Origin of the sequence: Cyanobium sp. T1G-Tous (assembly GCF_024345455.1) — a bacterium.
In the GTDB taxonomy this organism is placed as follows: Bacteria; Cyanobacteriota; Cyanobacteriia; order PCC-6307; family Cyanobiaceae; genus Cyanobium_A.
The window spans coordinates 1-52080 of the sequence record NZ_JAGQBD010000014.1 but is presented as its reverse complement, the minus strand read 5'-3'; the positions used below and the strand labels follow the sequence as shown (position 1 = coordinate 52080).

Genomic DNA, 52080 nt, shown 5'->3' with positions numbered 1-52080 from the left:
GAACCTGCAGCAGGAAACTCAGGGCGTCCATGGAATTTTGTTAGTGGGCCAACTCTAGGCAGCTTGCTTCCAGAGGTCAGCCTCAGCCTTGATGGCAAAGGTGCGGTGGAACTTCTCGCTGAGGGTGAGCCAGTATGAGCGGCCCTCGCTTTGGCGCTTGCGCTCGATGAAATTTTGGGCCAGTAGCTCCTTGATGTGGTCGTAGGCGCCGGAGCCGCGCAACTCGACTAGATCCGATTGCAAGATCCGCTTTTTGAGGGCAATCGTGGCCAGGGTGCGCAGGGCGGCAGTGGATAGGTCCACAGGCAGGAGGTTTTGAACCAAGTCGCCCAGCCCATCGCGCAGCTGCAGGCTGTATCGGTTGCCCTCCTGGCGCACTTCAAGGGCCGTATCCCGGTGGGCGTAGTCGGTGATCAAGGTGATCAAGCCAAGCTCCGCTTCCTCTCGGCTAACCGCAGCGATCTCAGCAAGCTCTGCCAGGCTGAGGGGCCGACCTTTCAAGTAGAGGATCGCCTCCATCCGGGCGGGCAGGGATAGGCCCTGAATCAGCCCCTTGCTTTGCATGGCTGCAGGTTACCGCAGCTTTTTGGGCTCATGCCAGGGCTGGCAGGGGCGCGGAGCTGGGCCCCAAAAACAGCTTGTAGGCGGGGTTGGCCGATTCGTCCCAGTGCTGATAGCCCAGGCCATCGAGGAACTCCTGCCAGGCGGGTCTGTCAGCGCGAGGCACCTGCACCCCCACCACGATCCGCCCCACATCGGCGCCGTGGTTGCGGTAGTGAAAGATGCTGATGTTCCAATTGGCGTGTAGGGCGTCTACGAACGCCATCAGGGCGCCTGGTTTTTCGGGGAACTCGAAGCGATAGAGCAGCTCTTCGCCCTGCTCAAGCGCCGGGCCAGCGCTGGCGGGCAGGCGGCCGCCCACCATGTGGCGCAGGTGCAGCTTGGCCAGCTCGTTGTTGGAGAGGTCGAGGCAGGGGAAGCCTGCGTTTTGCACGTCGTTGATCAGTTGCTGCTCGTCGGCCGTGCCACTGGTCTGCACCCCCACAAAAATGTGAGCAACCCTGGGATCGGCCAGCCGGTAGCTGAACTCGCTGAGGCTGCGCTGGCCCAGCACGCCACAGAAGCGCCGCAGGCTGCCGGTCTGCTCGGGGATCTCCACCGCCAGCATCGCTTCGCGGTCTTCGCCGATCTCAGTGCGCTCGGCCACGAAGCGCAGCCGGTCAAAGTTCATGTTGGCGCCGCAGGCAACCGCTACCAAGGTTTGGCCGTGTAAGCCCTGTTGCACCACATCGCGCTTCATGCCTGCTATTGCCAAGGCTCCGGCTGGCTCCAGGATCGAGCGGGTGTCTTCGAACACGTCCTTGATGGCTGCGCAGATGGCGTCGGTGTCGACTGTCACCATGCGATCCACCGTTTGTTTCGCCAATTCAAAAGTGAGCTCACCGACGCGGCGCACCGCCACGCCATCGGCGAAAAGGCCCACCTGCTCAAGCTGCACCCGCTCCCCGGCGGCTAGGGAGCGGGTCATGGCATCAGCGTCCACCGGCTCAACGCCAACGATCTGAACTTGGGGCCAGAGGGTTTTGACGTAGGCGCCGATGCCGGCGATTAAGCCGCCACCGCCTACGGCCACATAAATGACGTCAGGCGGAGAGGAGCACTGGCGCAGGATCTCCAATCCGATCGTGCCTTGACCGGCGATCACATCGGGATCGTCAAAGGGATGGATGAAGCTGAGCCCCCGCTCAAGGCCTAGCCGCGTGGCTTCCGTGCAGGCGGCGTCGTAGTTGTCGCCGTGCAGCACCACCTCAGCGCCCCGGGCTGCCACCGCTTTCACCTTCATCTCCGGTGTGGTGACAGGCATCACAATCACGGCCCTGCAGCCCAACTTCTGGGCGGCTAGCGCCACTCCCTGGGCATGGTTGCCGGCGCTGGCGGCGATCACGCCCCGCTCCAGCTCGGCAGGCGAGAGGCCAGCCATTTTGTTGTAGGCGCCGCGCAGCTTGAAGCTGAACACGGGTTGCAGATCCTCGCGCTTCAGCAGCACTCGGTTGTGTAGGCGCGCCGAGAGATTCGGCGCTGGATCCAGTGGCGACTCAATGGCCACGTCGTAGACCCGCGCCCGCAGGATCCGTTGCAGATAGCTCTCAGGGGCCTCGCTCATCGCACCAGTGTCGCAATTCGGACCCCTGGGCGGAAGCTAAGGCCTAGATTGCACCTCACCTCCAGGGTTGTGCATGCATCTCAGCGAGCTGAGTCACCCGAATCAGCTGCACGGCCTCAGCACGGCAGAGCTTGAAGCCATTGCCCGCCAGATTCGTGAGCGCCATCTGGAGGTGGTGAGCACCAGCGGCGGGCACCTGGGTCCAGGGCTGGGAGTGGTGGAGCTCACCCTCGCCCTTTATCAAACCCTCGATCTCGACCACGACAAAGTGGTGTGGGACGTGGGTCACCAGGCCTACCCCCACAAGTTGATAACTGGCCGCTACAAGGATTTCGACAGCCTGCGCCAGAAGAACGGGGTAGCTGGCTACCTCAAGCGCAGCGAGAGCCGCTTTGACCATTTCGGTGCCGGCCATGCCAGCACCTCGATCTCGGCGGCCCTAGGCATGGCCCTGGCCCGCGATCGCCGCGGTGAAGAATTCAAATGTGTAGCGGTGATCGGCGATGGCGCCCTCACCGGTGGCATGGCGCTAGAGGCGATCAACCACGCCGGCCACCTGCCGAAAACCAATCTGGTCGTGGTGCTGAACGACAACGACATGTCGATCAGCCCGCCGGTGGGGGCCCTTTCCACCTACCTCAACCGCATGCGGCTGAGCCCACCCCTGCAGTTTCTGCAGGGCAATGCCGAGGAGGCGATCAAGCACCTGCCCTTCCTGCACGGCGAGCTGCCCAACGAGCTCAAGACGCTCAAAGAGAGCATGAAGCGTTTGGCGGTGCCCAAGGTGGGTGCGGTGTTTGAGGAGCTGGGCTTCACTTACATCGGCCCAATCGATGGCCACGACATCGCCGGCATGGTGCGCACCTTTGAGCAGGCCCACCGCACCGAGGGGCCTGTGCTGGTGCATGTGGCCACCACCAAGGGCAAGGGCTACGCCTACGCCGAAGCCGATCAGGTGGGCTACCACGCCCAGAGCGCCTTTGATCTGGCCACTGGCAAGGCCTATCCCTCCAGTAAGCCGAAGCCACCCAGCTACAGCAAGGTGTTTGGCCAGACGCTGGTGAAGCTCTGCGAACAGGACCCCACCGTGGTGGGTATTACCGCTGCCATGGCCACCGGCACCGGCCTGGATCTGCTGGAGAAGGCTTTCCCGGCCCAGTATTTCGATGTGGGCATCGCCGAGCAGCACGCCGTCACCATGGCGGCTGGTATGGCCTGCGAGGGCCTCAAGCCCGTGGTGGCTGTTTACAGCACCTTCCTGCAGCGCGCCTACGACCAGTTGATTCATGACGTCGGCATTCAGAACCTGCCCGTCACCTTCGTGCTCGACCGGGCCGGCATCGTTGGCGCCGATGGCCCTACCCATCAGGGGCAATACGACATCAGCTACTTCCGCGCTGTCCCCAATTTCACGGTGATGGCGCCCAAGGATGAAGCTGAGCTGCAGCGCATGCTGGTGACCTCAATTCACCACAGTGGTCCCTGCGCCCTGCGCATTCCCCGCGGCGAAGGCGAGGGGGTTCCTTTGGCTGAAGAAGGTTTTGAACCCTTAGAGATCGGCCGGGGCGAGCTGCTCACCGACGGCGACGACCTGCTGATCGTGGCCTACGGCGCCATGGTGGCCCCGGCGATGGCTACGGCCGGACTGCTGCAGGAAAAGGGCATCCGCGCTGCGGTGATTAATGCCCGCTTCCTGCGGCCCCTGGATGAGGCCCTGATCCTTCCGCTGGCAAAGCGCATCGGCAAGGTGGTGACCATGGAAGAAGGCTCCTTGGCGGGTGGCTTCGGTGCCGCCGTGGTGGAAACCCTCAGCGACCACGACGTCCTGGTGCCCGTGTTGCGCATCGGCATCCCCGACGTGCTCGTGGACCATGCCAGCCCGGAGCAGAGCAAGCAGAGCCTGGGCCTCACCCCGCCCCAGATGGCGGAGCGGATCATCACCCGTTTTGGTGCTCCTCTTCAGAGCAGTATCCCTGCTCCGGCTGCGCCCGTTGCTGTCTGAACCGGAGCCCTACGACTGTGATGTGCTTGTGGTGGGTGCTGGCCCTTCGGGTGCTGAGCTAGCCCGCCTACTTGCCCAGGCTGGAGTTGATGTGCTGCTGGTTGATCGGCTTAAGCATTTGGGTCAAGCGGCTTTCAGTAGTGCGGCCCTGCCGCTTGAGACCCTCGATCGCTTTGGCATACCCGCTCACGTTGTGGCGGCGCGCTGGAGTGGCTGGCAGCTGGTGGGACCAGGCGAGCAGCGGCGGCTGTGGAGCGCAGAGCAACCCCTCGGCGCCGTGCTCGAGTTTGGCGCTCTGCGCCAGTGGCTAGCTGACCAGGCCCAGGCCTGGGGCGCCCGCCTGCAGCTCGGCGTCACGGCCATTGGCTGGCATCAAGATGGCCCTGGCGTGTGCACCGTGGTGCGCGATGGCGCTGCTGGTCGCCGCCTGCTGCGCAGCCGCTGGCTGGTGGATGCCAGCGGCGAGGGCCGCGCCCTGATTGGCGAGCAGGCAACGCTGGCCGATCCGTTGGTGGCCGGCCTGGGGGTGGAGTGGTTGCTGCAGGTGGATCCCGAGCAGCAGCGGCCCTGGGCAGACCGGCTCAGCTTCTTCCTTGGCAGCGACTGGGTGCGGCAGGGTTACGGCTGGGTATTTCCGATGGCACCGGGCCAGCTCAAGGTGGGGGTGTGTCGCTTGGCCGATCCCAGCCGTGCCCAGCCAGCGCTGGCTCTAGAGCTGGGCGCCCTGGTGCAGCGCTGCGGCCTAGGCCAAGCCGAGGTGCTCGATCGCCATGGGGGACGCATTCGCAGCACGTTGCGGCGCCATGAACCACACCGGCTGGGCAGGCTGATCGGCCTAGGTGACGCGGTGAGCACGGCCAACCTGCTGGGTGGTGAGGGCATCCGCCACGCCCTAGCCAGTGCCCGCGTGCTGGCACCGCTGCTGCTGAAGGCCCTGGCCAAGCCAGCAGGCTCTGCCGGCCTAGATCAATACCCGAGCCTGTTAAGGCGGGAGCTGGGCTGGCGCTGGAGCCTGAGTGGCCGCCTAGCTAGGCGCACCTGGCTAGGACTGGCTGATGCCAGGGCCGATGCTCGCCTGGAGCGCCTGCTGGCTGGCTTGCAAACCCGGCGGGCGGAGGATCTCTCCGCCCTGTTGTTTGACTACCGCTTTGAGCGTTACGGGCTTAAAGCGCTGCCCTACTTACTGGGTTGGCGTTGAGCCCTGAGGGTGGCGCTCAGCCCTGAGGGTGGGTCTCAGCCCTGAGGTTGAAAGCCAGGTTTTCACACCACGCCGCGGGAGGCCAGGCCAAGGATGGCGCCCATGCCGAGGATGTGGCCGAGGCTCAAGGTGCCGAGCATGGCGCCGTGGCTGAAGCCGCCAAATAGGCCGGCGCTGGGCAGCTTCAGACCAACGTTTTGATGTTGGATCGTGGCCTTGCCTAGGGCGATGGCAATCACGTTGCAGACAATCATCACCAACGCCACCTTGGGTGACCAGGTGATGGTGGCGGGGGCAAGGGCCAGGAGGGGAGCAATCATGGAGCAGGTGCCAACGCCCCATCTTCCGGGCAGCACCGCCCATGGATGATCCGGCTTAAGACTTGTTCATTGCCTGCTGCCGCAGCCGGGTGACTACGCCGTCGCGCTTGAGCCTGCCAAGCGCTTCATTGATCCGGGTTTCCAGGTCTTCGCTGATGCCTGGTGAGAGGGCGAATGCCTGGGATTGGGGGTTGAGGTTGCGCAGTGTCAGCCCGTAGCGCTTGTGGGGCAGTTGCTGCAGCAAAAAGTCGAGCTGGATGTCGTCGGCGAGCACCGCATCCACGGCATCAGCCACCAGCAGGCTGTCGGCGCGGATCACTTGATCCAGCTCTCGCAGCTGAATCGGCGGCTGCAGGCCAGAGTCGTTGAGTCTTTGCAGTAGGTCGTCGCTGACGGTGCCACGCCGCACGGCAACCCGCTGGCCAGCGAGATCGTTGAGGTTGCGGATGTGGCGGCTCGCCAATTCCTGGTTGCCCCGCACGACGTTCAAGGTGACGTAGCTGACCAGCAGCGAGGCAGTGATGATCCGCACCAAGTAGGCAAGGAAGACCAAGGTGTGGCCCCTTGAACTAACTACCACGGTGTTTGTGCCAGGTCCGGTGGCTAGCACCTGAAAGATCAGGGCGAAGGCGCGTCGCGGCCCGATCTCCCAGCTGCTGGGCTTACTGCCGTTGCGCTCCACCTGCCAGACAGCCACGCTCAACAGGCTTATCAGCAGCACGTAGGCCAGCAGCAGCCTGATCAGATCAGGAGCCAGCAGGGCGCGCAGAAGGGAACTGCCGAGCTCCAGCTGGTTGCGTTTGACCATCACCCCCAAGCCCGATTCCTGAAAGGGCAGGCTGAAGCGGTTCTGGCGGATGCGTTCTGGTGAGATGGTGATGCAGCCGATCGCGACGTCTACTTCGTTGCGCTTGGTGGCCGCCAGCAGCTCGGTTGTGTTGTCAGCTGGCACCAGTACATAGGGAATCTGCTCCTGGTCGGCGACCTGTTGCCAAAGTTCCACGGCCATGCCACTCCAGCTGCCCCGCTGGCGGTAGGAGCAGGGCTGGGAGCCATCCGCTACACCGACCCTTAATACGGGTGCAGCCTGGCTGGGCCCAGCAGCCAGGCTGAAGGCGATCGCCAGGAGCCAGAGCATCAGGATCGGGGCGGTTGGGCCGTGATCACGGCGCCGATCCCGCTGAAGCCAAGCACCACCAGCAGGTTGGAGATCGTGAGCAGCGATTCAGCTCCCCCATGCAGGGGATCCACATTGGCCAGCAGCTCGCCGTAGCGCAGCTGGGCCACGATGGCGGCGGCAATCGTGACAGCCACAAAAACCAGGGTGAATTGAAAACCCCGCAGGGCCAGCTTGGGGAACCCCTCAATCCGCCCTGCCCACCAAAGGAAGGCCAGATAGGGGAGTAGCGACAGCACGAACAAAGGCGTGGGGTCGATGCCGGCAAGCCAGCCGAGGGGACCGCTCATGGCGCCGCCTGCCGCTGCTGACGCAGCAGGTTCCAGGCTGCTAGGGCCAGGGCGGCGTTGCCAATGGTGGTGAGGCCCGCTTGAAACACCACCAGGCCCTGCAGGTTTGGGCTGTTGTCAAACAGATGCCAGGTGCAGGCAGCCATGGCGCTCACCAAGGCGGGCAACATTGCCAGGCTCAACCAACGCCAACCGCCCTCCCGGCGCACCACACCGAGGCGCTGCACGGCCACCATCGCTACCACCCACTCGAGCACCGAGGTGACGTGAATCCACCAGGTGGGTAGGGAGAGGGCATGCATGGGGTCAGAGCAGGGGCGTGAGCTTCTCCTCGGAGCGTGACACGTCCTGGATGCGGCGGCGCAGGGTGTCGACCAGTTCGGCAATGGCCGGTGCGTTTCGGTTGTCGTGCAGCACCACCAGGCTCTCTACGTAATGGGAGGGCACGGCAACATCTAGCTCAACCACCGGCAGGGTGGATCGCAAGCTTTTAAGCATCAGGCTGTTGGCGAAGTACACGGCCTCTTTCTGACTTTGTCCAGCGAATGCGTAAGCCTGGTCTGGCTGGAAGTGATGTTGGAAGAATTTGTGAATGAACAGCTTCTGGGCGCGGGGATTAAACGGGAAGGTAGAGATCTGGCAGCACGATCCGATCTCCAGTCGGGTTGGGCTGGAGATATCAACCACACGAGAGTCCGCCAGGGTCACCAGATGGATTGGCGAGCGGTATAGGTCGAAGCAGGTGAAGCGATGGTCGTCGCTGGACGGTCGTTCGGGCAGGGTTGCCAGGCAGGCGTCGACCACCCGCTCCTTCAGCAGGTCCAGACAGTGATGGGGCGACCCCGGCCTATCGCTGGGGTTGATGACCCAGCCGTGCGGCAGCGGCCTCAGCAGGTGGTCGTGACTCCATGCCGGAGCCTGCAGTCGCAGGGGGCGGTTGCGATGGATTCGATTGACTTGGTGTACCTCTCTCTCCATACGCAACAGCAGGGAATTTCCCCTCAGGTGCCACTGGGCGCCTCTGCGTTGCAGCTTGAGGCCGAGGTTGGACTCGGCCTGACGGACCCGCCTGGACACCGTGCTCTGATTGCAGCGAGCCCGATCTCCGGCTAGGGCACCACTCCCAAGCCAGATCAACAGATCCAGAGCTTCCAGTGTCTCAACGGTGACCATCGCGCCTAGCCATCCACCGTGGGCAGTTGTTGATCGCAGCTTCGATGGAGCCAGCGGTGGCATTCGGGGCTAAGGGCACTGCGGCTGACCCGTTCGTAGGCCTCCAGCTGCTCCGGCCGCAGCACCCCCCGCCAACGCCCGTTGGTACCCCGATAGAGGAAAGATTCGGCGCCCCCCTGCCAGAGACGCCCGCCGCAGGGCACATAGGTGGCGCTTTGCCGCCGCATGGCTTTGAAGTCGACGGCGGCACACACCATCTCTAAGCGCTCCGGGTCGGGGTCGAGGCCGAGGAAGCTGGTGATCCGCTGCACCTGAGCCAGGAGATCGGCCTTGAGGTCGTTGTAGTGGAGTAAGAGAATGTTGGGTTGTTGGTGGTGATCCCACCAAGACTGCACGTTGTGAAAGAAGGACCAGTAGGGCCACCCGTCCTGCTCCCAGCTCAGCCAGCCGCGCTGCAGCCAGTCATCAAAGAAGGTGTGCACATCGGCGGGGGGGAGCGGAAAGGTATCTCCCCGTTCGTTGGGCACTTGGTTGACTAGCTGGTGGGCTTCATCACTCCAGTTAAAGTAGTGATTCCAGAGCGACATCGCCACATCCCGTCCATCGCGGGCGATGTATAAAAACGAGCGCTGGTGGTCCCAGGGGAGGGCATCTAGGGGCAGATGGCTCTTGATGAAGCGGCGGTGGCGTTGCTGCTCCAGGGTTTGCTGCAGGGCCTCAAGATCGTGATAATTCGCCTCCAGCCAGGGGGAGAGCTCTGCCAGCGAGGCGGGCAATTCGCCCTCAAACAGCAGATGGGCCACGATCGACTGCAGCCAAGTGGTGCCGCTCTTGTACGGACTGGCGATGATGATGTCGTCCCCGCGCGGCTTGAGCCCATTCCAGCGCTGGCTATCGAAGTGGTGATTGCGGATGCGGCGCGTGCATTGAGGATCAGGGCTCACTAAACCGTAACAGTGCAAAAACTTAGAGCAAGTTAGGTAGGCTGAAAGACTATTTGGGTGCTTTCGAGCGGTCTGTGGTCGCAACCCGCCAGAAGATCTCGGTACCGCCGCGGCGGCTCTTGCTCTGCGGTTACTACGGCGAGCACAACCTCGGGGATGATGCCCTGCTGGAGGTGCTGCTGGGCCAGTTGCCTGCGGGTTGCCAGGCCACGGTCACAGCCCATGACGGTGCCCTGGTGCGGGAGCGCTTTGGGGTTGATACGGTGGCGCGCCGCAGCCTGCCCCTGGTGCTCAAGGCGCTGCGGCACTCTGACGCCTTGGTGCTTGGCGGCGGCAGCCTGCTGCAGGATTCCACCAGTTTCAAGAGCCTGCTTTATTACGCAGCTCTGATTGGGGCCTCCCGCTTGCAGGGCAAGCCTGTGCTGCTTTGGGGCCAGGGGCTGGGACCCCTGCAGCGGCGGCGCAGCCGCTTGCTGGTGGGCCGCCTGCTGCGCTTGGCAACGGCTGTGAGCTGGCGGGATCCGGAGTCGGCGGCTCTGGCCAGGAGCCTGGGGCGCGAGGGACCGGTGGGCAGCGATCCCGTCTGGGCCCTAGAGCCCCAGCCATGGCGAGGTAGGGGCGGCCCCCTAGTGCTTTGCTTTCGCCCCACCCGCCAGTTGCAGGGCTCAGCGTGGAAGCCCTATTTGGCAGCTCTAGATCAGTTGGCCGCCAGCCACGATCGGGAGGTGATCTGGCTGCCTTTTCACGCCAATCAGGACCGGGGCCTACTGGAGCAGCTGCGCAGCGAGCAGCTGCTGCCGCCAGGGCTGGCAGCCCGCAGTCGGGAGGTGCTGGCTGAGCGGCCCCAGGAGGCGATGGCCATATGCAGCGGCGCTGGCTTGGTGGTGGCGATGCGGCTGCACGGCCTGATCCTTGCGGCCCTCTCCGGTGCTCCCTGCGCCGCCCTCAGCTACGACCCCAAGGTGGCTGCCGCCGCCGCCAACCTGGGCTGCCCCTGTCAGAGCCTGGACGCGGCGCCATCGCCAGCAATGCTGGCCAGCTGGGATGGGGCGCTCGACACCCCGCCGCCCGCTTCCCGGTTGCTGGAGCTGCGTCGGCAGAGCGAAGTACACCAGCAAGTATTTGCATGTCTGGACCCACGGGCTGGTTTATGACCTATCGGCTGCTTTAGGGCCCGATCAGCTGGCCTGAAACTGCTGCAAGGCGCTGAGCACTTCGGCGCTGTGGCCGCTGGGACGGACCGCCACCCATGTGGAGCGCAATATGCCTGAGGGGTCGATCAGGAAGGTGTGGCGCTGGGAGAAAGGTGCGATCCAGCTGCCGTAGGCGCGGCTCACAGTGCCAGCTGGATCTGACAGCAAGGGAAAGGCCAGCCCTTCGCTGCTGCAGAAATCGGCGTGGGATTCGGCGTCATCGGCGCTCACCCCCACCACGGCCGCATTGGCGACAGTGAAACTGGCCAGGTCTTTTTGAAAACCGCGGGCTTCGATCGTGCAGCCGCCGGTGAAATCACGGGGATAGAAGTAGAGCACCAACCATTTGCCCTGGAAGTCGGCCAAATTCAACCGGGTAGGCACGGCTTCACCACCGGCTGCTGGCGCAATGCCGGCTAGGTCGAAATCAGGGGCGGATTGGTTGAGAGCGGGCAGGGTGCCTCCCAAAGCAAAAGCCTGTCGGCTAAATGCCAACAGGCTTGCAGCACCCGCTGTTGCGGGCATAAGAGCAGCTAGGCCCTGCAGAACTGCCCGACGCCGCATCGGAGGCTCAGATTTTTGCCAGGTTGACGCCCAGTTCTTTGGCGTAAGCGCCCAAACCCTTCTTCTGAATGGTTTTCAGAGCGCGGGTGGAGACGCGCAACTTGATAAAGCGGTTGCCTTCGGCCCACCAAAGACGGCGCTCCTGCAGATTTACCTGCTGGAGCTTCTTGGTGCGCACGTGGGAGTGCGAGACGGCCATGCCGTTGTTGGCGCGCTTGCCGGTGAGCTGGCAGACCCGGGACATGACCGATTTCCGAAACGACTTGCAGGGACTAAACCCAGATGAACATCCTATCAAAGTGCAGATCCAGCCTGGGCTGGCCCTGCCGCTAGCTACCTGAGGGAGTCAGAGCCCCCTCTGCATCAACTGCCCCATCAGGGTGGAGCTGCGCTGCTGGAAGCCGGCCAGCTCGTTGGGCTCAAGACCGCCCACCGCCAGGCGGGCCAATTCATACACATGGCGGCCAAGATCATCGGCCAGCTGCTGGCTGGGGGAGCTGCCGCCACTGCCACCGGTTGTGATCACCGAACCGGCCGAGAGCTTGAGCAGGCCCTCCACCAGGGGGTGCTTGCGGTTCACCAGCAGCACGTGGTGATCGGGCAGGCCCGGCAGGCGCTGCTCCATCAGGGCGCCCATGTCGTTGATGCGGCGCATCTGCTCCGGCAGCAGGATCAGGGCGGCGGGGGCGTTGTCACCCTTGAGGGCCTGCACCTGGATGGTCACCTTGTCGTTGGCCAGAGCTGCTTTGAATAAATCGCGCAGCTTTTCGGAATTGTCATTGCCGTCTGCGTCGCTGATCTCGCTTTCTTTCTCCTGCAGCGATTCATCCAGCTCGCTGTCCACCCGCTGGAACTTGAGCTCCTCGTGACGGTATTCCAGCCAGGGGATGAACTGCGTGTCGATGAAGGTGTCGGCCAGCAGCACTTCGGCCCCCTGGCTCTTCCATAAAGCAAGGGCCCCAGCCTGGCCGGCCTCATCGGTGCAGTAGAGGATGCGCTTGTCGTTGGCGGCATCCAGGCGGGTGCGGTAGCCAGCCAGGGTGGTGTAGGCCTTGCCGCCTTCGCCGGGGATGGGGTCAATGCTCTCGCCTTCGCCAGGCTCCTGCTCCGTGGGCGACGCACTAGTGCCAAATAGCACCAGATCGGCCACCTGGTCGGCGAACTTTTCATCCTCCATGGCGCCGATCTTGATGAAGGGGGCCAGCGACTCCCAGCTTTCGGCGTAGCGCTTGGGGTCGTCGCGATGTAGCTCCTTGAGCCGGTCGCCCACCTTCTTGGCCACGAAGCCGCCGATCGAGCGCACTCGCCGGTCGGTTTGCAGAGCGGAGCGGCTCACGTTCAGGGGGATGTCGGGCGAATCGATCACGCCGCGCAGGGGCAGCAGGTAGCGGGGCACTACCTCCTTGATTGAATCGCTAACGAACACGTTGTTGCAGTAGAGCTTGATTTCGCCTTTCTCCCAGTCGGCCCGGCCAGTGGATTTGGGGAAAAACAGGATGCCCTGCAGGTTGTAGGGGTAGTCGGTGTTTAGGTGCACCCACAGCAGGGGATCGCCCTGGAAGGGGTAGAGGTAGCGGTAGAGCTCGATGTAGTCGTTGTCGCTGAGATCCCTAGGGCTCTTGCGCCAAGGGGCTTCGCGCTTATTAACGGTTTCGCCTTCCAGCTGCACTTCCACCGGCAGGAAGTCGCAGTAGGTGGTTATTAAGGTGCGGATGCGGGCCGGCTCGATGTATTCGAGCTCTTCCTCCATCAGGTGCAGGATCACGTCGGTGCCGGGCTCGCTGCGCTCGGCCTGCTCCAGGCTGAAGTTGGGGGAGCCATCACAGCTCCAGCGCACCGCCTCAGCGCCAGCGCTGGCCGAGAGGCTCACCAGCTCCACCTGCTTAGCCACCATGAAGCTGGAATAGAAGCCCAGGCCGAAGTGGCCGATGATCGCGTCGTTTTCTTGCTTGTATTTCTCGAGGAAGTCTTCGGCGCTGGAAAAGGCCACCTGGTTGATGTAGCGCTTCACCTCATCGACATTCATGCCGATGCCGTTGTCGGAGATGGTGAGGGTTTTGGCCTCGCGGTCGATACGGATCGAAATCTTGGCTTCAGGCCCTTCGCTGCAGTCGCCAGCCATAGCCGCCATGCGCCGCTTGCTAATGGCATCCACGCCATTGCTCACCAGCTCCCTCAGAAACACCTCATGGCCGCTGTAGACGGCCTTTTTGATGATTGGAAAGATGTTTTCGGTGTGGATCTGAATCTGGCCCTGTTCCAGCACCGTCATGGCAGGCGTTTCGTCGTTGGGCAATCCTTACGGAGCTTGGGCCTTTCGGCTCAATGGCTCTGAGGGAGGGGTCTCCGAACTTCTGGCTTGGCTAAGCCAAGACTTAGCTAAGCCTTGAGTTGACTAAGCGGCGGAGCGCACAACCTGCCTCCTATGGCGCTCAGCCCGCCTGCTGCAGCTCGGGCTTTTCTTCGGGAAGGATGGCCCCCTGCACGGGACACACCTGCAGGCAGATGCCGCAATCGATGCAGGTGTCGAAGTCGATCCAATAAAAGTTTGTGCCCTTGCTGTTGGCGCCTTGGCCGGGGTTGATGCAAGCCACGGGGCAGGCATCGACGCAATCGGCTACGCCCTCGCAGACGTTGGTGACGATCGTGTGAGCCATCTTCGAATTTTAGGAATCGATCCAGAGGGTACGGCCGCAGCCGCGAGCCTGGCTGAGGGTTTCAGCTTCCGCCTGGTTGGCGCAGGCGCCGCTGAGCAGTTCAGCGCAGGTGCCCATCTGGTGCAGGGCCTCCAGCTGATCGAGGGCTGCGGCCAGGTGTTGGGGGTTGCCGTAGGCCACCAGTACCGGCGCAGGGCTCTCTATGGCCGGTGCCACCAGCTCCCGCACCGCTCCCACATCGAAGCCAAAGCCCACTCCCGCAGCCTTGCTTGGCTCTGGGCAAAAGCGACCCACCAGGGCGTCGTAACGACCGCCGCTGGCGATCTCCACCGGCACCTCCTGTCCCTGGCAGACCAGCTTCAGCACAAGGCCGTCATAGAGGGCGAAGTGGGGCTGGAAGCTCGGGTCGAGCTGTAGTTGCACCCCCAGGCGCTCGGCGGCCGGGGCCACCGCTGCCAGGGTCTCGCCCAGCTCCGTTAGCAGGGGTATGGGGCCGAGCCATTGCTCCAGTTCATACAGCACCTTGGCTGGCTCGCCGCGCAGGCGCATCAGGTTGCCCAGTCGCTGCCGATCAGAATCGGGGAGGGCCAGTTGGGCCAGCGCTAGGGGATCGAAGTTGGTGAGGGCGGCGCGGGCCGCTCCCTGCTGCTGCTCGGGCAGCTGGCGCAGCAGGGCGCTGAGCACCCCGTGGTGCCCCACCAGCAGCCGCGGCTGGTGATGGGCCTGCAGTCCAAGAGCTCCGGCGGCGGCAAGCAGCAGCCGCATCAGCTCCACATCGGCGGCGGCTGTTTGGGCCCCGAGCAGCTCCACGCCGCTCTGCAACTGTTCGTGCAGCCGCTGGGAGCCGCCGTCAGCCGTGGAGCTGCGGAAGGTGCTGCCCATGGCCCAGAGCCGCAGGGGGCGGGGCCGCTCGGCCAGGCGGGTGCTGGCGGCGCGGGCGATTGAGGCGGTCAGTTCCGGCCGCAACCCCAGGGGCTCATCACTTGCCAGCCGCACCAGCTCACGGCCGTCGATGCCACCACCAGCCTCCAGGGTGTCGAGCCGCTCAAAGCTGGGCGGCGCCACCTCCTGATAGCCCCAGAGCCGATACACAGCTGCTAGTTGATCGGCGATGCGCCGGTTGCCCTCAACTTCACGGGGGTTGAGATCCCGAACGCCAGCGGCAGGTTGCAGGGCCATTGCGGCGTTGAAGGTGGGATGGGGTGGGCTGATCCTATGGATCGAATCAGGGAGAGTCGAGTTCGGGGGCGCCATAGCTGGCGCCGGCCAGGGGGCGGCAGGAGGCCAGGCCCTCTATCAGGGCTGGTTGCAGGGTCGCTCCAGAGGCCAGGATCCGCCCCGAATCGATCGCAAATGCCGAGCCGTCGTAGGCGCTCACCACTCCGCCGGCTTGCTCCACAAGCACCACTCCGGCGGCCAGATCCCAGGGCGATAGGCCCCGCTCCCAAATGCCATCGAGCTTGCCGGCGGCCACGAAGGCGAGATCCAGGGCCACCGAGCCGCCGCGGCGCACGCCCTGGCTGCGGTGGGTAAACCAGGCGAATTCGGCGTAGTTGTTGTCGAGTCGGCTGCAGCGGTCGTAGGCAAAGCCGGTCACCAGCAGGGCCTGCCCGAGGCTGGGGCAATTACTAACCGCCAACCTGCTGCCATTGCACCAAGAGCCCAGGCCGGGGGCGGCCCAGTAGAGCTGCTCCAGGCCCGGAGCAGCTAGGGCGCCGAGTAGGGGCTGGCCGCGCCAGCACAAGCCCACCGAGGTGCCAAACAGCGGGTAGCTGTGGGCGTAGTTGGTGGTGCCATCGAGGGGATCGACGCACCACTCCAGATCGCCGGGCCTGGGGCGGCGTCCGCTTTCCTCGGCCAGAACGCCAATCTGCGGTGTTTCGGCCTCGAGCAGCGCCAGCACCGCGGCTTCAGCGGCATGGTCTGCCTCGGTGACCAGATCGCCGGAGCGCCCCTTTTCACGGACCTGCTGCAGGCGGCCAAAGTGCTGGCGCAGTTGCTCGCCTCCGGCTTCCGCCGCCCGGCGCGCCACCGCCGTTAGCTGTTCGAGCTCGCCGCTGCTCAGGCCAGACTGTTCGTAGGCTGCGGTGCTGGTTGCTTTCATTCCTCTTCCAAGGGCAGGGCGCTGCGCACCTTGCCGCGGCCAAAGTGCCGGCCAAACTGCAGTTCGTAGACCTCGTCCTCTTCCTGGGTCTCCACCTCCAAGGGGCCGGTGGCCCGGGCCACGCAAAGCAGTCCGTAGCCACGCCCGCGCAGCTCCCGCGAGAGCCCCAGGGACTCGCGCTGGTCGATTTCACCGCTGATCACGCGCACGGCGCAGGCGGTGCAGCAGCCGTTGCGGCAACTAAAAGGCAGGGGATCTCCTTGCTGCTCAAAGCTGCGCAGGATGTATTCCCCTTCGGGAACCTCGTGGCGAATCACCTGGCCGGTTTGGAGCCAGTGAACCGTGATCGGATGGGTGCGAGTCATGCTGCTACATTGCCATCTGGTTGCCCCATTTTGCCCCTGGAGAGGTGGCCGAGTGGTCGAAGGCGCAGCACTGGAAATGCTGTATAGGGGCAACTCTATCGAGGGTTCGAATCCCTCCCTCTCCGTTATAAAGCCGGCCTTGCGGCCGGCTTTTTCATGGCCTCCAGAGATTGAGTGAATCAATCCCTGATCTGCTAAGTTTATTCATTAACAAGAAGCTGTTTTTGATCTAAATATCTAATTCAAGCCTTTATCGTTGCTTGTTAGCCGAATCGGCCGCTCACATAGTCCTGGGTGGCCTGCTGGCCGGGGGCATTGAAGATCCGTTCGGTGTCGTTGAACTCCACCAGGTAACCCACCTTGCCGGTGCCACCTTCCACGGCTTCGGCATTAAAGAAGGCCGTTTGATCAGCCACGCGCACGGCTTGCTGCATGTTGTGGGTCACGATGATGATCGTGTAGCTGCGCTTCAGCTCATGCATAGTTTCTTCGATCTTCAGTGTGGAGATCGGATCAAGTGCTGAGCAGGGCTCGTCCATCAAGATCACCTCCGGTTCGGTGGCGATGGCTCGGGCGATGCAGAGGCGTTGCTGCTGGCCGCCAGACAGGGCAAAACCGCTCTCCCGCAGTTTGTCCTTGCATTCATCCCACACCGCAGCCTTCCGCAGGGAGCGCTCCACCAGCTCATCCATATCGCCCTTGAAGCCGTTGATCCGGGCGCCGAAGGCGATGTTTTCGTAAATTGTTTTGGGGAAGGGATTGGGCTTCTGGAACACCATGCCAATGCGCCTGCGCACCTCCACTGGATCCACCTTGGGGTCGTAGAGATCGTGGCCGTCAAACACAACCCTGCCTTTGAGCTTGCAGCCTGGTATCAGATCGTTCATCCGATTGAGGCCGCGCAACACGGTCGACTTGCCGCACCCAGAAGGGCCAATAAAGGCTGTCACTCGGCCGCGAGGGATGTCCATGAAGACATTTTTCACCGCCTCAAACTTGCCGTAGGAGATGGTGACGTTCTGCAGGGACATGCAGGCATCACCTTTGCTAGAGGCGGCGGATTGGCTGGAGTGGAGGCTGCTGGTCATGGCTCTGAAAGGAATGGGAAAAGGGAAGGACTGGAGGTTTTGGCTTCAGACTTTGGCCATTCGGCTGATCCAGCGGGCCAGCAGGTTGGCGGCCAGGATCATCATCACCAGCACAAATGAAGCGGCCCAGGCAAGTTCGTTTTGGGCCTCATAGGGCATGATCGCGAAATTGAAGATCAGCACCGACATGGTGGCGATCGGATTAAACACCCCCTCAGGCCAGAAGGGTGAGAAAAGTGCCGTGAATATCAAGGGAGCCGTTTCGCCGGCGGCTCGGGCGATCGAAAGCACGATGCCAGTTGCTATCGGGGTGAAGGCCGATGGCAAGGTGATCCGCATTACGGTCACAAACTTCGAAGCACCAACTCCGTAGGCACCCCAGCGCAGCTCCTGGGGCACCAGCTTGAGACCCTCATCGGTGGTCTTAATCACTGTGGGCAGCATCAATACCGAAAGAGCGATGCCGCCAGCCATGGCGCTGTAGCTCTGGTCGAAAAATATCCGGGTGGCTACGACGATTCCGTAAACGAAAACGCCGCTGATGATCGATGGCACACCGGCTAAAACATCGGTGCCGAAGCTGACGAACTGGGCAAACCAGCCCCGACTGGAGTATTCGCTGAGGTAAATGCCCCCCCCCACTCCCACGGGGATGGCGATCAAGGAGGCAATCAGGGTCACCAAGATTGTGCCGAGGATGGCGTTGCCAATGCCGCCTCCCTCCAGGCCGGGAGGTGGTGGCAGTTGGGTAAACAAGCTGACGCTGATCAGTCGACCGCCTTGCATCAACACGTGGAATAGGACCAGCACCAGCGGCAGCACCGCTATGGCAGCAAATATGCCAGCAATGCTGGTAAACAGCAGATTGAGTCGATTGCGGCGCAAGCCTGGGTCGAAGTGCAACGGCCGCCGGTCAAACAGGGCGGTGTTGTCGTAGGTGATCGGAGAAGGGTTAGCCATGGTGGTGATCAGTAACGCAGGCTGAGACGACGGACGAGCCATTGGGCCGCCACATTCACCGCAAATGTGAGCAGCATCAGGATTAATGCGGCATACATCAGCGCCGATACCTGGATGCCATCGGCTTCGCCGAATTGGTTGGCGAGCATCGAGGCGATCGTGTTGCCTGGAGCAAGTAATGAAAGATCGAAGTTGAGGGCGTTGCCAATAATCATCGTGACCGCCATTGTTTCCCCCATCGCCCTACCCAGGGCGAGCATCACGCCGCCAATTATTGCCGAAACTGCAGCCGGCAAAATCACGCTGAAGATGGCCCCCCAGCGGGTTGTACCCACCCCGTAAGCCCCCTGGCGCAGCTCCAGCGGCACCTGGTTGAGGGCATCTCTTGAGATGGCGGTGATGATCGGCAGCACCATCACCACCAGGATCAAGATGGCTGGGGCCATGCCTGGTCCCTGGGGCACGGTGTTGAAGAAAGGAGTCCAACCCAAAAGGCTGTGGAGCAGGTTGAGGGCTGGGCGGATAGCCGGCTCCATCACAAAGATGGCCCAAAGCCCGAGCACCACCGAAGGGATGGCCGCAAGTAGTTCCACCATCAAGCCAATCGCCTCCCGCAGGGAGCTGGGGATCAGGTCTTCGGTGATGAAGATCGCCGTGCCCACACCCAAGGGAATGGCGATTGCTAGCGACAGGATCGAGGTCACCAACGTGCCGTAGATGGCAATGAAGGCCCCGTATTGCTCGTTGACGGGATCCCAGCTGGAGGTGGTGAGGAAGCTGAGCCCAAAGCTTGAAATCGCCTCCCGGGCCCCTTGAAACACCGTGAGGAAGATGCCCAGCAGCACAATTGCTACGGCTGAGGCAAGCACCAGTGTTAGCTGCCGAAAGCCGAGGTCGACCAGCTTTTCCGAGGGTGGGCGGCGACGCAGCGTGAAGGCGTCAGCATCCAGATTGCGATTGGGATTCACTGGGCCTGTGCCCGCTTGGCTGGAGTCCGTCAGCATGGGTAGGGATGGCTTTGCATCGGTCAGCGCTGAGCGGCCGATCCGATAGAAATCTACGAAGCGCTGCCCTTGCCGCCGTTTAAGCAGTGATTAACGTCTGGGAGCCCGTTAGTTTTGGGCTTCCACAGCGCGGGGCTGAGCCGCCGTTTTCATGGGTCGACGGGGTTCTAGGCGCATGCATCTAAGTAAAGGGGTGCCATGTCCCGGATAGTTGGCATCGACCTTGGCACCACAAATTCTGTGGTGGCGGTACTGGAGGGCGGCCGTCCCCAGGTGATCGCCAGCGCTGAGGGCGGCCGCACGACCCCTTCGGTGGTGGGCTTCAGCCGCGACCAAGAGTTGCTCGTCGGCCAGCTGGCCCGGCGTCAGCTCGTGCTCAATCCACGCAATACCTTCGCCAACCTCAAGCGTTTCGTTGGCCGTCAGTGGGACGAGCTCGAGGAAAGCAGTCTGTCGGTGCCCTACAGCGTGCGGGCCAACGACCAGGGCAATGTGCGGGTGGTGTGCCCAGCCACTGAACGCGAATACGCCCCTGAAGAGCTCGTTGCCAGCGTGCTGCGCAAGCTCTGTGATGACGCCGCCACCTACCTGGGCGAGCCCGTGGAAGCGGCGGTGATCACCGTGCCGGCCTACTTCAACGACGCCCAGCGCCAGGCCACCCGCGATGCCGGCCGCCTGGCCGGGATCAGCGTTGAGCGGATCCTCAATGAGCCCACCTCGGCAGCCCTGGCCTACGGCTTCGATCGCAGCACTGTCAAGCGGGTGCTGGTGTTTGACCTGGGCGGCGGCACCTTTGATGTATCCGTGCTGCGCATCGCCCAAGGGGTGTTCGATGTGAAGGCCACCAGCGGCGACACCCAGCTGGGCGGCAACGACTGGGACCGGCGCATTGTTGATTGGTTGGCCGATGCCTTCCTGGCGGAGCACAGCATTGATCTGCGCCGTGACCGCCAGGCCCTGCAGCGGCTCACCGAAGCAGCGGAGAAAGCCAAGATCGAGCTCAGCGGGGTGCAGAGCACGCCGATTTCTTTGCCTTTTATTGCCACTGGCCCCGACGGGCCGCTGCATATCGAAACCACCCTGGAGCGGCGGGTGTTTGAGGGCCTCTGCCCCGATCTGCTGGATCGGTTGCTGCGCCCCGTGCAGCGGGCCCTGCGGGATTCGGCCTTCGCGGCCGAAGACATCGACGACGTCGTGCTGGTGGGCGGCTGCACCCGCATGCCGATGGTTCAGCAGATGGTGCGCACCCTTATTCCGCTGGAGCCCTGCCAGTCGGTGAACCCCGATGAGGTGGTGGCGATTGGTGCTGCGGTGCAGGCCGGGATCCTCACCGGTGAGCTGCGCGATCTGATGCTCAACGACGTCACGCCCCTATCGCTTGGCCTGGAAACCATTGGCGGCGTGATGAAGGTGCTGATTCCTCGCAACACCTCGATCCCGGTGCGCAAGAGCGACTTGTTCAGCACTTCCGAGGCCAACCAAAGCTCGGTGGAGATCCACGTGCTGCAGGGGGAGCGGCAGATGGCCGCCGACAACAAGAGCCTGGGGCGTTTTCGTCTCTCTGGCATACCGCCGGCGCCTCGGGGCGTGCCCCAGGTGCAGGTCTCCTTCGACATCGATGCCAACGGCCTGCTGCAGGTGTCGGCGACCGACCGCACCACCGGGCGCCAGCAGAGCGTCAGCATCCAGGGGGGCTCCAACCTCAGCGAGGAGGAGATCACCAAGTTGATTGAGGAGGCCGATCTCAAGGCCAGCGAGGATCGACGCAAGCGAGCCGAGATTGATCGCCGCAACCGCGCCCAAACCCTGGTGGCCCAGGCGGAGCGCCGGTTGCGCGACGCATCCCTTGAACTGGGCCCCTACGGCGCCGAGCGCCAGCAGCGCTCCGTGGAGATGGCCCTGCGCGATGTGCAAGATCTGCTGGCTGCCGACGACCTGGTGGAGCTGGAGCTGGCCGTGAGCCAGCTGCAGGAAGCTCTGTTTGGTCTCAACCGCCGCCTGCTGAGTGAACGCAAAGCAGAGCAGGGGCCGCTGCAGGGGCTCAAGAACACCCTGGGCTCACTCAAAGATGAGTTGTTTGCCGATGACGACTGGGATGACTGGAATCGCCCTGGCAGCGATCCCTGGGCTGCCCCCCCCAGTCGCTACGACCGGGATCCCTATCGCGAGCCCTACAGGGATCCCTATAAAGAGCCCTACCGGGAGCCCTATCGCGAACCGGAACCGGTAGCCCGCGAGCGCCGGCCCCGCAGCGACTCAGATCCCTGGGGAGATGGTTCCTACCGGTGACCTCTAGCCCCGCCGCCCCGGCCGACTACTGGTCGGTACTGGGCCTCGAGCCTGGCGCCGATGCCAGCAATCTCAAGCGGGCTTTCCGGGCCCAGGCCCGCCGCTGGCACCCCGATCTCAACGGCAACGACCCGCTGGCGGAGGAGCGCTTCAAGCTGGTCAACGAGGCCTATGCGGTGCTCTCAGATCCGCGCCGCCGCCAGGCCTGGGAGGCCGGTGTACCCGCTGACGGCCAGGGCCGGGAGTCCCAGGATCCCTTTGCTTCCGGTTTCCCGGACTTCGAGGCATACCTCGAGGTGCTTTTCGGTGAGCGCCGCCGACCCCGCCGGGCTGCCGAACCCGAGTGGCAGGAACCCGAGCCCGAGCCTCCCGCGGAAACCCCCCGGCAGGCTTCTGGATCGGTAACTGCTGCACCGCCGCCGCCGCCACCGGTGCGGGCCTCCAGCGACCAGGAGAGCCTGGTGGACCTCACGCCGGAGCAGGCGTTGCAGGGGGAGCGGCTGGAGCTGGAGCTGGCTGACGGCACGGCGGTTGAGGTGTGGACCCCTCCTTTTGCCGGCGATGGCTGGCGACTGCGGCTGGCGGGGGTGACCCCTGGCGGCGGAGACCACTTCCTGCAGTTGCGGGTGCGCACCGAGGAAGGCCTGCGCATCGACGGTCTGCGTGTGCTCTACCCGCTCGAACTGACCCCAGCGGAGGCGGCCCTGGGCTGCCAGGTGGTGGTGCCCACCCTGCGCGGGCCTGTGAAGCTGCGGGTGCCGGCCGGCTCCTCCAGCGGCCGCCTGCTGCGCCTGCGGGGGCGGGGCCAGGAGTGGGCTGAGCAGCGCGGCGACCAGCTGGTGGAGGTGCGGATCCTGGTGCCGGAGCAGCTGGGTGAGGCGGAGGCAGCCCTCTACAAACGGCTGCAGGAGCTCGCCGACGATCCCGACGACCAGCACCGGTGACACACTGGAGTGCCATTGCCCCATGCCGCGATCCATGCCGGTGCATGTGCTGCTCTTTGATGCTGGAACCGATCAGGAAGGCATCCATTCGTTGGAGCTAAACGGCCGCACGGTGGTGCTGCTGTTTGAAGACAGCGACGATGCGGAGCGCTACGCCGGTCTGCTCGAAGCCCAGGACTTTCCCGTGCCCACCGTGGAGCCGCTCGACCGCGAGGAGATGGAGCTTTTCTGCGGCGAGGCGGGCTATGAGGCCCGCTTTGTGCCGGCGGGCTTCCTGCCCCAGAGCGCTGAAGACCGGCTGCTGATTGCGCCGCCTGAGCGCAACATGGACGTAACCAACTGGCAGGAGCAGCGGGAGCAGCAGGAGCAGGCAAGCGAGAGCAGCGGTGACCCCAGCCTCGAAGCCTTCCGCCGTCAACTGGAGGGCTTGCTGTGACCGGCCCGTCTGTGAGCAGCCCTCCTGAGAGCGGCACTGATCGCGGCCACCTGCTCACCGAGCAGGCCAATCCCCTCAGCGAGCGGCTCGACCAGCTGCCCACCGATGAGCTGGTGGGCCTTTTTTGTGCCAACGAACGGGAGCCCCAGCGGGCCCTGGAGGCGGCGGCCCCGGCCCTGGCTGCCGCCGTTGATGCCATCGCTGCCCGTTTGCAGGCCGGCGGGCGACTTTTTTACCTAGGAGCCGGCACCTCCGGCCGGCTTGGGGTGCTCGATGCGGCCGAGTGTCCGCCAACTTTCTGCACGGCGCCTGAGCTGGTGCAGGGCGTGCTTGCTGGCGGCGCCCCAGCCCTGCTGCGCAGCTCCGAGGGCCTGGAGGATCTGGCAGCTGCTGGCCGCAGTGACCTGGAGGAGCGCGGCTTTGGCCCGGCCGATTGTTTGGTGGGCATTGCTGCTGGCGGCACCACTCCCTACGTGCTTGGGGCCCTGGAGCACGCCCAGGCGATCGGAGCCCTGGCAATCGCCATGGCCTGCGTGCCAGCCGAGCAGGTGCCGATGCCCTGCTCCATCGATATCCGCCTGCTCACGGGCCCTGAACTGCTGGCGGGCTCCACCCGGCTCAAGGCCGGCACCGCCACCAAGATGGCCCTGAATTTGCTCTCCACCGGCGTGATGGTGCGCCTGGGCAAGGTGCACGGCAACCGCATGGTGGATGTGGCCGTCACCAACAGCAAGCTGGAGGATCGGGCCCTGCGCATCCTGCGCGATCTGGCTGGGCTGGAGCGGCAGCGCGGCCGGGAACTGCTGCAGCAGAGCGGCGGCTCGGTGAAGCTGGCCTTGCTGATCGCGGCCACTGGGCTGGATGTGGCCTCAGCCGCCGCCCACCTGGCCAACCATGGACCCAGCCTGCGCCAGGCGCTGGCGGCCTGCGGCGCTCAGCTGAACGGGCCCCAGTAGGGAGCCGTAAACAGGTCGAGCTTGCGGCGGGTGGCGGCAGGCACGTGCTCCTTGGGAGTCATCAGGGCATGGCGCAGGGCCTGGTGGGCGCTGCTGGTGGGTCGCTGGGCCTCAACCCGCTGGGCCGCTAGCCGCACGATCTGCTGGGCCAGGCTGGCGTTGGCGTGCAGGTTGGCGATCACCATTTCCACTGTCACCGAGGCGTGTTCCTGGTGCCAGCAGTCGTAGTCGGTCACCATTGCCAAGGTGGCGTAGGCGATCTCCGCTTCCCGGGCCAGCCGCGCTTCGGTGTGATTGGTCATGCCGATCACTTCGCAGTCCCAGGAGCGGTAGAGCTTCGATTCGGCCCGGGTGGAGAAGGCCGGCCCCTCCATGCAGAGGTAGGTGCCGCCGCGGTGCAGCTTGCGGCCTTCGGGCATCAGACTTTCGGCCACATCGGCCAGCAGGCGGCTGAGCACCGGGCAGAAGGGCTCGGCAAAAGCCACATGGGCCACCAGCCCCTCCCCAAACAGCGTCAGCGGCCGCTGCTGGGTGCGATCGATGAATTGATCCGGCACCAGCATGTCGAGGGGCCGAACCTGCTCCTGCAGGGAGCCCACCGCCGATAGGGACAGGATCCAGCGCACGCCGAGGGAGCGCAGGGCCCAGAGGTTGGCCTGGTAGGGCACCTCGGTGGGGGTGTGGCTGTGGTGGCGGCCGTGACGGGCCAGGAACACCACCTCCAGGTCGCCTATACGGCCGAGGCGTAGGGCATCAGAGGGGGCTCCGTAGGGCGTTTCGAGCGTGAGCTCTTGAATGTCTTCGAGGCCCTCCATGGCGTAGAGACCACTGCCCCCCAGGACCCCCAGGCGGGCGCGGCTGAGATCGATGCCGTTAGGGGAGTTGGGGGTGGGGCTGCTCATCGGCGGCGGGGTCTGGCGACGGGGCGTTGAAAGGGTTTATCCGGCTAGAGCTTGCCCCATTCTCAGCACGGCGTTTCAGCCGGTTGGCCCGTGCCACCCCATAAAGTCGGCCTTTATCCCCTGCCGCCGTGACCAAAGCCTTGATGGAGACCGACGCCGGCACCATCGAACTCGAACTGTTCGAGGCCGATGCACCTAACACCGTGGCCAACTTCACCAAGCTCGCCAAGGAGGGCTTCTACGACGGCCTGGCCTTCCACCGCGTGATTCCCGGCTTCATGGCCCAGGGCGGTTGCCCCAATAGCCGTGAAGGCGCCCGTGGCACCGCCGGCACCGGCGGCCCTGGCTACCAGATCGACTGCGAGATCAATAGCCAGAAGCATCAGGCGGGCACCCTGGCCATGGCCCATGCCGGCAAGAACACTGGCGGCTCGCAGTTTTATATCTGCCACGGAGCCCAGCCCCACCTTGACGGTGTGCACACCGTGTTTGGCCACACCGGCAACATGAATGTGGTCACGGCCCTCAAGAACGGCAGCCGTATCACCAAAGTGACAATCCAGGACTGAAAGCTGACAATCCAGGACTGATAGCGACAATTCAGGATTGGCTCAGCGCCAGACCAGAAAGGCACCGGGCTGAACTATCAGGTCGGTGCCCAAATCTTTAAGGGGCCGCTGTTCCGACTCCAGATCCGCACTGGGATGACTGCTGCGTTGGCCATCAGGGGCTAGTAGCAGGCTTAGTCGTTCGGTTTTGGGCCAGCCGCCCATCAGCATCAGCGCCGCAGCAACGGCCCCCACACCGCTGCCGGCATGGTCGAGTCCGCTAAGTAGCACCGCCAGCTGGGGCTGGTCGAGCAGGGCCAGCAGCCTTGGATGCTCCTCGCGCTCCACCTGCAGCCCCTGCTCCAAGGCCCAAAGCTGCAGCTGCTCCAGCTGCTCCTGCTGACCGCTGGCCGCAACCTGGCCGTGCCAGGCCAGCACTGCCGTGGGTCCGCCGATCGGGCAGGAGGGACCATCACCCATCAGATGGCCAAGTTTGATGCGCTTGGTTTGCAAGTAGGCGGCGTTGTGGCTGCCGGCATCCATCACCAGCGGCACCCGGTCTTCGACCTGCAGGCCATAACCACCGAGGCCAGCGATCTTGCGCGGGTTGTTGGTGATCAGGCGCAGGCGCTGGATGCCCAGGTCGCTGAGGATTTGAGCCCCCACTCCGTAGTTGCGCAGGTCGGCAGCAAAGCCAAGGCGTTCATTCGCTTCCACTGTGTCGAGGCCGGTGTCCTGCAGGGAGTAGGCCTTGAGCTTGTTGATCAGGCCAATGCCGCGGCCCTCCTGGCGCAGATACACCACCACCCCAACGCCAGCCGCTTCGATCATGCGCAGGGCAGCCTCCAGCTGGGGCCGGCAGTCGCAGCGCAGCGAACCAAAGGCATCACCGGTGAGGCACTCGCTGTGCACCCGCACCAGCACTGGCTCTTTAGCCAGCTGCGGTTGGCCCTTGATGATGGCAACGTGCTCGCTGCCATCGAGTTCGTTGCGGTAGCCGATGGCGCGGAAGTCGCCGAAGGCGCTGGGCATGGCCGCTTCCGCCTGGCGCTGCACGAAGCGCTCGGTATCGAGGCGGTAGCTGATCAGTTCGGCAATGCTGATCAGGCGTAATCCGTGGCGTTTGGCGTAGGCAGCCAGCTGGGGTAGCCGGGCCATGGAGCCGTCGCTGTTTTGAATTTCGCAGATCACCCCAGCGGGATAGAGGCCCGAAAGCCTGGCGAGATCAACGGCGGCCTCGGTGTGTCCAGCGCGCTTCAGTACGCCGCCTTGCTTGGCCCGCAGCGGAAAAATGTGGCCTGGCCGGCGCAGGTCGGCCGGACGGGTGTGGGGGTGGATCGCCACCTGGATGGTGCGGGCGCGATCATCGGCGGAAATTCCAGTGCTGACGCCGTTTTCTGGGCCCGCATCGACGCTCACCGTGAAGGCCGTCTGGTTGCTGTCGGTGTTGCGATCCACCATCAGCGGCAGATCAAGGGCATCGAGCCGTTCACCCTCCATGGCCAGGCAGATCAGGCCCCGGGCTTCGGTGGCCATGAAATTGATCTGCTCGGGCGTTGCAAACTGCGCGGCGCAGATCAGATCGCCTTCATTTTCCCGATTTTCATCGTCTACCACCACGATTGATTCGCCGTTGCGGATCGCGGCGAGACCATCGGCAACTGAGTCAAAAGCGATTCGCTCTTCCCCGTTCAAAGCGACCTCCGGGCTGGAACCGGATGGCAAGGGTGAGAAACTCGAGTCGCGCAGGAGGGTCAACGGAGTGCGGGCGGGGACTAGGCCCTGGCGCAATCATCCTTTATAAAGCCCCTTCGTCCTGCCCCCGGGCCTTGCCATGGCCAACAAGCGTGTTGCGGTGATCGGGGCCAGTGGCTACGGCGGCCTGCAGACCCTGCGCCTGCTCCACCAGCACCCTGCCCTGGATGTCAGCTTCTTGGGCGGCGAGCGCAGCAGCGGCAAGCGCTGGAGTGAGCTGGTGCCCTTTTTGCCCCTGGCCGGCGACCCGGTGGTGCAAACCCCAGATCCCGATGCCATCGCCGCGGCGGCTGATTTCGCGGTGCTCAGCCTGCCCAATGGCCTGGCGGCCCAGCTGGTGCCGCCCCTGCTGCAGCGTGGTGTGCGGGTGGTTGATCTTTCCGCCGACTACCGCTTCAGCAGCCTGGGCCGCTGGCAGGAGGTGTATGCCAGCGAGGCCCGGGAGGTGGCCCGCAGCGATGACGACCTCTGCGCTGAGGCCGTCTATGGCTTGCCCGAATGGGAGGCGGAGGCAATTCGCACCGCCCGCTTAATAGCGGCTCCTGGCTGTTTCCCCACGGCCTCACTGCTGGGGCTGCTGCCGTTCTTGAAGCAAGGTCTGATCGACACCACCGGCATCGTCATCGACGCCAAAACCGGCACCTCCGGTGGTGGTCGAGCTGCCAAGGAGCACCTGCTGCTGGCGGAGTGCTCCGAGGCGGTTGCTCCCTACGGGGTGGTGGGCCACCGCCACACCAGTGAGATTGAGCAGCTGGCTAGCCGGGTGGCGGGCCATGAGATCCAGCTGCAGTTCACCCCGCACCTGATGCCGATGGTGCGGGGCCTGCTGGCCACCGTCTACTGCCGTCTGCGCGACCCAGGCCTGACCGCTGAAGACTGCGCCACCCTGCTGGCCTCGGCCTACCGCCAGGCCCCCTGCGTTGAGGTGCTGCCGGTGGGCACCTATCCCTCCACCAAATGGGTGCGCCAGACCAACCGGGCCCTGCTCTCGGTGCAGGTGGATCGTCGCACCGGCCAGCTGATCGTGATGGCTGCTATCGACAACCTGGTCAAGGGCCAGGCGGGTCAGGGAGTGCAATGTCTCAACCTGATGGCCGGGCTTGAGCCCACCGCCGGCCTGCCGTTGCTGCCCTTTTATCCCTGAGCTGCGAGCTGCTGGGCGGTGAGGTGCTGGGCGGTGAGGGCTACCGCCAGGGGCAGGATGCGGTGCTCCTGGCGCTGGATGCGGGCGCTGAGGCTGGCGTGGTCGTCCGTTGCTAACACCGGCACCGCCGCCTGCACCAGGATGCGCCCTGCATCAACCTCCTCGCACACCAGGTGGGCAGTGCAGCCGGCCAGGGTGACTCCCGCCGCCAGGGCCTGACCCACCGCATCAAGGCCGCGGAAGCTGGGCAGCAGCGAGGGATGAATATTGATCAGACGCTCGGGGAAGGCGCCGATCAAGGTGCTTGTGACGACGCGCATCCAGCCCGCCATCACCACCACATCAACTCCAGCTGCCTGAAAAGCCGCCACCAGGGCCTGGTCGAGGGCTGCGCGGTTGGCCACGCTGCGGTGGTCATGCACTTGGCAAGGTATGGCGAGGCGCTCGGCCCGTTGCTGGGCACCGCAGCCGGGGTTGTTGACCACCAGCAGGGCCACCTCTGCCTGGAGCCGGCCGTAAGTGCAGGCTTGCACTAGGGCTTCAAAGTTGCTGCCGGCTCCCGAAGCCATCACCCCCAGCCGCAGGATTGGCTGGGCGCTGGCCCAATCCGGTGGCAATTCCGGTGGCAATGGCCACTGGACGCAGTTCTGTTGATCGCTAGGGTCTGAAAAAGCGGGCATTGTGCCGTGTCCCACCTCACCATCCTGCCCACAGTGCTGCGCGATGCCGAGGGGCTCGCCGCCAGCTTGGTGGCTCTGGGCCACATCCCCATTTATGGCGGGGTGCTTAAGGGTTTTGCCGCCGAGAGCCAGCCCGTTCTTTTGCAAGTTGTTTTGCCGGGTGGGGAACAGCTGGGCTGGCAGCGCCACCGCGACGGCTCCCTTGCCCTGGTCGGCGACCTGCAGCGCCTTAGCCGCTCCCAGAGCCTGCAGCGCCTGCTTGGCGCCATCACCCGCCGCTACGCCGCTGAGCTGGCCCTGCGCCAGGCCGCTAGCGCCTTTCCTGGGGCCCAGGTGAGCGTGGCGTCCTGACGCCGTGCCTGAGCTGCATCTCGACCTCACCGCCTGCTACCAACACCTGGTGCGGGTTCGCCTGCTTCACACTCCCCGTCAGCTGAGCCTGCGCCTGGCCCTGCCGGCCTGGACTCCCGGCTCATACCTGATCCGCGACTATGTGCGGCAGCTTGAGAGTCTGGAAATTACTCAGGCTGGACACCAGCTGGAGCCGCGCCGCACCAGCCCGAGCAGTTGGCAGCTGGAGCTGCCCAGCCTCGAACCAGTTGAAATCAGCTACGCGGTGCTGGCCGCCGAGCTCACGGTGCGCACCTGCCATCTCGATGGCGACCACGGCTTTCTGGCCTTGGCAGCCGTGGTTCTGGAGCTGGAGGGGGAGCGTTGGTCGCCCCACCGGCTGCAGCTCAGCCTTCCGCCCAGCTGGGATGCCTTCGTGCCCCTGCCAGAGCTGCAGGGCCCGGCGCAGGGCTGGCTTGCCGCTGATTTCGACCAACTAATCGATACCCCGGTGGAGGTCGGTCCCCATCGATCCCATCACTTCAGCGTCGCCGGCGTGCCCCATCGCTGGGTGAGTTGGGGCCGCGATCTGCAAGGTGCCGACCTGCTCGACAGTGATCCCCAGCTGCTCAGCGATCTCGAAAAGGTTTGCCTGGCCTGCTGCCGGTTGATGGGCGTTGAGCGACCTGCGGCCGACCACTACCTATTTGTGCTGCACCTCACCGAAAGCGGTTATGGCGGCCTTGAGCACGACTTCAGCACTGTGTTGCAGTTTGGCCGCCGGGTCCTGGCCAAGCCTGATGGGCGCCGCAAGTTGCTGCAGCTAGCCGCCCATGAATACCTGCACCAGTGGAACGTGCGCCGGCTGCGGCCCGCTGAGCTGAGCCCCTATCGCTACGACCAGGCGGTGGTGGTGCCCACCCTCTGGTTTGCCGAGGGCATCACCAGCTATGTGGATCAGCTGTTGCCCCACTGCGCCGGCTGCAGCAGCGAGGCGGAGCTGCTCGAGGATCTGGGCGCGGATCTGAGCCGCTATCTGCTCAGTGCTGGGCGGGGCTTGCAGAGCCTGCGCGCCAGCAGTGAGGAGGCCTGGGTAAAGCTTTACCGCCCCGATGCTTACTCCCCCAACAGCCAGGTGAGCTACTACCTCAAGGGCGCGGTGCTGGCCCTGGTGCTGGACCTGCACCTACGCCGTGCCGGCAGCGGGCTGCCCGTGGTGCTGCGGCAGCTTTGGGCCAGCCATGGCGCCGTGGGCAGGGGCTACCAGGAGGCAGACCTGATTGCTGCCTTTGCCAGCCAGGCGCCCGATTTAGCTGAGCTGTTGCCCCGCTGGCTCAGCTCCTGTGAGGATCCGCCCCTGTTTGGCTATCTGGCCGATATGGGCCTGCGGCTTGAACCCCGGCTTGCCGGTAGTCAGGAGCTGGGCTGCCGCTTGGAGCCAGGCAGCGGCGGCTTGGTGCTGCAGCGGGTGGGCCGCGATGGACCGGCCCAACGGGCGGGGCTGGTAGTGGGCGATGAATGGATTGCCCTCGATGGCCTGCGCCTGCGCAGCATTGACGATTTGATGGTGCATCTGCGGCCGGAGGCGCCCCTGATTCCGCACCAGCTGCTGTTCTGCCGGGACGGTTTGGTGCGCAGCACCGTGCTGCTGCCAACGGCACCAGCAGTGGAGAGCTGGCAGCTCCAGCTCGATCCCAGCACTGCTGATCCCGGCTGTGCTGAGCACCGCCGCCGCTGGCTGGGTCTTGAGGCTGCATGAATTCCAGCCGCCAGCCCCTCTGGATCGCCCTGGGCGCCGGCGCCATGCTCGCCCTTGGCGGGCTTGGCTGGCTGGCTCGAGACCTCTCAGCCGAACCGAGCGGCGGCCAGAAGCGCCCCAGCCTGCTCGAGCTGCTCGAAGAGGTACGTCAGCCTCCGGCAGCGCCTGAGCCGGGCCGCCGGGCGGCACCGGGGCCGCCTGACCACCCGCCTTGGCAATCTCCCCTGCGGGCGAGTTGCGCTCCCGGCGATCCAGCCCAGCGTTTAAGGCTGCAGCAATTGGCAGAAAGGGTCCAAACCTCACCGGCGCGGGTGCAGATCCACCCCACCAACTTTGGCGAGCGCTTCAATCGTGATGCCTACGGCAATCCGGTGGATCCCACACCCCAGCTGGTGGTCCTGCACGAAACGGTTTACGGCATTGGTTCAGCTATTAACACCTTTGTGACGCCCCATCCCCGTGATGAAGATCAGGTGAGCTACCACAGCTTGATTGGTGGCGATGGCTCGGTGGTGCAGGTGCTCGATCCTTCCAAGCGGGCCTTCGGGGCTGGTAATTCGGCCTTCAACGGCCGCTGGGTAGTAACGAACGCCAAGGTGGGTGGCTCGATCAATAACTTCGCCCTGCATATCAGCTTGGAAACGCCCCTCGATGGCGAGGACGACGGACCAGCCCATAGCGGTTACACCTCAGCCCAATACGACGCCCTGGCGGCCTTGCTAGCCGGCTGGATGCAACGTTTCCCCATTCCGCCCTCCCACATCACTACCCACCGAGCGGTGGACCTGGGTGGGGAGCGAGCTGATCCCCGCAGCTTCCGTTGGGCTGAGTTGCAAATCCGACTTCAAAACCTCGGCCTGCTCTGCAAGCGTTGATTAAATCAGTGAATTCTTGATTTAATCAATGAACTGTTGATCAAATCACTGAACCTGATCAAATAAGTGGTGCTGGGGCCTGCTTGCGGGTGGCGTACAGCAGGGCATGGAGTTCGGGATCCTGCATGGTGCGCAGGATGCGGCGGGGGTAGTCGAGCTTGCCGTTGTGGAGGTAGGCCAGGGTGGCTAGGGCCTTGGCGTCACGGGGGTTGCCGCTGGCCTGTAGGGGCCGTTGGGGCAGCTCGAGGGCGCGGCTGATGCGGGCGAATTTGCCCACCAGCAGCACCACGTTGCGTTCGGGATCGAGCAGCTGGTTGCGGGCCTCGGTGATTTCGGCTTCGGAGGCATTGGGCGGCAGCAGGCCCTGGTGCACCATTTCGCCCAGGCTTAGCTGGGCGGGGCCATGGGTGCTGAATAAGCCGGAATGGGCCGCCAGGGGCAGATCTTCGCCCGGTTTGGCGTGCCGCATTTCGTCAAACAACACTGCCGTCACCAATACGGGATTGATCCTCTGGCGTCGGGATTCGGCCAGGATCAGGGGACGAAGCTCGACCAAGCGCCCCAGGGTGTGGCTGCGCAACGGCTCTAGTTGGTCGATACCACTGGTGAATAACTGGGCCAGGCGGGGCTGGGGTCCGTGGACACCAAAGCGGCGCTGCAGCTCCTTCAGTTCGTCTGGTGAAAATTGCAGCGGATCTGCAAGTTGCCCCGAGCCAGCAGCGGAGCTGATGCTGCCGCTGAGACCGGGATCAAGCAGCAGCAGGGGCGTTTTTGGACCGTTAAGGAGCGGGCTGCTTGCAACAGCCAGCAGGGCTGCTGCAAGGCCGCTGAAACGCCGGACCCCTACCAGCCGCTTGCCTAGGGCAAGCCAGCGCGGGTAGCTGGTGGGGTTAGGCACAAGCACTCGTTAATTATGGATTGATATTACGGAATTTTTCTGGGTTAGACCCCTGACGACGGAACGGTCTTCCGTCCGTCCCTTGGGCTGGAGCTGGTACTAGTGCTGGTGCTGGGGCGTGGTCAGATCTAAGTTCTGGCGACGAGAGCGGCTTGAGCCGCAAGCCCATGCTTGCCAACTTTGATGGCTCCAATGCCGAGATCCAATGGCAGCGCTTTTGCGACTTGCTTTGGTATGAAAGCGATCTTGGTATTTGGCTCGATGTGAGTCGCATGGCGATCGGCCAGGCCGATCTCGATGCCTTGGCTCCCCGATTCGACCTGGCCTTTGCGGCGATGGCGGCCCTAGAGGGTGGTGCGATTGCCAACCAGGATGAACAGCGCCAGGTTGGCCACTACTGGCTGCGCACCCCAGAGCTGGCACCAGACGCCGCCACCACCGCGCACATCAACGCCGAGGTGGAGCGGATTGAGACCTTTGGCCGCGAAGTTCTCGACGGCAGCCTCTCTGCTCCAAACGGTCAGCCGTTCACCGACGTGCTTTGGATCGGTATTGGCGGTTCCGGCCTCGGCCCGCTGCTGATGGTGCGCGCCCTGCAGGAAGAGGGTCAGGGTCTCCCCTTCCACTTCTTCGACAACGTTGACCCCGCCGGGATGAGTCGCACCTTGGCGGCCCTAGACGGCCGCCTAGCCACCACCTTGGTGGTGGTGGTGAGCAAGTCGGGCGGCACCCCTGAGCCCCATATCGGCATGGAGCAAGCCCAGGCCCGGCTGGAGGCCCGGGGCGGGCAGTGGGCCGCCCAAGCTGTGGCGGTCACCATGCTCGATAGCAAGCTCGATCAGGTGGCCGTGGCCGGTCAGTGGTTGCGCCGCTTTGACATGTTTGATTGGGTGGGCGGCCGCACCAGCATCACCAGTGCCGTTGGCCTGCTGCCGGCGGCCTTGGTGGGTGCCGATCTGCGCGGCTTTCTGGCCGGCGCCGCCCGAATGGACGCCCTGACCCGGGTGTCAGATCTGCTCCAAAACCCGGCTGCCTTGATGGCTGCAGCGTGGTTTGTGGCTGGCCATGGCCAGGGCAAGCGCGACATGGTTGTGCTCCCCTATCGCGATCGGCTGGAGGTGTTCAGCCGCTATCTCCAGCAGTTGGTGATGGAGAGTCTCGGTAAGAAGCACGACCGCGGCGGCGAGGTGGTGCACCAGGGCATTGCCGTTTACGGCAACAAGGGCTCGACCGACCAGCACGCCTACGTGCAGCAGCTGCGCGATGGCATCGACAACTTCTTTGTGACCTTCATCGAGGCACTGGAAGAGCCCAGCGATATCCCGCCCATCGGTGATGAGATCCCTGGCGACTTCCTCGATGGCTTCCTGCAGGGCACCCGTTCGGCCCTGATGGAAGGTGGCCGCCAGAGCCTCTCGATCACCCTGCGCCGCTTTGATGCCACAGCTCTCGGTGCCCTGATCGCCCTGTTCGAGCGCGCCGTCGGCCTCTACGCCGAACTGGTAAACGTCAACGCCTACGACCAGCCGGGGGTGGAGGCCGGCAAAAAGGCAGCAGCCCTGATCCTGGCTCTGCAGGAGCGGCTCGAAGCCCTCCTCAGCGATGGCCAGGAGCGCAGTTTGCAGGAGTTGCAGCTGGCCTTGGGTACGGACAGCCCAGAGAGCCTTTTCTGGATCCTGCGCCACCTCTGCGCCAATCCCCGCGGCTATCAGGTGACTGGTGACTGGGGTTCTCCGGCGGCGATGAAGTTCGCCAAGGTCTGAGCAGGGAAATCCCCATGCCAGAGCCCGTTGCGGCGAGCCCTGCCTCTCCCGGGCAGGTGCTGCGCGAGGTTTTTGGCTACGGCGCATTTCGCGGGCCCCAGCAGGAGATTGTTGAGCATGTGGTGGCTGGTGGCTCGGCCCTGGTGCTGATGCCCACCGGTGGGGGCAAATCGCTTTGCTACCAGATCCCGGCCCTCTGCCGAGCGGGAACGGCGGTGGTGATTTCGCCCCTGATCGCCCTGATGCAAGACCAGGTTGAGGGGCTGCGTCAGGCGGGGGTGCGGGCTGCGGCGCTGCACTCGGGCTGTAGCGCTGAGGAAACCGCCAACACCTGGCGCCTGCTGCGGGCGGGCCAACTGGATTTGGTCTATTTGTCTCCCGAGCGCTTGCTAGCGGGGGACACCCTCGAGCGGCTTGCTTCCCTACCCCTGGCCCTGTTTGCCGTTGATGAGGCCCACTGCGTTTCCCAGTGGGGGCATGACTTCCGCCCGGAATACCTGCAGCTTTCGGTGCTGGCCCAGCGATTTCCCGCCGTGCCGCGGCTGGCACTCACCGCTACGGCCGATCCCCGCACCCGAGACGAGATCCGCGCCCGGTTGCAGTTGGAGCAGGGGCGAGTGTTTCTGGCCAGCTTTGATCGCCCCAACATCCGCTATTTGCTGCGCGACAAGGACGACGTCCGCCGCCAATTGCTTGAGCTGCTCGCCGATCACCGCGGCGCCTCAGGAATTGTGTATGCCCGCTCCCGCAACCGGGTGGATGGCTTCTGCCGCGACCTGCAGGCAGCGGGATATGACGCGGTTGCCTATCACGCCGGATTGGATGGGGCGGTGCGCAGCGCCGCTCTGGAGCGCTTCCGCCGCGAAAGCGGCGTGGTGGTGGTTGCCACGATCGCTTTTGGCATGGGCATCGACAAGCCGGATGTGCGCTTTGTGGCCCACGTGGACTTGCCCAAAAGCCTGGAGGCCTACTACCAGGAAACCGGCCGCGCCGGCCGGGATGGCCTGCCGGCCCTGGCCTGGATGGTGCATGGCGGCGGCGATGTGCCCCAGCTGCGCCGCTTCATCGACGACTCCGACGCGGAGCAGCAGCAAAAACGGGTTGAGCACGGCAAGCTCGATGCCCTGATTGGCTTCACCGAGGCGAGCGGCTGCCGCCGTCAGGTGTTGCTCAGCCACTTTGGCGAGGCCCTGCCCGAGCCCTGTGGCAATTGCGATCTCTGCCTTGAGCCAGATACGGCCGTCGATGCCACCGAGTCGGTGCGCAAGGCCCTATCGGCTGTATACCGCACCGGCAGCCGCTTTGGTGCCTCCCATTTGGTGGATGTGCTGCTGGGGGCAGATACGGCCCGAATTCGCGAGCTCGGCCACCAGCAGCTGGGTGTGTATGGCATTGGCAAGGAGCTTGATCGCGGCCAGTGGCGCAGCCTGTTTCGCCAGCTGGTGGCCCAGGGGTTGCTGCAGGCCGACTCCGAGCGCTTTGGGGCTTTGGGATTCGGCGAGGACGGGCGGCTCAAGCCGTTGCTGCGGGGTGAGGCTCAACTGCTGCTGCGACTGCCGCCAGCGAAGCGAGAGCGCCGCCGCCAGCCTGGGGTGAGCCCGGCTCCTGCTGCGGCAGAGTTGAACCCTGATGAGGCGCCCGTGTTGCAGGCGCTGAAGGATTGGCGCCGCGAGCAAGCGCGGCAGCAGGGAGTGCCGCCCTACGTGGTGTTTCACGACCGCACCCTGGTGGAGGTGGTGACCCGCCGGCCCCGCTCCTTGGAGGAACTGGCCGGGATCGGCGGTGTGGGCCAAGCCAAGCTCGATCGCTATGGCTTGGCTCTGCTGGCGAGCTTGGATGCTGCGCTTTTGCAATAGGGGATACAAACGCCAGCTTCATGAGGCGTTACAGTGAATTCACGTTTCCTTAAGGATTCCTTTCATGGCTGACTCCACTTCCCGCTTTGGCTTCGTTGCCTTCGCTGAAACCTGGAATGGCCGTCTGGCCATGCTCGGTTTCGTGATCGGTTTGGGCACCGAGCTGCTTACTGGCCAGGGCATCCTGGGCCAGCTCGGTCTGGGCTGAATCCCGATCGGGCCTGAGCAGCTGGCTTCATAGCCACTGCATGCCCGGGGTTTCCAGCATTTCTTGGCTGGGCCAGGCACCGAGACCGGCAAAGGCTGCCCCTAGGGCAGCCCATACCCCTTTGCCGCTGGACAGCTCCTGTTCAGCGGCCCATTCGGCTTCAGTCACTTCAGATTCGCTCAGGCCAAGGGCTTCCACCAGCTGCCGGTACAGGGCTTTTTCTGCCGGGTTGATCGGCGAACTGTCCTGAGGACGTTGGCCCACTTTGGCCATCATGTAGCTGAGCTTCAGGGCTAGAGCCCGGTCTTCCTCGCTAGTAAGCCTTGGAACTACTTCCGCCAGCACGGAGGAGTCGACTGTCCAGGCAGCCAGCTGACGCGCAGCTTCCTGGTTTGCCCCTGAGCCATCTCCACAGGGGAAGTACTTGGCCACGAGTTTTTCGAGCAGCCGCTTTTCGTCTGCGGAAACATCGCCATCGGCCCAGGCCACGCAGCAAACCACCCTGAGTAGGTCAAGCTGACGGTCTCGCTGCGAGCTACGGGGCCCAGTTTCAAGGGTCATGGCGCAGGAGATGGCTTTTGCGCCATTTTGACCAGGCTTTGGCATGTTTCAGCGGAAATCACCCCCAGATGGGGGCATACAAGGGCAGCAATCCAGATGATGATGAATTGAACACAGAACGGAGGTGGGCCATGGTCCACACCACCCAAGTTTTGACTACTTGCTGCCTGGGACGCACCTGCCTCAAATGGCAGCCCGATGGCGAGCTCACCGCCCTTGATCTGCAGCTAGTGCTCGAGCGGCTGGCCCAGGTCGACGAAGATGTGGTCTCCATCCTGGATCGCACTGTCGACGAGATCCCATGTCCCTCGATCAGCTGAAGGCCTTCCTGGGCAAGGTTCAGGATGACCAGTCGCTCCGGCAGGCCGTGCAAGCCGCGGCTACTGCTGATGACGTGGCCAAGATCGGGGCTGGCTTGGGCTTTGAATTTTCTGGCGACGAGCTGCTGCGGCTTTCAGGCAAAAAAGTAGGTCGGGTAACGGTTACCAAGCAGGACCTGCCCGGGGAATACAACTAGCTGCCGTGCTGTGGGCTTCGTTCGCGGTTAGACCATCTCTAGGGAATGCAGTAGCAACACCATGGGCAAGCGGGCAGAACTGATCACGGCGATTGGCTTAGGGCTCGTCGTAGCAGCTGCGGGCAGCTTCAGCGCTCTGGCCCGCCCCATGGGCGGCGGTGGCTTTGGCGGTGCGGGCTCCGGTGCGGGGGTGCGTCCAGGAGCTGGCTGGGGTGCTCCTGGCGCCGGAGTAAGACCGGGCGCTGGTGTGGGAGCACCCGGAGTAGGGGCGCCCGGAGTAGGTGCACCCGGAGCGGGAGCTCGCCCTGGTGTGGGTTGGGGTGCTCCTGGCGCTGGTCTCACCCGCGCGCCAGGGGCCTCTGCCTGGAATCCGGCCTGGGGCCGCCAAGGCGGTTACTGGTCGTCGCGCACCTGGAGCACCGGCTGGTACCGGCCCTATCCAGCGGCCTGGCCCTGGTGGGGAGCCAGTTCGGTGGCCTGGGGAGTGGGCAGCTTGGCCACGGCTGCTGCAATCACTAGTGCTGTCGACGCAGCTGCGTATCAGCAGTCAACCGTGATCGTGGTGCCCCAAACCAGCCTGCAGCTCGACTACGGCTCGGTAAAGGCCCTGCCACCTAATCGAGTTCAGTTTGCCTACGGCGTTGCCGGTATGCCCCTGATGACAGCAACCAGCGATTGCAAGCAGGGGCTGATCAATGGCATGGCACCGACCACGGCTGACCAGGCCCAGGTGCTCAATGCCAGCTGCCACATCGCCTACGGCTCTAACTGAGCGGGGTGGCCCCATCCCTTTTGCGGATTCGGGCCCTGGAGAAGGGCGATCTCGCCGACGTCATCGCCTGGGCCCGCGCTGAACACTTCGCGCCGGGCCAGGGAGACGTAGCCATCTACCGCCATACCGACCGCCAGGGGCTTTGGGTTGGTTGCCTCAACGGTCGTCCGATCGGCTGTATCGCAGGGGTCCGTTACAACGCCGAATACGGCTTCATCGGCATGTTTCTGGTGCAACCAGAGCACCGGGGTCAGGGATTTGGCCGTCAGCTTTGGCAGCGTGCCCTGCAGCATCTGGAGGGCCTTACTTGCATCGGCATTGAGGCCGCCCCCGATCGCATCGGTGACTACGCCAGCTGGGGGTTTGCGCCGGCGTCGCCAACCCAGCGCTGGCAGCGGATCAGTGACGGCAACATCCCGCCAGCCGCCACTCCAGAGGGCCTGAGCCTGCTTGAGGGGAGTGCCATCCCCGACAGGGCCGTGCAGGCCTATGACGCCCAGCGGGAGCTCAGTCCCCGGCCCCACTTCCTTGCCGATTGGCTGCACCATCCCGCCGGCACGGTGCTGGCCCTGATCGGCCCGGATGGCTCCTGCCACGGCTTTGGCCGGATCCGGCCCTGCCTGCTGCATCGAGGCGAGGGTTGGCGGATCGGGCCGCTGCTGGCCGACACGCCTGCCCTGGCGGCCCAGCTTCTCAACGCCCTGATGGCCCGCCATGCCGGCGTGGTGTTAATCGATGCCCCTGCCGCCAATCCGGAGGCAGGGACCCTGCTGCTGCAGTTGGGCTTTGCGGTGGTCGCCGAGACGCTGAGAATGTATCGGGGCAGCCTGCCGGCGGTTCCCCTGGGCGATGTCTACGGGTTGGCCTGCCTGGAGCTGGGCTGAGCGCGGCGGGCGGCGAGGCCAGCCTCTGTTGCAGTCACAACAGCCAGCAGCAGCAGGCCGCCTAGCCCGATCAGTTGATTTTGCTGCACCAAATCGGGCATCAACACCCCGTCTACGTTTTGGCCCAATACGCCTCCCGCCACAAACCAGGCCGTTGCCAGGCCTGAGCTGATCCAGTAAGCCCGCCAGCGGCGTTGATAGATGTATCCCGTACCTAAACCAGGCACCAGGTTGAGCACTACAGCCACCCAGCCACTGGAGGCGGCAAGGATTTCTTCTTGGTTGACTTTCTGGCTGGGTTCTTGGCTGGCTTGATCTGGATTGCTGGTTGGGGTCATGTTTTGCGTGGCCTGGTTTGCTGCATCAGGGGCGTTGAACCTGCAGGCTGGGGTGCCGCTGATTCTTTTTGCAGTGCTCGCCGCCCTGGTGATTCTGTTGGTGATTGTGGTGGTGGCGTGGAGCCTTAATCCAAGCCGGCAGGATTTTGCCTGGTTTATCCGGCTGCGCCGCCCCCGCTGGCTGGTGTTTGAGGGCTTGATTCCCGTGATTTGGTTGCTGATCTACGCCTGCTTCTACATCTCGGCTTGGCTCACCTGGCAGGCCAGCTGGAGCGGCCTGTGGATGGCGGCTTTCCTGGTGCAGCTGGTATTGGTGCAGAGCTACACGCTTGTGATCTGCCGTAGCCGCAGCCTGGGTAGGGGCACGGTCATTGGCTTTGCTGGCTTGGTGTGGGGCATTGCCCTCACCCTGGCTGTGGCTAGCGAGAGCACGCTGGCGGCTGCTTTGCTGCTGCCTTACTTGCTCTGGAGTCCGGTGGGCACCTGGGTTACCTGGCAGATGCGTCAGCTAAATCGCTAGCCCTGGTCACCTATGGCGACTCACGAGCCACGGCCAAGGCCGCCAGCAGGCCGCCGCCAAAACCGCTGAGGTGGCCGATCCAGCTCACCCCTGGCGGTGAAAAAATCGGCAGCAGGCTGGGCAGCACCCCCGCATAGGTGACCAGGGCCAGCACCGACAGGAGCAAGGAGAGGGGCCGCTTCTCCAGCCAGCCGATCAGCAGCAGGTAGCCCAGCAGCCCATACACGACCCCGGAGAGTCCGTGACTGCCGTTGGGCCAGAGCAGCCATACGGGAATAGCCGTGGCATAAACCCCCAACCAAACGGCCAGATAGTCGCGGCGGCCGCGCAGCAATACCAGCCAGGAGAGGGGCAGAAAGGTGAGCGAATTGGCCAGGAGATGGCCAAAACCGCTATGGCTGAAGGGAGCTGTCAGCACCCCGATAAATGAACCCCCGGGCGTCATCGGCAGGTTCCAGTTGCCACCGAAAACAAGCTGGTCCACCAGCTCCTGCAGCCAGGGGATCAGCAAGATCAGCGGCGGAATCAGCAGATTGAAACCGGCTCGGGCGATCCAGCGATCCAGACGTTGGGGTAGAGATTCGCTCATGGCTCGCACTTGAAGCTGCAGCGCAGCATGGCAAGGGCTTCATCAGGCAGGCCCAGCAGGCGGTCCAGCCAGGGGTCGCCGCACGGCGGCACACTCGCCACCCCCACCAGCAGGGCCGTGCCATCGGCGCTTAGGGGCTGGCCCATGGCCCGGTGGCGTTGCCCCTGCGCTGCGCCCGTGCTCAGCAGGGTGTCGATCAGCAGGTCGGGGGCGCGGTAGAGCCCAGCAATGCGGAAACGAAAGCGGGCCCGGAAGTGCAGTTGCACAGCACCAGTTGCTGAATCGATGCTGCCCGCCAGCTGCTCAGGAGCGATGGCGATCTCCAGTCCCGGGGGCAGGGGCAGCCCCAGCACCCGAGTGGTGCGCCAGTTGAGCGGCGGAATCAACAGGGTTGAGGGCTCGAAGCTCACGGTTCGCGGGCCGTCAGCTGGGCCTGGGCCGAGCTCGCCGGTTCCGCCGCCGCCGCTGGCGTCGTAGCTGAAGTGGGGATAGGCGCCGATGGCCAGGCCACAACCCTTACTGGTGCCTAGCTGCAGCTTGGCAACCCCTAACTCAGGACTCACAGGCTGCGCAGCACGTCTAATTCGCCGCGGCTGTGCAGTTCGGCCAGTTCGTTGTAGCCACCAATTGGAACGCCATCGATGTAGAGCTGGGGCACCGGTCCCGTCTCGTTGGGTTCGATTTCCACGAAGGCAATGTCCAGGGTCCGCAGCATGCGCAGGGCCCGGCGCGAAAAGGGGCAATCCGGCCGGCCGGCGATTTCAACCCGCGGTTCGCTTCTGGCTGATGCAATAGGCGCTGCACTCTGCGCTGCGCTCGTGCCGGAGCTGAGTAGGCCCACCAGCAGGTCGGCGCCGCGCAGCACCAGGGTGCCGTGCTCGAGGTGGCCGCCCCACACCTGGCAGCTGGCATCGGAGAAGCTCAAGTGCAGGTGCACCCCATCCGGGCTGATCGTGCCCTGCAGGGTGATGATCTCGAGCTCACCAGCCAAAACTGTGGGTGCGCTTTTGCCGGGGCAGGCAAAGGCGGCTTGGGAGAGGTTGCCCACCACACTCAGCACAAATCCGCCGGCGTTGTGCTCAAGGGCCAGCTGCTCCAGGCTGCGGCGCACATCACTGCCGGCTTCGAGGTGCAGCGGCACGGCATGCATGGCAGATACAGAAATATGGGCGCAAGGCTACGCCGGCCCATGCTGGTGGGGTTGCCCTGTTGCCATGGCCCCGGATTCCGCCCTCGCTGCGCTCAACCTGGCGGTGGTGGGTCATGTGGAGTGGGTGAGCTTTGTGGCCGTGGAGCAGCTGCCAGTCGCTGGCTCGATCGACCGGGCCACTGCCTTTCTGGAGGAACCCGCCGGTGGTGGGGCGGTGGTGGCGGTGCAGCTGGCCCGTCTCAGTGGCAAGCGGGTGCGGTTTTTCACCTCCCTGGGCCGGGACGCCACCGGCGAGCGCTCAGCGGAGCGGCTCACTGAGCTGGGGCTTGATCTGGAGGTGGCCTGGCGGGATGCCCCAACCCGCCGGGGCGTGAGCTTTGTGGATCGGGCCGGTGACCGCAGCATCACCGTGATCGGCGAGCGACTGGCCCCGTTGGCTAGGGATCCACTCCCCTGGGCTGATCTGGCTGGCTGCGATGGCGTCTTTGTGACCGCGGCCGACGCGGCAGCCCTGCAGCACTGCCGCCGGGCCCGGCTGCTCGGCGCCACGCCACGGGTTGGCTTGCCGCTCTTGGAGGCCAGCGGGGTGAGCTGCGATGCCTTGATCGGCAGCGCCCTTGATCCTGGTGAGCAGGTGCCTGCTGGCGCTCTATCGCGCCCCCCGCGACTGCGAATCGCCACCGAAGGGGCTGCTGGTGGCTGGAGCGAACCCGGCGGGCGCTTCGCTGCCCAGGCTCTGGTGGCACCGCCGGTCGACAGTTATGGCTGCGGCGACAGCTTTGCAGCCGGGGTGCTGGCGGGACTGGCGGCTGGTTGGAGCGCAGCCGCAGCAATAGGCCTGGGCGCCCGCTGCGGCGCTGAGTGCGCCGTTGCTTTTGGTCCCTACGCCCGCCCTAATTGACCTGGTTCTGCACCAGCAGCAGCAGCCTGTTTGCCTCCGGATCCAGCAGCCAGGCCTCCACTCCGAAGGCCTCCTGGCGCGGACCGTCCAGTAGCGAGGCGCCCAGCCCAATGGCGCTCGCCAGCCAGACCTGCAGCAGCTCCATGGCAGCTTCGTGGTCGTTGCCGGCAGGCACGCTGCGCTGCAGGCACGTTGCTAGCCGGCCTGGTTGTTTGGCTTGGGGCCGGCTTTGGGATGGGGCATAGATCTCCAGGAAGCCACCGGCGGGCCAGGGCACCCGCCAATGGCTGGCACCAAACCCCTGCAGGGGCTCTACCGCGAGCAAATCGGCGTAAAACCTTGCTAGCGCTGAGGGATTATCTGCAGCCAGCACCAGAGAGCTGCTCAGGTTTGGGGTGTCTTGCACCGTTATTATTGATCTTCAAAAAAGTCTGCAACGGCAAGATCGGGGCGGCGCAGCAGGGCAAAAATTGTGCCGGCGTTGCCACGGCACAGCCTCAGCTCTTGGCTGAGCACGGTGATGTCGAGCCAGGCTGAAAAGCTTTGCTGCACCGCACGTTGCAGCTGCAAGCGTGAGTTGCCAAGCCGGGGACCGCGCCAGCCACCCCGCTGGAAGCGCACCTGCACGCGCTGCTGGGGAGTTGGGCTGTTATCGCCCGGGCTTGATTCGAGCTGGATGCTGGCCTCGACAGCTATGCCACCCAGGCTGGCCAGCTGCCCTGGCGGCCTCAACAGATTCAGGGCTCGCCCCCGCGATGGAGCCAGTATCTGCAGGTTTTCCAGCCATGGCACAGCCTGGAGATAGGGCTGGCTGCTGCTGCTCCAGCGCAATTCCCAAACCCCCTCCAGCAGTTCGAGGGCACCTGGGGCGGCGAGATCTACCGGTGAGGTGCGCTCGAGCTCGAGGATCAGCTCCCGTACCCGCGGCCCCTGGCGTTGGGCTTCTCCCCTGGCGCCATGACGCAACAGGGCCAGCAGCTCTTCTCTTGCTTTCAACATCTGGGCCGGCCGGCGTCTTTACAGTCAGTTATAGTTGTTGAAACAATCCTCAACACAAATGACTGAATCCACTCCCCGCTTTGGATTTGTTGCCTTCGCCGAAACCTGGAATGGCCGCCTAGCCATGATGGGTTTCGTGATTGGCCTTGGCACCGAGCTGCTTACGGGCCAAAGCATCGCAGCACAACTGGGCCTGGGCTGATCGCGATGGGCACTGATTACACCACTGCTATTGCCGTCGTAATCGCATTAGTTGTCGTGCTTACGGGGATGACCACCTACGTATTGAGTCGCCCCAGCGACTTGGCTTCTAAATCTTGATTGTCTTTGCCTCTTGATAATCCGGCTCCTGGTAACCTCTGGCTAATTCTCCAGAATTTCAGCTTCCAAAATAAAAGCCCGAAGCTTATGCTCCGGGCTTTTTCCATGGAATAGCTAGCTAGTTAGCTGGCATGGAATGGTAGTAGAAACCACCATTGACTCCGGTTTGGCTGACTACGGTGCAGCGAGTTGCAACCCGCCACAAGGCGCGATGAATAGGAGTTGGGTCGTAGCGAACTAGCTCGGGAAAACGCTGCTTGAGCAAGGCGCTGGCCCGCCAAGCGTTGTAGTGAGGAATTTTCGGGTTGATGTGATGGCACACATGGGTTGAGCCGATGCCGTGATGCAGCAGGTTCAGCAGGGGGCCATAGGGACGATCAACCGTCTGTAGAGCACCTTTTGCCCAATTCCAGTCGCTTGTTGAGAAGTGGGGAATATCGGTATCGGTGTGCTGCAGCCAGGTGTACCCAACCAACCAAGCGTTGATAACCAGATAGGGCAGCCCGTACACCAGCAGCACCCTCGTCAGAGAGAAGTGGATAGAGGCCCATACCAGGGCCGCCACCATCGCCAGCAGGCCGAGGTTGGAGATCACCATCAGGCGACGGCAGGAGTCGGGAAATAGCTGGCGCCCACCGTTGCGGAAGGGTGCAGCCGTAGTGAAATGGGAGGTGGGGCTGCCGTACTCCTCGCCGCCGGCAACACCAAACATCAGATACAGGGGCCAGCCCAGCACCAAGTGGGTAAACAGGGAGGCCACGCCGTAGAAGCCCTGGCCAAGCTGGCGTTTTGCTCCGGCCACGAAGCGTCCAGCGCTGGAATCGGAGCGGGGGGGCACATGGGTTTCACCAGCCTCGAGGTGGTTGCAGTTGGCGTGGTGCACCGCATGGCTGCGCTGCCAGCTGAAGTAGGGCACAAGCAGCAAGCTGTGCAGCACAAATCCCACCACAGCTTCGACGCGTGGGTTGGGATGGAAGGCACGGTGACCGCACTCATGGGCAATTACCCAGCAACCTCCCGCCACTGTTCCTGTGACCAGGGCGTACAGCAGCCAGAGGGGCGCAGCGCTGAGCTGCAAGGGGATCAGGGTTCCCACGCCATAGGCCAAAACAGATAGGCCTAGGGACATGGCCAGACTTCCCCAGGCTTTAACCGGGTTGATCTGGGTTAGCTCAGATGGCAGGCAGGCAAGCAGCTCAGCTTTGCTGGGATAGGTGGCTGCTGGCGTGGCGACCTGCGCGGTGGCGAGGGACGGCAGGGAAACAGGTGGAGTCAATGAAGCTGCCGCAGGACAAGGGGGAATGGAAGTGGCCACAAAGGCCCCCGCAAACGATAGGTATCAGCACCCTGCAGCGGCGCCGCTGCAGGCACATTCTTCTCTCCTTATGGTTCAGCTTGTTTCAAGCGCATTAGGGAAATGACTGGCTCAGAGCTCCGCCAGCGAGTTTGGGAGCTCCTGGATGTCAGCGAGGACCCGCAAAGCGGGGTGGCCGATTGGGATTGGGTCGACGTTTTCCTGCTCGCGCTGATCCTTCTAAATGTGCTTGCGGTGATACTGGAGACTGTCAACAGCCTGCAGCTGCGTTTCAGCACGGCTTTTTGGGCATTTGAGGCATTTTCGGTAGCGGTATTTAGCGTCGAATACGCAGCGAGGATTTGGTCTTGTACGGCTGATCCACGTTACCGGCAGCCGCTTGTTGGCCGGCTGCGCTACGTGAGTAGCTTCTTTGGCGTGGTCGATTTTTTAGCCATTTTGCCGTTCTACATCACGCTCGTAGTACCTGCCTCTGCTTTAGATCTGCGGATACTCCGAGTCCTCCGGCTACTGAGATTCGCACGGGTGCTGAAGTTGGGCCGCTATTCGGATTCCATCGGTCGCATGAAGCGTGTGATCGGTGCACGGCGCGGTGATCTTGGCGTGGCACTCGCAGCTGTTGTGGTCATCCTCGTGCTTGCTTCGAGTGCTATTTACTACGTTGAGTCTGATAGCCAGCCAGAGGTATTTACGAGTATTCCTGCGGCGATGTGGTGGGGGATTTCAGCGCTTACGACTGTTGGCTACGGTGACATGGCTCCAGTTACACCGTTTGGCAAATTCCTGGGCGGTATAATTCAGCTACTAGGGATTGCTATCTTTGCACTACCGGCTGGCATTATTGCGGCTGGCTATGAAGAAGAAACCCGGCGTGGCAGGACTGAAAAGGGGATTTGTAGCTCCTGCGGGCGCCCATTCGGCCTCGAGAGTGAGCCTGACCAATGCATAGATAGCGAGTGAGTTTTACCAGGTTCATTCAACCCTGAAGGTCACTGCCATCACAGCAGTGATGTCCTTCTCAATTGTGCGGGTGTCGTAGGAGCCGCTGTCACTGGTCTCCGTTGAGTTGGGGGAGGTAATCTGGAACGAACCGGTGTCGGCGTTGGTGATCGCACCGATGCCAGCGCCGGCCTGCCAGGCTATGGCCCGCGCCCGTGCCCGGGCGTCCTTAGTGGCCTTGGCGAGCATGTCGACCCGCTTCTCCGCAAGCTTGGTGTAGGTGTAAGCCGGCTCGTTGATCGTCAGAGGCACGCCCTTGCCGATCAACTGCCCAATCTGACCAGAGATCTTGTAGATCTTGGCGACGTTCCAGCTGCCGATCAGCACCGCTTGGGTGGTGGTCCAGGTGGTGGAGCGCAGCTCCCCGGTGCGGGGATCGCGCACTTCCTCTTTTTGCGATTTGACCGAGTCGAGCTCCATCTCATCGGCCTCGATGCCCTGGGCCTTGAGGAAGGCCACGGTTTGTTCCACTGCAGGCTGGAGCCCTTGGTAAGAAGCTTGCTGGCTGCCCCCGCTCTGGGAGACCTCCACCGACCAGTCGACGTAGTCGGATGTAATTCGCTCGGTGCTTGCTCCAGTAACTGTGATGGTGTCGTTGGCAGTGCGGATGCCCCTCACCAGTACGCCACTGGCGCTGGTGAGCCCGAGTCCAAGCACTGCCATAGCAAATACCAGGGTTGGCGTCCGCTTGAGAAAATTCCAGCTGCTCAGCGCCCAACTCTGCATTTTCACTCGTCTTGGAAGCAGCTGGATTCACCCTATTGAGCAGTTGCTTGCCTGTCTCTAAGCTGTTGCGAATAACGGCTTTTTTATCTAACCCCAGTCGTTGTCAGTCGAAGGGAAATTCGTAGACAAGGTTGAGGCCATGGCGCTCGGCGGTGGCACGGTCACGGGAGATGTTGGCCTCACATTCCAGCCGGAACTCCTCTTGCGTCAAGGTTTCACCCGCTGCAGGAGGGCCTGACTTGCTCAGCGCTCGTGTGTGAATGCGGCGCTGCTCCTCCATCGAGATCCGCTCGTGATCTTCTGGCATCGGTTCACTCCAGCTCCCCTGCGGCCACCTTCTCGCGGATGCGGCGCAGAAATTCCCTCGCCACGGGAGTTTCACCCTCGGAGCAATAGTTGTAGCGGTCCTTGCGAGAAGCAAAGAACAGGGCGCAGCGCAGCTCTGTGAGGGTGGTGGCGCTGTTGTCGTTATAGAGAGCCGCGCAGTGTTCAAAGCTCCCTGCCACCTCGTAACCATTGATCGTGTGAGCGAACATCTCCCACTTGCGCAGGTCGCCATCGGGATCGGGAATGCGCGCGAGTTGCAGTTGACGGTTGGTGAGTGCTTGCATCGGTTCAGTCCTGCTGGGTGTTGGTGCCGCCGTCCCAGACGTTCAGGCTGCTGCGCAGCACGTCTTGGCGTAAGCGTTTGCGGCTGAGGTTGCGGTCGCTGGCGAGCAACTGGCGTTGTTCGGCAAGGCGCTGGCGCTCGTGGCTGATGCTGCTGCTCTGGGGCATGGCGGCCAGCTCGATATCGATTGACTGCAGGCTGGCTAAGGCGGCACCTTGATCACCACGATCGAGGGCATCGATGACGCTGCGGCGGTCGCGGCTGGCCTGCAGCAGGGCCAGCTGTTCAGCCACCTCCAGATCCACCTCCAGCTCGCCGAGTTCAGCAACGCTCAGCACCGGCAGGATCAGCTGCTGGCGCAGCTCCTGGCGGCCGCTCACGCCGGGGGCATCCCACGCCAGGCGGATGCCGGTGATCGGCTGGTTGGGCGTCCAGGCGGGCAGCTGCAGGCGCAGACCCACCTGCAGGGTCTGGCCCTGGCGCAGGTTGGGCAGCTGCAGATTGCCGGCGCTGGTGACGGTGAGGTCGTTGATCACGTCAACCAACTCGGCGCCGTGCTGGAGGCGGATGCCGATGCTCACCCGGCGTCCACTCGTGGTCGCCAGACCCTGCAGCTCGCTGGCGTAGAGGTCGGCCAGCTGGGCGGGGCTTTCGATCTGGGCCAAGGTGCCGTCACCGGCTGCGGCGATGGCGCCCATGAGGTCTTCATCGAAACCAGCCCCCAGGCCAAAGGCGCTGGTGCTGATGCCGCGCTGATTCAGGCCAGCCACCTTCTCGGCGATGGCGGCGGCGTCCGTTAGGCCCTCATTGGCCTGGCCATCGGAGAGCAGCAGCACCCGATTGAGGGCCGCAGCATCGAGGTGTTCCGCCACCTGCAAGGCACCTGCCAGCCAGCCATCGAAGAGCGCTGTAGTGCTGCCGGCCTCGATCGTGTTGATCGCCTGCAGGAATGGCAAAGCCGAATCAACCGGTCTGGAGGGAACGACGATCTGCACCTCGTCATCGAAGGTGACGATGGCGAGTCGGTCGCGGGCGGTGAGTTCAGCGGCGAGGCTGCGTGCGGCCTTGCGGGCATAGCTGAGCTTCTCGCCGGCCATGGAGCCGGAGCGATCGATCACGAGCGCCAGATTTAGCGGCGGCCGCTGGGGCGTCTGCAGATCTGGGGGCCGCTGTGGTGGCTCGATGCTGATCAACAGATCGAGGGTCGTGGACGCATCGCCCGCAACAGCGGGCCGCAGCGGGCGGATGGTGATCGTGGGTTGCATAGGAATTACGGGGTAACGATTCAGGGGGGTAGAGATTCAGGAGAGGTCGTCGAGGTGGTCGCGGAGGCGATCGAGCAGGCGCTGCAGCCAGGCCTCACGGCGGCTGCCAGGTGGCGGCAGCGAGGCGCTGTCACTGAGGTGCAGCTCCACACCGGGTGCCAGGGCGAGGCGATGCCAGCGGCTGGTAGTGCGGCCACCACCGCGCGGCGTCAGGCGCCGGCTGGGCGCCTCGAACGGTGCCGACTGGCAGATCGGAGCGCCAAGCATCTCCAGCAGATCCAGATCCGGAGAGCTCTGGAGGGGGGGCGCGCTTTGCAGCTCCTGGAGATAGTCGAGGGCGGCATTGGTGGCCGGCGGCTCTTCCAGCTGGGTGAGCTGGCGCTCCAGTTCGCTGTTGCCAGCGGCCAGCAGCGGCGCAATGGCCGTGAGGCTCAGGCCGCGCCGGGCGAGGGAGCGCACCAGCAGCAGCTGCAGCAGCTGACGCTGCCCGTAAACCGCGCGGCGGCCGTCCTTGCCCGGGCGATCAATCAGCCCCTCGGTGGCATAGAGACGCACAGTGCGCGGTGTGACCTCCTCACCGAGGCGCTCGCTGGCAAGTGCCAGCAGCTCCTCCAGCCCGAAAGCCCGAAGAGCGACAGCAGCAGCAGCGGGCAGGTCAGCCATACGGCAAACGTATACGGTTGCAGTGCAGCTGTCAACGTAGTGACAGATTGCTGGCCACTGGGGCATGCTGAACGAGCTGTCTTGATCTGCCCTGTTGGCTGTGGCCCGCCTGCTGCTGCTGGGGATCGGTGTGGCGCTGGGCGTGGCGCTCTGGCCGCTGGTGCTGCCGCTACTCGCCTTGCTGGTGCTTGCTGCAGTCCTATCTCGTGGTGGCGCCAAGCCCCGACCTCAGTCCACCGCCCCTCAGGCACCGGCCGTCAGCCCCCCTCCCGCAGGCCCGGTGTTGGATCCGCAGATACGGGCTCAGGCCCTGGCGCAGGTGGAACGGATCAACATCGAGGTGCAGCGCGAACGACTCGAACGCGTGTTTGACCAGCGCTGATTACGTTGAATCCCCAGCTGGGAACCCATGCCGATCACCCCCCGCTACGGCGACGCTCTGGCCTGGGCGGATGAACTGCATCGCGACCAGCGGCGCAAGGGCAAAGCCGTGCCCTACATCTCCCACCTGATCGCCGTCAGTGGCCTGGTGTGGGAAGACGGCGGCACGGAGGATCAGGCGATTGCCGGCCTGCTGCACGACGCGATCGAAGACGCCGGCCAAAGCCACATCTCAATCGCCGAACGCTTTGGCGGGGCGGTGGCCGACATCGTGCGTGACTGCACTGATACCAGCGAGGAGGCACCAGCAGGCGAGAAGGAGCCGTGGCTGCTCCGCAAGACCCGCTACCTCGGCGCCTTGGCGCACAAACCGGATGCATCGCTGTTGGTGACCGCCGCCGATAAGGCACACAACGCCCGCGACATGGTTCTCGATGCCCGCCGCGATCAGGAGATGTGGGTGAAATTCAATGCCGGGTTGGAGGGCTCAGCCTGGTATCTGCTGCGGATGCATCAGCAGCTCAGCCATCGCCTGCCCCAGAGCCGCTCCACTGAACTTTTGGGGGAAGCGGTGCGCGAGATCCTGGCTAGTGCGCCTTTCCAGCGGATCTTGCCCGAGGGCATGGCAGCAGCCGTATGGGCAGCCAGCTACGCCGAGCGTCAGTAGGACGGTCCAACTGAGCCGCTCGTGCCAATGCATGCCCGCCAGGTCAATGCATTGGATGCATGAAGTTGCGGCCCAGCGCACTGGCAGGGCAGCCTGAGTTGCACGCAGGAGTGTCGATGCAAACGCCCTGGCGCTGGCTGCCGCTTGCACTCCCCGTGGCCAGCGCATCGGCCCTGGCTCAGCAGCCGGCGCAGCCCCTCCCGAAAGTGGGCGGTTGCCCGCTCGGCTACTACAGCTCTGGGGGCTACTGCGTGCCGAGCGCCAGCGGCAACACCCGCGGCGCCATCGAGAAAGCGGGGAGCAGCTGCCCGCCGGGGTTCTACTCATCTGGCAACTACTGCGTAAAAAGCCGCTGAACCATGGGCTTCCGTTTCCGCCGCTCCACCCGCATGGGCCCGCTGCGCTTCAACTACCGCTTCGCGGGCCTGCGGCTACAGCAAGGGTGGGCTTAGCTCGATCTCAGTGGGCGGGCTAGGTGCCTCGTTCAACATCCCCGTCGCCCGGAGTGGTGGTGCGCGCACCACGGTGGGAGTGCCGGGCACGGGCCTGAGCTGGAGCGTGGAGCACGCGCCGGATCGTCCAGCCGTGATCCCAGCGGGGAGAGCAGAAGGGCTGCTCAACAGCCGCCGGCTGTGGCCCGGTCAGCTTGATGCCCCTAAGCCGCAGTTGTTGGAGGTGCTGCGCCAGGAGCTGTTTGCACCCAGCTCCACTGGGGAGCAGCTGTGGGAGCACGGCCTGGTGAGCCGCCTGCTTGCTGCTGGCTCTGATCGAAACGCCGGAGGCGATGGAGGCATATGTACTGCGGGCCCAGGGGCAGGACGATGCCAATCGCCGCGCCCACCGCTGCATCGAGGCGGTACAGGAAGGCTCTCGCCTGGCCACTGGGCGTGGCTGGCTCTCCTAACCAGGCAATGCAGGCCCAACGTTTCGGGCTTAGTTTTGTTCACCCCTATCTGGTGTACAAGAGCTGCATCGTGTTCCGCAGTCAATCTGCGTGGGGGCTATGGCTGCCCAGACGGCTGACCCCAGATGGATCAAGCAAACAGTTCATGTTCTCTGACCAGGCTCAAGACCTGACCTTCCAGTAGCTGCAACTGCTCAAGCTGCATAAACAGCTCAACGGGAATCACAAGAGCCGTGCGCCGGTGGATGTGATTCACCATCACCAGCTCCACAGCGAGGTACTGCGAGTTGATTTCCTCTAGCCCTTCCGCAGTAGTGGCGGCTGGGCTGGAGAAGTCGTGTGGTGAGCTGATGGCTTACGACGCCTGTTGATAGAGCTCCTCCAGCCGCTCCCGGCTGAAGTCGACGTAGAGGACCTCGTCACCGGGCTCGGGAGCCTCGGGATGGCGCCTT

The 52080-nt window shown here is 64.0% G+C and carries 64 protein-coding genes and 1 tRNA gene (1 of these 65 only partly in view); 28 read left to right on the top strand and 37 right to left on the bottom strand.

The window, feature by feature from the left end; translation table 11 throughout:
* The 3 genes in view from KBY75_RS09520 to ilvA are tightly spaced (at most 28 nt apart) and all read right to left on the bottom strand, a layout consistent with a single transcriptional unit that may run on beyond the window.
* Positions 1–31, bottom strand: the 5' portion of a protein-coding gene (locus tag KBY75_RS09520; RefSeq protein ID WP_254936311.1) for a YggT family protein. The gene continues 257 nt to the left of window position 1, outside the view; 31 of the gene's 288 nt are visible here — the first part of the coding sequence; the start codon lies at positions 29–31; its stop codon lies beyond the left edge, outside the window.
* Positions 32–54: 23 nt separating this feature from the next.
* Entirely contained in the window at positions 55–564 is a 510-nt protein-coding gene (scpB, locus tag KBY75_RS09515; protein ID WP_254936310.1) for an SMC-Scp complex subunit ScpB, read from the bottom strand.
* Between the two features lie 28 nt (positions 565–592).
* Positions 593–2164, bottom strand: coding sequence for a threonine ammonia-lyase, biosynthetic (gene ilvA, locus KBY75_RS09510; protein ID WP_254936309.1), 1572 nt, complete (start codon positions 2162–2164; stop codon positions 593–595).
* A gap of 73 nt (positions 2165–2237) precedes the next feature.
* Here ilvA and dxs point away from each other — a divergent pair, with 73 nt between their 5' ends.
* Entirely contained in the window at positions 2238–4166 is a 1929-nt protein-coding gene (gene dxs, locus KBY75_RS09505; protein ID WP_255023735.1) for a 1-deoxy-D-xylulose-5-phosphate synthase, read from the top strand.
* Positions 4156–5364: an NAD(P)/FAD-dependent oxidoreductase gene (locus KBY75_RS09500; RefSeq protein ID WP_255023734.1), complete on the top strand. Its 1209-nt coding sequence runs from the start codon at positions 4156–4158 to the stop codon at positions 5362–5364. The genes dxs and KBY75_RS09500 overlap by 11 nt, the downstream gene beginning before the upstream one ends.
* Positions 5365–5426: 62 nt before the next feature.
* Here KBY75_RS09500 and psaK read toward each other — a convergent pair whose 3' ends face one another.
* The 6 genes from psaK to KBY75_RS09470 are packed head-to-tail and all read right to left on the bottom strand — an operon-like array spanning position 5427 to position 9268.
* Positions 5427–5684, bottom strand: coding sequence for a photosystem I reaction center subunit PsaK (gene psaK / locus KBY75_RS09495; RefSeq protein WP_254936306.1), 258 nt, complete (start codon positions 5682–5684; stop codon positions 5427–5429).
* A gap of 55 nt (positions 5685–5739) precedes the next feature.
* Positions 5740–6822 (bottom strand): ABC transporter substrate-binding protein, encoded by a 1083-nt coding sequence (locus KBY75_RS09490; protein ID WP_255023733.1) that lies wholly within the window; start codon positions 6820–6822, stop codon positions 5740–5742.
* Positions 6822–7151, bottom strand: coding sequence for a DUF3593 domain-containing protein (locus KBY75_RS09485; protein WP_255023732.1), 330 nt, complete (start codon positions 7149–7151; stop codon positions 6822–6824). The genes KBY75_RS09490 and KBY75_RS09485 overlap by 1 nt, the downstream gene beginning before the upstream one ends.
* Positions 7148–7453: a DUF2499 domain-containing protein gene (locus tag KBY75_RS09480; RefSeq protein WP_255023731.1), complete on the bottom strand. Its 306-nt coding sequence runs from the start codon at positions 7451–7453 to the stop codon at positions 7148–7150. The genes KBY75_RS09485 and KBY75_RS09480 overlap by 4 nt, the downstream gene beginning before the upstream one ends.
* A gap of 4 nt (positions 7454–7457) precedes the next feature.
* On the bottom strand, positions 7458–8324 hold the full coding sequence (locus KBY75_RS09475) for a hypothetical protein (protein ID WP_255023730.1): 867 nt from the start codon (positions 8322–8324) through the stop codon (positions 7458–7460).
* A 5-nt stretch (positions 8325–8329) separates the two neighbouring features.
* Complete coding sequence (locus KBY75_RS09470; RefSeq protein ID WP_255023729.1) at positions 8330–9268, bottom strand: sulfotransferase domain-containing protein; 939 nt, start codon at positions 9266–9268, stop codon at positions 8330–8332.
* A gap of 74 nt (positions 9269–9342) precedes the next feature.
* On the opposite strand from KBY75_RS09470, the gene csaB reads away from it, so the two are divergent.
* Entirely contained in the window at positions 9343–10422 is a 1080-nt protein-coding gene (gene csaB / locus KBY75_RS09465; RefSeq protein WP_255023728.1) for a polysaccharide pyruvyl transferase CsaB, read from the top strand.
* A gap of 24 nt (positions 10423–10446) precedes the next feature.
* Here the strand turns inward: csaB and KBY75_RS09460 are convergent, their stop codons facing one another.
* The 7 genes from KBY75_RS09460 to KBY75_RS09430 all read right to left on the bottom strand — a co-directional run bounded on the left by KBY75_RS09460 (position 10447) and on the right by KBY75_RS09430 (position 16151).
* Complete coding sequence (locus KBY75_RS09460; RefSeq protein WP_396098162.1) at positions 10447–11025, bottom strand: peroxiredoxin; 579 nt, start codon at positions 11023–11025, stop codon at positions 10447–10449.
* A gap of 7 nt (positions 11026–11032) precedes the next feature.
* Positions 11033–11269 carry a 50S ribosomal protein L28 gene (gene rpmB, locus KBY75_RS09455; protein ID WP_106501739.1) on the bottom strand — a complete coding sequence of 79 codons (237 nt, stop codon included), beginning with the start codon at positions 11267–11269 and terminating at the stop codon, positions 11033–11035.
* A 102-nt stretch (positions 11270–11371) separates the two neighbouring features.
* Positions 11372–13297, bottom strand: a complete 1926-nt coding sequence (gene htpG / locus KBY75_RS09450; RefSeq protein ID WP_255023726.1) for a molecular chaperone HtpG — start codon at positions 13295–13297, stop codon at positions 11372–11374.
* A 160-nt stretch (positions 13298–13457) separates the two neighbouring features.
* Positions 13458–13682 carry a ferredoxin family protein gene (locus KBY75_RS09445; protein ID WP_106501642.1) on the bottom strand — a complete coding sequence of 75 codons (225 nt, stop codon included), beginning with the start codon at positions 13680–13682 and terminating at the stop codon, positions 13458–13460.
* A 9-nt stretch (positions 13683–13691) separates the two neighbouring features.
* Positions 13692–14861, bottom strand: coding sequence for an ATP phosphoribosyltransferase regulatory subunit (locus KBY75_RS09440; RefSeq protein ID WP_255023725.1), 1170 nt, complete (start codon positions 14859–14861; stop codon positions 13692–13694).
* 46 nt (positions 14862–14907) lie between these two features.
* Positions 14908–15786: an inositol monophosphatase family protein gene (locus tag KBY75_RS09435; protein ID WP_254936298.1), complete on the bottom strand. Its 879-nt coding sequence runs from the start codon at positions 15784–15786 to the stop codon at positions 14908–14910.
* The gene (locus KBY75_RS09430) at positions 15783–16151 is read right to left on the bottom strand and encodes a 2Fe-2S iron-sulfur cluster-binding protein (RefSeq protein ID WP_255023724.1); all 369 of its coding nucleotides are present in this window, start codon (positions 16149–16151) and stop codon (positions 15783–15785) included. The genes KBY75_RS09435 and KBY75_RS09430 overlap by 4 nt, the downstream gene beginning before the upstream one ends.
* A 38-nt stretch (positions 16152–16189) precedes the next feature.
* On the opposite strand from KBY75_RS09430, the gene KBY75_RS09425 reads away from it, so the two are divergent.
* Positions 16190–16276, top strand: a tRNA-Ser gene (locus KBY75_RS09425).
* A 138-nt stretch (positions 16277–16414) separates the two neighbouring features.
* Here KBY75_RS09425 and pstB read toward each other — a convergent pair.
* Genes pstB through pstC form a run of 3 tightly spaced genes read right to left on the bottom strand, consistent with a single transcriptional unit; the run spans position 16415 to position 19203 of the window.
* Entirely contained in the window at positions 16415–17239 is an 825-nt protein-coding gene (gene pstB / locus KBY75_RS09420) for a phosphate ABC transporter ATP-binding protein PstB (RefSeq protein ID WP_255023723.1), read from the bottom strand.
* A 45-nt stretch (positions 17240–17284) separates the two neighbouring features.
* A complete protein-coding gene (pstA, locus tag KBY75_RS09415) occupies positions 17285–18199 on the bottom strand; it encodes a phosphate ABC transporter permease PstA (protein WP_255023722.1) in 915 nt (304 codons plus the stop codon).
* An 8-nt stretch (positions 18200–18207) separates the two neighbouring features.
* Positions 18208–19203, bottom strand: coding sequence for a phosphate ABC transporter permease subunit PstC (pstC, locus tag KBY75_RS09410; RefSeq protein ID WP_254936294.1), 996 nt, complete (start codon positions 19201–19203; stop codon positions 18208–18210).
* A 198-nt stretch (positions 19204–19401) separates the two neighbouring features.
* Between pstC and dnaK the strand changes: the two genes are divergently transcribed.
* Genes dnaK through murQ form a run of 4 tightly spaced genes read left to right on the top strand, consistent with a single transcriptional unit; the run spans position 19402 to position 23828 of the window.
* Positions 19402–21492: a molecular chaperone DnaK gene (gene dnaK, locus KBY75_RS09405; protein ID WP_255023721.1), complete on the top strand. Its 2091-nt coding sequence runs from the start codon at positions 19402–19404 to the stop codon at positions 21490–21492.
* Positions 21489–22436 (top strand): DnaJ domain-containing protein, encoded by a 948-nt coding sequence (locus KBY75_RS09400; protein WP_255023720.1) that lies wholly within the window; start codon positions 21489–21491, stop codon positions 22434–22436. Before dnaK ends, KBY75_RS09400 begins: the two co-directional genes overlap by 4 nt.
* Before the next feature lie 34 nt (positions 22437–22470).
* A complete protein-coding gene (locus tag KBY75_RS09395; RefSeq protein ID WP_255023753.1) occupies positions 22471–22872 on the top strand; it encodes a DUF3110 domain-containing protein in 402 nt (133 codons plus the stop codon).
* Positions 22869–23828: an N-acetylmuramic acid 6-phosphate etherase gene (murQ, locus tag KBY75_RS09390; protein ID WP_255023718.1), complete on the top strand. Its 960-nt coding sequence runs from the start codon at positions 22869–22871 to the stop codon at positions 23826–23828. Before KBY75_RS09395 ends, murQ begins: the two co-directional genes overlap by 4 nt.
* Here the strand turns inward: murQ and mtnP are convergent.
* The gene (mtnP, locus tag KBY75_RS09385) at positions 23807–24730 is read right to left on the bottom strand and encodes an S-methyl-5'-thioadenosine phosphorylase (RefSeq protein ID WP_254936291.1); all 924 of its coding nucleotides are present in this window, start codon (positions 24728–24730) and stop codon (positions 23807–23809) included. The two genes, murQ and mtnP, sit on opposite strands and share 22 nt — an antisense overlap.
* A 128-nt stretch (positions 24731–24858) precedes the next feature.
* On the opposite strand from mtnP, the gene KBY75_RS09380 reads away from it, so the two are divergent.
* On the top strand, positions 24859–25299 hold the full coding sequence (locus tag KBY75_RS09380; protein WP_254936290.1) for a peptidylprolyl isomerase: 441 nt from the start codon (positions 24859–24861) through the stop codon (positions 25297–25299).
* A gap of 42 nt (positions 25300–25341) precedes the next feature.
* On the opposite strand, the gene ribBA is transcribed toward KBY75_RS09380, so the two are convergent.
* Positions 25342–26955 (bottom strand): bifunctional 3,4-dihydroxy-2-butanone-4-phosphate synthase/GTP cyclohydrolase II, encoded by a 1614-nt coding sequence (gene ribBA, locus KBY75_RS09375; RefSeq protein WP_255023752.1) that lies wholly within the window; start codon positions 26953–26955, stop codon positions 25342–25344.
* 157 nt (positions 26956–27112) lie between these two features.
* Here ribBA and argC point away from each other — a divergent pair, with 157 nt between their 5' ends.
* Complete coding sequence (gene argC / locus KBY75_RS09370) at positions 27113–28177, top strand: N-acetyl-gamma-glutamyl-phosphate reductase (RefSeq protein ID WP_255023717.1); 1065 nt, start codon at positions 27113–27115, stop codon at positions 28175–28177.
* On the opposite strand, the gene purN is transcribed toward argC, so the two are convergent.
* Positions 28168–28857 carry a phosphoribosylglycinamide formyltransferase gene (gene purN / locus KBY75_RS09365; protein WP_255023716.1) on the bottom strand — a complete coding sequence of 230 codons (690 nt, stop codon included), beginning with the start codon at positions 28855–28857 and terminating at the stop codon, positions 28168–28170. The genes argC and purN overlap by 10 nt on opposite strands.
* 6 nt (positions 28858–28863) lie before the next feature.
* Between purN and KBY75_RS09360 the strand changes: the two genes are divergently transcribed.
* The 3 genes from KBY75_RS09360 to KBY75_RS09350 are packed head-to-tail and all read left to right on the top strand — an operon-like array spanning position 28864 to position 31821.
* Entirely contained in the window at positions 28864–29208 is a 345-nt protein-coding gene (locus KBY75_RS09360; protein WP_255023715.1) for a DUF1257 domain-containing protein, read from the top strand.
* Between the two features lie 4 nt (positions 29209–29212).
* The gene (locus KBY75_RS09355; protein WP_255023714.1) at positions 29213–30946 is read left to right on the top strand and encodes a M61 family metallopeptidase; all 1734 of its coding nucleotides are present in this window, start codon (positions 29213–29215) and stop codon (positions 30944–30946) included.
* Positions 30943–31821 (top strand): N-acetylmuramoyl-L-alanine amidase, encoded by an 879-nt coding sequence (locus tag KBY75_RS09350; protein WP_255023713.1) that lies wholly within the window; start codon positions 30943–30945, stop codon positions 31819–31821. The genes KBY75_RS09355 and KBY75_RS09350 overlap by 4 nt, the downstream gene beginning before the upstream one ends.
* A 58-nt stretch (positions 31822–31879) precedes the next feature.
* Here KBY75_RS09350 and KBY75_RS09345 read toward each other — a convergent pair whose 3' ends face one another.
* Entirely contained in the window at positions 31880–32578 is a 699-nt protein-coding gene (locus KBY75_RS09345) for a helicase DnaB (RefSeq protein WP_255023751.1), read from the bottom strand.
* A gap of 308 nt (positions 32579–32886) precedes the next feature.
* Between KBY75_RS09345 and KBY75_RS09340 the strand changes: the two genes are divergently transcribed.
* From KBY75_RS09340 to KBY75_RS09330, 3 genes are all read left to right on the top strand, one after another.
* Positions 32887–34482, top strand: coding sequence for a glucose-6-phosphate isomerase (locus tag KBY75_RS09340; RefSeq protein WP_255023712.1), 1596 nt, complete (start codon positions 32887–32889; stop codon positions 34480–34482).
* A gap of 14 nt (positions 34483–34496) precedes the next feature.
* Positions 34497–36338, top strand: a complete 1842-nt coding sequence (recQ, locus tag KBY75_RS09335) for a DNA helicase RecQ (protein ID WP_255023711.1) — start codon at positions 34497–34499, stop codon at positions 36336–36338.
* A 64-nt stretch (positions 36339–36402) separates the two neighbouring features.
* Positions 36403–36546 (top strand): chlorophyll a/b-binding protein, encoded by a 144-nt coding sequence (locus KBY75_RS09330; RefSeq protein WP_255023710.1) that lies wholly within the window; start codon positions 36403–36405, stop codon positions 36544–36546.
* Positions 36547–36573: 27 nt separating this feature from the next.
* Here KBY75_RS09330 and KBY75_RS09325 read toward each other — a convergent pair whose 3' ends face one another.
* On the bottom strand, positions 36574–37107 hold the full coding sequence (locus KBY75_RS09325; protein ID WP_255023709.1) for a TerB family tellurite resistance protein: 534 nt from the start codon (positions 37105–37107) through the stop codon (positions 36574–36576).
* A 131-nt stretch (positions 37108–37238) separates the two neighbouring features.
* Here KBY75_RS09325 and KBY75_RS09320 point away from each other — a divergent pair, with 131 nt between their 5' ends.
* From KBY75_RS09320 to KBY75_RS09305, 4 genes are all read left to right on the top strand, one after another.
* The gene (locus KBY75_RS09320) at positions 37239–37427 is read left to right on the top strand and encodes a hypothetical protein (RefSeq protein ID WP_254936280.1); all 189 of its coding nucleotides are present in this window, start codon (positions 37239–37241) and stop codon (positions 37425–37427) included.
* Positions 37409–37624, top strand: a complete 216-nt coding sequence (locus KBY75_RS09315; protein ID WP_106501664.1) for a Nif11-like leader peptide family natural product precursor — start codon at positions 37409–37411, stop codon at positions 37622–37624. Before KBY75_RS09320 ends, KBY75_RS09315 begins: the two co-directional genes overlap by 19 nt.
* A 61-nt stretch (positions 37625–37685) precedes the next feature.
* Positions 37686–38396, top strand: a complete 711-nt coding sequence (locus KBY75_RS09310) for a hypothetical protein (RefSeq protein ID WP_255023708.1) — start codon at positions 37686–37688, stop codon at positions 38394–38396.
* A gap of 5 nt (positions 38397–38401) precedes the next feature.
* Complete coding sequence (locus KBY75_RS09305; RefSeq protein ID WP_255023707.1) at positions 38402–39280, top strand: GNAT family N-acetyltransferase; 879 nt, start codon at positions 38402–38404, stop codon at positions 39278–39280.
* Here the strand turns inward: KBY75_RS09305 and KBY75_RS09300 are convergent.
* Positions 39250–39618: a hypothetical protein gene (locus KBY75_RS09300; RefSeq protein WP_254936277.1), complete on the bottom strand. Its 369-nt coding sequence runs from the start codon at positions 39616–39618 to the stop codon at positions 39250–39252. The two genes, KBY75_RS09305 and KBY75_RS09300, sit on opposite strands and share 31 nt — an antisense overlap.
* A 7-nt stretch (positions 39619–39625) precedes the next feature.
* On the opposite strand from KBY75_RS09300, the gene KBY75_RS09295 reads away from it, so the two are divergent.
* On the top strand, positions 39626–40138 hold the full coding sequence (locus KBY75_RS09295; protein ID WP_255023706.1) for a tryptophan-rich sensory protein: 513 nt from the start codon (positions 39626–39628) through the stop codon (positions 40136–40138).
* Between the two features lie 10 nt (positions 40139–40148).
* On the opposite strand, the gene KBY75_RS09290 is transcribed toward KBY75_RS09295, so the two are convergent.
* Genes KBY75_RS09290 through KBY75_RS09280 form a run of 3 tightly spaced genes read right to left on the bottom strand, consistent with a single transcriptional unit; the run spans position 40149 to position 41877 of the window.
* The gene (locus KBY75_RS09290; protein ID WP_255023705.1) at positions 40149–40727 is read right to left on the bottom strand and encodes a rhomboid family intramembrane serine protease; all 579 of its coding nucleotides are present in this window, start codon (positions 40725–40727) and stop codon (positions 40149–40151) included.
* Complete coding sequence (locus tag KBY75_RS09285; RefSeq protein WP_254936274.1) at positions 40724–41290, bottom strand: hypothetical protein; 567 nt, start codon at positions 41288–41290, stop codon at positions 40724–40726. Before KBY75_RS09285 ends, KBY75_RS09290 begins: the two co-directional genes overlap by 4 nt.
* On the bottom strand, positions 41287–41877 hold the full coding sequence (locus tag KBY75_RS09280; protein ID WP_255023704.1) for a PCC domain-containing protein: 591 nt from the start codon (positions 41875–41877) through the stop codon (positions 41287–41289). The genes KBY75_RS09285 and KBY75_RS09280 overlap by 4 nt, the downstream gene beginning before the upstream one ends.
* 64 nt (positions 41878–41941) lie before the next feature.
* Between KBY75_RS09280 and KBY75_RS09275 the strand changes: the two genes are divergently transcribed.
* A complete protein-coding gene (locus KBY75_RS09275; protein ID WP_255023703.1) occupies positions 41942–42778 on the top strand; it encodes a PfkB family carbohydrate kinase in 837 nt (278 codons plus the stop codon).
* Here the strand turns inward: KBY75_RS09275 and KBY75_RS09270 are convergent.
* Together KBY75_RS09270 and KBY75_RS09265 are read right to left on the bottom strand one after the other, a co-directional pair.
* The gene (locus KBY75_RS09270; protein ID WP_254936271.1) at positions 42771–43184 is read right to left on the bottom strand and encodes a VOC family protein; all 414 of its coding nucleotides are present in this window, start codon (positions 43182–43184) and stop codon (positions 42771–42773) included. The genes KBY75_RS09275 and KBY75_RS09270 overlap by 8 nt on opposite strands.
* Before the next feature lie 5 nt (positions 43185–43189).
* Positions 43190–43777, bottom strand: a complete 588-nt coding sequence (locus KBY75_RS09265) for a PAP/fibrillin family protein (RefSeq protein WP_255023702.1) — start codon at positions 43775–43777, stop codon at positions 43190–43192.
* A 58-nt stretch (positions 43778–43835) separates the two neighbouring features.
* Here KBY75_RS09265 and KBY75_RS09260 point away from each other — a divergent pair, with 58 nt between their 5' ends.
* Positions 43836–43979 carry a high light inducible protein gene (locus KBY75_RS09260; RefSeq protein WP_106501671.1) on the top strand — a complete coding sequence of 48 codons (144 nt, stop codon included), beginning with the start codon at positions 43836–43838 and terminating at the stop codon, positions 43977–43979.
* A 237-nt stretch (positions 43980–44216) separates the two neighbouring features.
* On the opposite strand, the gene KBY75_RS09255 is transcribed toward KBY75_RS09260, so the two are convergent.
* The gene (locus KBY75_RS09255) at positions 44217–45374 is read right to left on the bottom strand and encodes a fatty acid desaturase (protein WP_254936269.1); all 1158 of its coding nucleotides are present in this window, start codon (positions 45372–45374) and stop codon (positions 44217–44219) included.
* 141 nt (positions 45375–45515) lie between these two features.
* Here KBY75_RS09255 and KBY75_RS09250 point away from each other — a divergent pair, with 141 nt between their 5' ends.
* Positions 45516–46373: an ion transporter gene (locus KBY75_RS09250; RefSeq protein WP_255023701.1), complete on the top strand. Its 858-nt coding sequence runs from the start codon at positions 45516–45518 to the stop codon at positions 46371–46373.
* A 12-nt stretch (positions 46374–46385) separates the two neighbouring features.
* On the opposite strand, the gene KBY75_RS09245 is transcribed toward KBY75_RS09250, so the two are convergent.
* The 5 genes from KBY75_RS09245 to KBY75_RS09225 form a co-directional block, all read right to left on the bottom strand.
* On the bottom strand, positions 46386–47138 hold the full coding sequence (locus KBY75_RS09245) for an SIMPL domain-containing protein (RefSeq protein WP_255023700.1): 753 nt from the start codon (positions 47136–47138) through the stop codon (positions 46386–46388).
* 103 nt (positions 47139–47241) lie between these two features.
* Positions 47242–47445 (bottom strand): hypothetical protein, encoded by a 204-nt coding sequence (locus KBY75_RS09240; protein WP_255023699.1) that lies wholly within the window; start codon positions 47443–47445, stop codon positions 47242–47244.
* Between the two features lie 4 nt (positions 47446–47449).
* Positions 47450–47749 (bottom strand): hypothetical protein, encoded by a 300-nt coding sequence (locus KBY75_RS09235; protein WP_255023698.1) that lies wholly within the window; start codon positions 47747–47749, stop codon positions 47450–47452.
* Between the two features lie 4 nt (positions 47750–47753).
* Positions 47754–49013 (bottom strand): VWA domain-containing protein, encoded by a 1260-nt coding sequence (locus tag KBY75_RS09230; protein WP_255023697.1) that lies wholly within the window; start codon positions 49011–49013, stop codon positions 47754–47756.
* A gap of 36 nt (positions 49014–49049) precedes the next feature.
* Positions 49050–49676: a MerR family transcriptional regulator gene (locus tag KBY75_RS09225; RefSeq protein WP_255023696.1), complete on the bottom strand. Its 627-nt coding sequence runs from the start codon at positions 49674–49676 to the stop codon at positions 49050–49052.
* Positions 49677–49770: 94 nt separating this feature from the next.
* On the opposite strand from KBY75_RS09225, the gene KBY75_RS09220 reads away from it, so the two are divergent.
* The 4 genes from KBY75_RS09220 (at position 49771) to KBY75_RS09205 (ending at position 51628) form a co-directional block, all read left to right on the top strand.
* Positions 49771–50058, top strand: a complete 288-nt coding sequence (locus KBY75_RS09220; RefSeq protein ID WP_255023695.1) for a hypothetical protein — start codon at positions 49771–49773, stop codon at positions 50056–50058.
* Positions 50059–50085: 27 nt separating this feature from the next.
* Positions 50086–50724: an HD domain-containing protein gene (locus KBY75_RS09215; RefSeq protein ID WP_255023694.1), complete on the top strand. Its 639-nt coding sequence runs from the start codon at positions 50086–50088 to the stop codon at positions 50722–50724.
* Between the two features lie 116 nt (positions 50725–50840).
* A complete protein-coding gene (locus KBY75_RS09210; protein WP_255023693.1) occupies positions 50841–51080 on the top strand; it encodes a hypothetical protein in 240 nt (79 codons plus the stop codon).
* A gap of 395 nt (positions 51081–51475) precedes the next feature.
* Entirely contained in the window at positions 51476–51628 is a 153-nt protein-coding gene (locus tag KBY75_RS09205; protein WP_255023755.1) for a hypothetical protein, read from the top strand.
* A gap of 130 nt (positions 51629–51758) precedes the next feature.
* On the opposite strand, the gene KBY75_RS09200 is transcribed toward KBY75_RS09205, so the two are convergent.
* Positions 51759–51887 (bottom strand): hypothetical protein, encoded by a 129-nt coding sequence (locus KBY75_RS09200; RefSeq protein ID WP_255023692.1) that lies wholly within the window; start codon positions 51885–51887, stop codon positions 51759–51761.
* Between the last annotated feature and the right edge of the window lie 193 nt (positions 51888–52080).

What these genes read in the sequence shown, in the direction of transcription:
- scpB (WP_254936310.1), bottom strand. Translation starts at nt 564, where the DNA reads ATGCAAAGCAAGGGGCTGATTCAGGGCCTATCCCTGCCCGCCCGGATG.
- ilvA (WP_254936309.1), bottom strand. Translation starts at nt 2,164, where the DNA reads ATGAGCGAGGCCCCTGAGAGCTATCTGCAACGGATCCTGCGGGCGCGG.
- dxs (WP_255023735.1), top strand. Translation starts at nt 2,238, where the DNA reads ATGCATCTCAGCGAGCTGAGTCACCCGAATCAGCTGCACGGCCTCAGC.
- psaK (WP_254936306.1), bottom strand. Translation starts at nt 5,684, where the DNA reads ATGATTGCTCCCCTCCTGGCCCTTGCCCCCGCCACCATCACCTGGTCA.
- KBY75_RS09490 (WP_255023733.1), bottom strand. Translation starts at nt 6,822, where the DNA reads ATGCTCTGGCTCCTGGCGATCGCCTTCAGCCTGGCTGCTGGGCCCAGC.
- KBY75_RS09485 (WP_255023732.1), bottom strand. Translation starts at nt 7,151, where the DNA reads ATGAGCGGTCCCCTCGGCTGGCTTGCCGGCATCGACCCCACGCCTTTG.
- KBY75_RS09480 (WP_255023731.1), bottom strand. Translation starts at nt 7,453, where the DNA reads ATGCATGCCCTCTCCCTACCCACCTGGTGGATTCACGTCACCTCGGTG.
- KBY75_RS09475 (WP_255023730.1), bottom strand. Translation starts at nt 8,324, where the DNA reads ATGGTCACCGTTGAGACACTGGAAGCTCTGGATCTGTTGATCTGGCTT.
- KBY75_RS09460 (WP_396098162.1), bottom strand. Translation starts at nt 11,025, where the DNA reads ATGCGGCGTCGGGCAGTTCTGCAGGGCCTAGCTGCTCTTATGCCCGCA.
- rpmB (WP_106501739.1), bottom strand. Translation starts at nt 11,269, where the DNA reads ATGTCCCGGGTCTGCCAGCTCACCGGCAAGCGCGCCAACAACGGCATG.
- htpG (WP_255023726.1), bottom strand. Translation starts at nt 13,297, where the DNA reads ATGACGGTGCTGGAACAGGGCCAGATTCAGATCCACACCGAAAACATC.
- KBY75_RS09445 (WP_106501642.1), bottom strand. Translation starts at nt 13,682, where the DNA reads ATGGCTCACACGATCGTCACCAACGTCTGCGAGGGCGTAGCCGATTGC.
- KBY75_RS09440 (WP_255023725.1), bottom strand. Translation starts at nt 14,861, where the DNA reads ATGGCCCTGCAACCTGCCGCTGGCGTTCGGGATCTCAACCCCCGTGAA.
- KBY75_RS09435 (WP_254936298.1), bottom strand. Translation starts at nt 15,786, where the DNA reads ATGAAAGCAACCAGCACCGCAGCCTACGAACAGTCTGGCCTGAGCAGC.
- KBY75_RS09430 (WP_255023724.1), bottom strand. Translation starts at nt 16,151, where the DNA reads ATGACTCGCACCCATCCGATCACGGTTCACTGGCTCCAAACCGGCCAG.
- pstB (WP_255023723.1), bottom strand. Translation starts at nt 17,239, where the DNA reads ATGACCAGCAGCCTCCACTCCAGCCAATCCGCCGCCTCTAGCAAAGGT.
- pstA (WP_255023722.1), bottom strand. Translation starts at nt 18,199, where the DNA reads ATGGCTAACCCTTCTCCGATCACCTACGACAACACCGCCCTGTTTGAC.
- pstC (WP_254936294.1), bottom strand. Translation starts at nt 19,203, where the DNA reads ATGCTGACGGACTCCAGCCAAGCGGGCACAGGCCCAGTGAATCCCAAT.
- dnaK (WP_255023721.1), top strand. Translation starts at nt 19,402, where the DNA reads ATGTCCCGGATAGTTGGCATCGACCTTGGCACCACAAATTCTGTGGTG.
- KBY75_RS09395 (WP_255023753.1), top strand. Translation starts at nt 22,471, where the DNA reads ATGCCGGTGCATGTGCTGCTCTTTGATGCTGGAACCGATCAGGAAGGC.
- mtnP (WP_254936291.1), bottom strand. Translation starts at nt 24,730, where the DNA reads ATGAGCAGCCCCACCCCCAACTCCCCTAACGGCATCGATCTCAGCCGC.
- argC (WP_255023717.1), top strand. Translation starts at nt 27,113, where the DNA reads ATGGCCAACAAGCGTGTTGCGGTGATCGGGGCCAGTGGCTACGGCGGC.
- purN (WP_255023716.1), bottom strand. Translation starts at nt 28,857, where the DNA reads ATGCCCGCTTTTTCAGACCCTAGCGATCAACAGAACTGCGTCCAGTGG.
- KBY75_RS09350 (WP_255023713.1), top strand. Translation starts at nt 30,943, where the DNA reads ATGAATTCCAGCCGCCAGCCCCTCTGGATCGCCCTGGGCGCCGGCGCC.
- KBY75_RS09340 (WP_255023712.1), top strand. Translation starts at nt 32,887, where the DNA reads ATGCTTGCCAACTTTGATGGCTCCAATGCCGAGATCCAATGGCAGCGC.
- recQ (WP_255023711.1), top strand. Translation starts at nt 34,497, where the DNA reads ATGCCAGAGCCCGTTGCGGCGAGCCCTGCCTCTCCCGGGCAGGTGCTG.
- KBY75_RS09330 (WP_255023710.1), top strand. Translation starts at nt 36,403, where the DNA reads ATGGCTGACTCCACTTCCCGCTTTGGCTTCGTTGCCTTCGCTGAAACC.
- KBY75_RS09325 (WP_255023709.1), bottom strand. Translation starts at nt 37,107, where the DNA reads ATGACCCTTGAAACTGGGCCCCGTAGCTCGCAGCGAGACCGTCAGCTT.
- KBY75_RS09320 (WP_254936280.1), top strand. Translation starts at nt 37,239, where the DNA reads ATGGTCCACACCACCCAAGTTTTGACTACTTGCTGCCTGGGACGCACC.
- KBY75_RS09315 (WP_106501664.1), top strand. Translation starts at nt 37,409, where the DNA reads ATGTCCCTCGATCAGCTGAAGGCCTTCCTGGGCAAGGTTCAGGATGAC.
- KBY75_RS09310 (WP_255023708.1), top strand. Translation starts at nt 37,686, where the DNA reads ATGGGCAAGCGGGCAGAACTGATCACGGCGATTGGCTTAGGGCTCGTC.
- KBY75_RS09300 (WP_254936277.1), bottom strand. Translation starts at nt 39,618, where the DNA reads ATGACCCCAACCAGCAATCCAGATCAAGCCAGCCAAGAACCCAGCCAG.
- KBY75_RS09290 (WP_255023705.1), bottom strand. Translation starts at nt 40,727, where the DNA reads ATGAGCGAATCTCTACCCCAACGTCTGGATCGCTGGATCGCCCGAGCC.
- KBY75_RS09280 (WP_255023704.1), bottom strand. Translation starts at nt 41,877, where the DNA reads ATGCATGCCGTGCCGCTGCACCTCGAAGCCGGCAGTGATGTGCGCCGC.
- KBY75_RS09275 (WP_255023703.1), top strand. Translation starts at nt 41,942, where the DNA reads ATGGCCCCGGATTCCGCCCTCGCTGCGCTCAACCTGGCGGTGGTGGGT.
- KBY75_RS09265 (WP_255023702.1), bottom strand. Translation starts at nt 43,777, where the DNA reads ATGTTGAAAGCAAGAGAAGAGCTGCTGGCCCTGTTGCGTCATGGCGCC.
- KBY75_RS09260 (WP_106501671.1), top strand. Translation starts at nt 43,836, where the DNA reads ATGACTGAATCCACTCCCCGCTTTGGATTTGTTGCCTTCGCCGAAACC.
- KBY75_RS09250 (WP_255023701.1), top strand. Translation starts at nt 45,516, where the DNA reads ATGACTGGCTCAGAGCTCCGCCAGCGAGTTTGGGAGCTCCTGGATGTC.
- KBY75_RS09245 (WP_255023700.1), bottom strand. Translation starts at nt 47,138, where the DNA reads ATGCAGAGTTGGGCGCTGAGCAGCTGGAATTTTCTCAAGCGGACGCCA.
- KBY75_RS09240 (WP_255023699.1), bottom strand. Translation starts at nt 47,445, where the DNA reads ATGCCAGAAGATCACGAGCGGATCTCGATGGAGGAGCAGCGCCGCATT.
- KBY75_RS09235 (WP_255023698.1), bottom strand. Translation starts at nt 47,749, where the DNA reads ATGCAAGCACTCACCAACCGTCAACTGCAACTCGCGCGCATTCCCGAT.
- KBY75_RS09230 (WP_255023697.1), bottom strand. Translation starts at nt 49,013, where the DNA reads ATGCAACCCACGATCACCATCCGCCCGCTGCGGCCCGCTGTTGCGGGC.
- KBY75_RS09225 (WP_255023696.1), bottom strand. Translation starts at nt 49,676, where the DNA reads ATGGCTGACCTGCCCGCTGCTGCTGCTGTCGCTCTTCGGGCTTTCGGG.
- KBY75_RS09215 (WP_255023694.1), top strand. Translation starts at nt 50,086, where the DNA reads ATGCCGATCACCCCCCGCTACGGCGACGCTCTGGCCTGGGCGGATGAA.
- KBY75_RS09210 (WP_255023693.1), top strand. Translation starts at nt 50,841, where the DNA reads ATGCAAACGCCCTGGCGCTGGCTGCCGCTTGCACTCCCCGTGGCCAGC.
- KBY75_RS09200 (WP_255023692.1), bottom strand. Translation starts at nt 51,887, where the DNA reads ATGGTGAATCACATCCACCGGCGCACGGCTCTTGTGATTCCCGTTGAG.